Origin of the sequence: Micromonospora echinaurantiaca, assembly GCF_900090235.1 — a bacterium.
Classification (GTDB): Bacteria; Actinomycetota; Actinomycetes; order Mycobacteriales; family Micromonosporaceae; genus Micromonospora; species Micromonospora echinaurantiaca.
Map to the genome: position 1 here is coordinate 2277414 of NZ_LT607750.1, position 56275 is coordinate 2333688.

Consider the following 56275-nt stretch of genomic DNA (forward strand, 5'->3'; position numbering starts at 1 on the left):
CATCGCCTCGTGCTGGGCGCAGGCCGGATATTCCACCTCGCTGCGCCCGGCCCAGATCGGCTCGCCGATGATCCGCACCCGCCGGCCGGGATGCCGGTCGGCGAACGCCTGCAGCACCCACGGGATGATCCGCCCCGGGTTGCGGCCCGCCTCGGTCATGTCCGCCCAGCGCACCCGCTCGGTGCCGCCCACCGCCGCGCGGACCCGGCGCAGGTTGGCCCCCGGCATGGCGACCAGCACCGGTTCGCCGGCGGCCAGCCCGCCCTCGACGAACGGGACCGTGCCGGCCAGCAGGTCGTCGGCGTCCCGGTAGAAGAGCCCCTCGTGGACGAACCCGGCGGCCGGCGCTGTCCCGTCCGGCACCGTCATGCGGTCCGTCCCGACCCGGCCGGGGTGCCATCGGCGGGGTCGGTCGCCGTCGCGCGCGTCGCGGGCCGGCCGGCGGCACCGATCCGCGCGAACCGGCCGTAACGCCCCAGGCGGTCGTGAACCACCTGGTCGGCCACGTCGGCAGCAGTCACCTCATCGCCTTCCGGTCGGAGCCCCTCACTGTAGCCCGGCCTGGCCGGCGACCTGACCACCGACCTGTCGTCGTACTGGGTAGGCTCCCCGGTCATGGCCGATGATCACACCCGTCCGCCCGCCGTACGTCAACTCCGCCTGGTGGTGGAGGCCGAGGACTACGCCGCGGCGGTGGCGTTCTTCCGCGACGCGCTGGGCCTGCCGGAGCAGGCGGCGTTCACCGGCGAGGGGGACGCGCGGGTGGTGATCCTGGACGCCGGCCGGGCCACGCTGGAGATTGCCAACCCGGCGCAGAAGCGGATGATCGACGAGGTGGAGGTGGGGCGGCAGGTGGCCCCGAAGCTCCGGGTGGCGTTCGAGGTGGACGACAGCCGGGCGGCGACCGACCGGCTGGTCGCCGCCGGTGCCACCGAGATCGCGCCGCCCACCGTGACACCGTGGCAGTCCCTGAACTCCCGCCTCGACGCCCCGGCCGGCCTGCAGATCACCCTCTTCCAGGAACTCCTCGACGCCGACGAGCGGACGACCCTCGACGGGTTCGGCACCGACCGCGCCCGCGAGGAGTGACCGGACGGTGAGCGGTCGCCGCGCGGGCCGGCCCCGGCCGGTCGTCCCGACCACCCCCGCCACGACCGCGGCACCGGACGCCACCGGCCCCGTCGGCCCGGAACCGGTCGGGAAATCGGGATGCGCCGCACCGGCGGGCGTGGGGATGATCGTCGGCGTGCAGCCCGTCGGAGCCCCGGCAATCGCCCCCGTGACCCTCACCCCGGCGCAGCGCGCCGCACTCGACCACGTCCGGCGGACCGCGCTGCGGGACCGCCCCGCCGCCCTGGCCACCATCGCCCGGGCGCTGGCCGGATCGGGCGTCACCCACCAGCCGGAGGAGCTGATCACCGCGATCGGCCGGCACGGGCGGCTCACCCTCAACTTCCACCCCGACCGGCTGCTCGCCGACGGCCGTACGGTCGCCGGGGCGCTGGCCGACGAGGGGATCTACCGCAGCCAGTTCGAGACCCGGATCTCCAACGGCGGGCTGACCGCGTACCCGGGCGGCGACCGGGACCGGTGGGAGGAGTCGCTGTTCGGCGGCGCCTACCAGGCGCCCGGCGTGCCCCTGACCGACCGGCCCAAGTACGGCGGGCTGAACCTGCTCGACCACCCGGACGGCGCCTGCCCCCGCTTCGGCTCGTGTCACCTGCGGTTGCGCCCGGAGGTGCTGGCCCGGGCCACCTTCTGCTTCGGCGACAGCCACCTCGGTCCCCGGGACCTCGGCACCGTCGACGTGTTCGAGCCGGTGCTGGCCGCCCTGATCGCGGCGACCGAGGGCACCGGGACCAGCCTCGGCCGGCCGGGGATGGACACGGTAGCCCTGGTGCGGGAGCTGTTGCGCCGCCGGGAGGACGCGGCGTGGTCGCCCGGCGCGGCCGGCCGGGCCCTGGACGACTACATCGAGGCGCAGGTCCACGGGGACCTCGACCTCGGCCGGGACGTGGAGGCGGTGGTCGTCGACCCGTCGTTCCGGGGCACCGAGGCCGGCGCGACGCTGGCCGGGATCGCCCGGCGGCACGGCTTCGCCCTCTGTTGGCACCGGGGCTTCGCCCTGCCGGTGGACAAGATCGACCCGGAGTTCCGTGGGCCGGCCATCCCACCGCTGGCCGCCCGGGTGCACGCCGAGTTCGCCCGGCCGGGCGAACCGGTCGACGCCGCGCTGATCGGCCGGGCGGCGGTCTCCGTGGTGACCGACCCGGCGCGCTGGGCGGACCGCGGTCCCACCGCGGTGACCCTGCAGCACCTCAAGCAGCTCTGGCACGTCCTGGTCCGGTTCGGGGCCCCGTACGCCGACTGAGTCGATCGGGGCGTCCGTGGCCGGTCCGGCCCCCAAGGGCTTGCGCCGCACGCACCAGGGCGTCCGTGCCGGTTCTGCCCTGTCTGGCCGATGATGGCCGCCACGGACCATGTCCGTTCGATCCCGGTGTGGTCGCTGCTGGGCGCGTCTCCGCCCCGGTGTCCGGTGACCTGGGCCGCAGCCGACGCCGCTCGGCGCATATCCGGAATGACCGACACGTGAAGCTGGTTGTGTCCCCCGTACCGCCGGAGCGCAAACCTCTTCTCCGGCACCGGAGATCCCCCGAGAGGTGCTCAACCGGAGCGCTTCACGATCGAAAGGGCAACCATCGTGAAGGTCGACTTCACTCGATGGCTCCCCGCCATCGCGAAGGACTCGTACCGCAAGATCGCGAACGACTCGTACCGCAAGACCGCACTCAGCGTGGCCGGCGTGGCCGCCCTGGGTGGCCTGGCCCTCGCGCCGACGGCCGCGGCGGCACCGATCACCACCGGCCCGCACGAGGGTGCCGTGGCGGCGATCGAGAAGGCCACCGGCCGGGCCAAGACCGACCGGACCGACGAGTCCGCACTGACCACCGGCGGCACCACGGTCAAGCCGGCCGCCGAGAAGCCCACCCGCGAGGAGCTGATCCCGCACGGCGTGCAGGGTGCTCAGTCGCGTATCCCGCTGGACGACGCCCAGCTCGCCAACGCCCGGGCCATCATCGACGTGGCCAAGAAGACCGGCGTGGGGGAGCGCGGCGCGGTGATCGGCATCGCGACGTCGCTGCAGGAGTCGAAGCTGTACAACCTCGGCCACCTGGGCGCGTACAACGACCACGACTCGCAGGGCCTGTTCCAGCAGCGGCCGTCGTCGGGTTGGGGTTCGCCGGAGCAGATCACCGACCCTGAGTACGCCTCGACGGCGTTCTTCACCGCGCTCAAGAACGTCGGCGGCTGGCAGGACCTGCCGCTGACCGCCGCGGCGCAGACGGTGCAGGTCTCGGCCTACCCGTTCGCGTACGCGCAGTGGGAGGAGCAGGCGGCGGACATCGTCGCGCAGCTCTGGTGACAACCGCATGACGAACCGGCCGGTCCCCGCACGGGGGCCGGCCGGTTCGCTTCTCCCGGGGGCCTTCCTGCGGCGGTTGCCGGCTGTTCTTTGGCGGGCTTGTTGTTCGTGCTCGGCCTCGGGTGATCAGGCTTGATCCCTGCGTTGGGGGTTCGCTTGCGGTGGGTGGGTGGTTGCGGTGGGGGGTGTGGCCCGCCGTGACCGGCTCCGGGCGGTCAGGCTTGATCCCTGCGCCGGTCACGGCGGGCCACACCCCCGTCGTGGTCCAGGTCCGTCCGCGCGGTCACGGCGGGCGCGCTCTTGTCGTGAGCGGGTGCGTTTCGTGGTCGCGGCGGGCGCCTGGTTGTGGTCCGGGTTCCGCTCGGATGGTCGGGGAGGGCGCTCTGCTGTGGTGCGGGTGCGTCCGTCGGTTCGCGGCCCGGCGCACCTTTGTTGTGGTTCGAGATCGTTTCGCGATCACGGTGGGCGCCACAGTTGTGGTCCGGGTCCGTGCGTGGCTGTCCACGCAGATGTCCGGTTTGCTTGCCCGTCCTGCGGGGTTCGGCCGCTGGTCGGGTCGGGTGTGTCGTCGGGGCTGGGCATGTTGTCCGGGAGGTTGATACCTCTGAGTCATCAATATGCCCCTGAGGTATCACGCTCGTTCCTCAATGACCCACCCCCGGCTCGGATCCGCCGGGCTGCTTCTTCCCGGTGCTTGACCCACCTCGCCAGGATCTGCCTGGCTGCGTCTTCCCGGTGGTGAGGCAACCCCACGTCCACGTGGCATCCGGACATTCCGCGCATCCGGGGCATCGAGTGTGCGGACCCGCCGTGGGCGTGTGGGCCCTGTCGTCGTTTCGCCGATGTGGCGGTATCGACCCGTCCGGGATGGCCTCATATCGGCGACATGGTGTCGATCACGCCGTCCAGCCTTGCGGCAGGGCGGTTGGCCAGACCTGTTGGTGGGGTGTTTGTCGGGTTTGTGGGTGTGACCGGTGGCATCCGGGTGGTGGAATCGGGGCCGGGTCGGGGGCGTTACATCATGCGGACGATCGAGCAAGGGCACGCCGCCGGCACGGCCGGCCCGGGGCCTGGCGGAATGATGGCGGGCGGCCGGTCGTTACATCCCCCGGCGATCGCAGCAACACCCCGTCCGGCTCCGGCCGACCGGGTCGCGGCCCCCGGAATGACGGCGGGCTGGCGGTCGTTACATCCCCCGGCGATCGCAGCAACGCCCCGCCCGGCAGAGCCGGGTGAGGGTTCTGGCCCCGGAATGATGGGGTGCTGGCGGTCGTTACACACAGTCCGGCCGCGCAGGGCACCCCCGCCCCGCAGGTTTGCCGGGCATCTGGCACCGGCCAGGGCATCCCCCGCCCCGCGAGAGTGCCGAGTAGTTCTTCCCCTGAGTCTTTCTGAGCGCCTGATGGTGCTTGCGCCCCTTATGGCCCGTCCCCCTTGGGCTGGTGGCGTCATCCCCCGAAGGAGCTTTGTGATGAACACGATCATGCGTAAGAGCGTTCTGGGTATTGCTGGTCTGGCCTTCGCCGGTGGCATCGCCGCTGGCCCCGCCACGAACGCTGACACCACCTCGGTCGAGGCCGTGAAGCCGGTTGCCGTGGTGCAGGCTGACAAGCCGGGTGTCGACAAGGCGAAGCTGATTCCGCATGGTGTGCAGGGTGAGCAGTCGCGCATCGACCTCGACGGTGAGCAGGTTGCGAACGTGAAGGCGATCATCGCGGCGACGAAGAAGTCCGACATGGACGAGCGCGCCGCCGTGGTGGCGATCGCTACCGCGCTGCAGGAGTCGAAGCTGGAGAACCTGGGTCACCTGGGTGACCGGAATGACCACGACTCGCAGGGCCTGTTCCAGCAGCGCCCGTCCAGCGGTTGGGGCACGGTGGAGCAGATCACCGACCCCGAGTACTCGACCAAGGCGTTCCTGAAGGGCCTCAAGCAGGTCGACGGCTGGCAGGACATGCCGCTGACCAAGGCCGCGCAGACGGTGCAGGTGTCGGCTTACCCGTTCCACTACGCCCAGTGGGAGCAGCAGGCCGCCGACCTCGTCGCCGAGCACTGGAACAACTGACAACCCAACAGAACATGAAGGACTGCCGAAGGCTCCCTCCCCACTCCGGGGAGGGAGCCTTCGGCGTTTGCCCACCCGAGCCCGGGCCCGGGCAGCAGTATGTCCGCCATGAAGGCAAAGGTCAGGATCGTGCTGCTGGTCGTTCTGCTCGTCGCCGGCTGCGACGCGCCGGAACGGCAGGTCGATACCCGGGTGCCGAACAGCGCGCCGGCAACCGCGAGCGCGGCGCCGGCACCGCGTACCGAGCTGACCGTGGTGGCCGCGGGTGACCTGCTGGTCCACCCGCCGCTCACCGAGCAGGCCGCACTCGACGCCCGGCGTAACGGCCGCGACGGTCACGACTTCACCGAGGTGCTCGCGGCGGTCCGCCCCCGGGTCAGCGCCGCCGACCTCGCCATCTGCCACATGGAGACGCCGCTGGCCGAACCCGAGGGGCCGTTCACCGGTTGGCCGACCTTCAGCGTGCCGCCGCAGTTGGCCGACGCGGCGGCCTGGGCGGGCTTCGACACCTGCTCCACCGCCTCCAACCACTCGCTCGACACGGGAGTGGCGGGCATCGCCCGTACGCTGGACAACCTGGACCGGGTCGGGCTCCGCTACACCGGCACGGCCCGCAGCGCCGCGGAGGCCGCCCGGCCGAACGTCCTGGACGTGGCCGGGGTCAAGGTCGGGCAGCTGTCGTACACCCTGAGCTTCAACGGCATCGAGCTGCCGGCGGGCCGGCCGTGGGCGGCGAACCGGATCGACCAGGACGCCATCCTCGCCGAGGCCCGGCGTGCCCGGGCGGCCGGCGCCGAGATCGTCATCCTCTCCCTGCACTGGGGTACGGAGTACCAGAACGAGCCGAACGGCGACCAGCTCGACCTCGCCCGGCTCCTGCTGGGCTCGGACGAGATCGACCTGATCGTCGGCCACCACGCCCACGTGGTGCAGCCCTTCGAGAAGATCGGCTCGAAGTGGGTCGCCTACGGGATGGGCAACCTGACCACCCGGTTCGGCGACGGCTCGCCGGAGAACACGCAGGACGCCGTGGTGCCGGAGTTCACCTTCCGCCGCACCGCGACCGGACGGTGGGAGGTGACCGACGTGACCGTGCTGCCGACCTGGATGGAGTACCGGCCGGTGGCCCGGGTGGTCGACCTGGCCGCGGCCATGACGGATCCGCGGCTGTCGGCCGGGCAGCGGACCCACTACGCCCGGATCCACCAGCGGATCGTCGGCTACCTGGGCATGCGGGGCGCCATCGAGGCGGGGCTGCGCACGCCGCACTGACGCCCCCGCCCCAGGGTGCCTCAGCAGGCCGGGTAGAGGCGGCGGGTGCCGACGCCGGCGGCGTAGGCGGCCCGGTCGCTGAACCGGCAGCCGTAGTCCGGCGCGGCGACCACCGCCGCGTCGGTCACGTCGTCGCCCAGGGGCCGCTTGCCGTGGCGTACCCAGGACACCAGGTCGTCCCAGGCGGCGCCGGCCTCGGCCGGGGTGAACTCGCAGTGCTGCGCCGCCCGGATGGCCCGCTGCACCACCAGCCGGCTCCGGCCGTGCTTCGCCACGTCCCGCGCGTACGCCTGCTCCATCGAGAAGGGCACGAACAGGTCGCCGAGGTCGTGCAGGCTGACCACCGGCGCGGTGGGGCGGCCGGCGATCCGTGGCACCTCGGTCAGGGTCGGGGAGAGCCGCTGGCGCAGGTTCTCCGGCGCGACGCGCTGCACGGTGGCGTTCACGTCGACCGGGGAGTTCGGGGCGTACCGGGTGAACAGGTTGGTGGCGAGCTGCCCGGGGCGCTGGGCGGGCGAGTCGCCGCCGCTGGTGGTGCTGATCGCGAAGAGGAAGTCCTTCCAGATCGCGAAGGACGCGTCGGCGCCGGGTCGCGGGCCGCCGGATCGGTTGACGGTGATGGCGCGCAGTTGCTTGCCCAGGTCGTTGGTGGTGTCCGGGCCGGTCGGGGTGAGCCCGGCCAGGCCGAGTGTCTGCTGGATCCGGGGCACCGCGTTGGTCAGGTAGTCGGCCGGGGTCGGGTACGCCCGCACCCCGGCGAGGGCCTGGGCGACCAGGTTGTAGTCGAGGAAGAAGTCGAGCAGCGTCTGGTCGCCGAGCACCCCGCACATCGGCAGCGCCCCGTCGTAGAAGCCCGGGTACTGCTCCAGCGAGCGGGCGATGATGTAGCCGCCCATCGACACCCCGGCCAGGTAGGTCCGGTGCGGCCGCTCGACCAGCCGCCCGAAGTGGGTGGCCAGGTCCTTGGTGCTGAGCACCCCGGAGCGGATGTCGAAGCCGTTGCTGTAGTAGGAGGAGGACGCCCAGGCGTACCCCTGCTCGATCAGCCGTTGCCGCAGGCCGAAGCCGGGCGGCTCGGGGGAGAGCACCTTCTCCTGGCCGCGGTAGCCGTGCGCCCAGAGCACCAGGTCGCCGTTCCACCGCGCGGGCACCTCGACGATGTAGCCGGCGTGCCGGTGCACGCCCTGCCGGACGCTGGTCGGCCGGCCGTCCACCACCAGCGGGTCCAGCGGCGGGTTGCTGATCGTGTAGCCGGGCAGCGGCTGGGAGCCGTCGGAGTGGCGGTCCGGGGCGGCGGTGGCCGGGGCGGCCCCGGCCAGTCCGGCCGCGAGGATCAGGGCGACGCCGGCGGCCAGCAGGCGGCGGGCGGTACGGGCGGGCGAGGACGGCATCGTTGCTCCACCTCGGACGGTGCCGCCCGTGGTCGGCGGCGGGACGGGTGCCTACCGGCCGGTAGTGCCCCTGAACCTAGGCCCGCCGTTCAACCGACGTCAATGGCTGACTGAGTGCTTGGTCAGATCACGCCCTGCGCCAGCATCGCCTCCGCCACCCGCCGGAACCCGTCGATGTTCGCGCCGGCCACGTAGTCGCCGGGCAGCCCGTACTCCTCGGCCGTGGCCCAGCAGCGGTCGTGGATGTCCCGCATGATCTCCCGCAGCCGCTGCTCGGTGTGGGCGAACGTCCACGAGTCCCGGCTGGCGTTCTGCTGCATCTCCAGCGCGCTCACCGCCACCCCGCCGGCGTTGGCCGCCTTGCCCGGCGCGAACCGCACCCCGGCCCGGCCCAGGATCCGTACCGCCTCCGGGGTGGTCGGCATGTTCGCACCCTCCACCACCGCGACGCAGCCGCCGGCCACCAGCGCCGCGGCCTCCGCGCCGCCGATCTCGTTCTGCGTCGCGCACGGCAGCGCCAGCTCGCAGGGCACCTCCCAGACCGTACGACCGGAGACGGCCACCGCGTGCGGCACGTGCCGCACGTAGTCGTCCAGCCGGGCGCGGCGTTGCTCCTTCAGCTCGCGCAGCAGCTCCAGGTCGATGCCCTTCTCGTCCAGCACGTAGCCGGTCGAGTCCGAGCAGGCCACCACCCGGCCGCCGAGCTGGTGCACCTTCTCGATCGCGTAGATCGCCACGTTGCCCGAGCCGGACACCACCACCCGCTTGCCCTCCAGGCCGTCCCCGGTCTGCCGGAGCATCTCCTCGGCGAAGAAGACCGCCCCGTAGCCGGTCGCCTCCCGGCGCGCCTGAGCGCCCCCGTAGGCCAGGCCCTTGCCGGTCAGCACGCCGGCGTCGTACCGGTTGGTGATCCGCCGGTACTGGCCGAACAGGTAGCCGATCTCCCGGTAACCCACCCCGATGTCCCCGGCCGGTACGTCGGTCTGCGGGCCGATGTGCCGGTACAGCTCGGTCATGAAGCTCTGGCAGAACCGCATCACCTCGCGGTCCGAGCGGCCCTTCGGGTCGAAGTCCGCGCCGCCCTTGCCGCCGCCGATCGGCAACCCGGTCAGCGCGTTCTTGAAGATCTGCTCGAAGCCGAGGAACTTCACGATGCCGAGGTAGACCGACGGGTGGAAGCGCAGGCCGCCCTTGAACGGGCCGAGCGCGCTGTTGAACTCCACCCGGAAGCCCCGGTTCACCTGCACCCGGCCGTGGTCGTCCTCCCACGGCACCCGGAAGATGACCTGCCGTTCCGGCTCGCAGATCCGCTCGACGACCCGCGCCTCGGCGTACTCCGGGTGACGGGCCAGCGCCGGGCCGATGCTCTCCAGCACCTCCCGCACCGCCTGGTGGAACTCCGGCTCACCCGGGTTGCGGGCCACCACGCTGGCGAACACCGTCTCGACGGTCTCCGGCATACCGACACGTCCCTTCGCTTTCTGGCAGCCCCGTTGCTACCACCCGCGTCGGCGTACCCGCCAACCGTCCCGAGATACGGACGGTCACCGTGGTCCGGTTCACCGCCCCGGCCGCGCGCCAAGGTCCAGGCCCGCGTCGGGGGGTCGTGAGCGTAGAGTCGGGCGGTGGAACGTACCGAATCGATGCCGGCGCAGACCCGACCGCCGGGCGTGGCCACGGTCGATCCCGGCAGCGTGCTGCTGCCCGGTCACGACGTCCCGCTGGGCCGCTACACCACCGTGCGTCGCCTGCTGCCGCAGCGGCAGCGGCGGATGGTCGGGGCGTGGTGCTTCGTCGACCACTTCGGCCCGGACGACGTCGCCGAGCGGCCGGGCATGGAGGTCCCGCCGCACCCGCACACCGGGTTGCAGACGGTCACCTGGCTGCTGGACGGCGAGATCCTGCACCGGGACAGCCTGGGCAACGTCCAGCCGATCCGGCCCGGCCAGCTGAACGTGATGACCTCCGGGCGTGGCATCGCGCACTCCGAGCGCTCACCCGCGGAACACCCGCCGCTGATGCACGGCGTGCAGCTCTGGGTGGCGCTGCCCGACCCGGCGCGCGCCGGTGACCCCGACTTCGCCCACCACGGCGACCTGCCCCGCTGGGCCGACGGCGAGCTGGACGTCACCCTGCTCGTCGGCGAGCTGGGCGGGGAACGCTCCCCGGCGCTGGTGCACACCCCGCTGCTCGGCGCGCAGCTGGAGCTGCGCGGTCCGGCGCCGGCCGCGCTGCCGCTGCGCCCGGACTTCGAGTACGGCCTGTTGGCCATGTCGGGCTCCGCCGAGGTGGACGGGGTGTCGTTCGCCCCCGGCGCGCTGCTCTACCTCGGCACCGGCCGGGACCGGCTGACCCTGCGCGGCGAGCCCGGCAGCCAGCTGCTGCTGCTCGGCGGGACGCCGTTCGACGAGCCGCTGGTGATGTGGTGGAACTTCGTCGGCCGCTCGCACGAGGAGGTCGCCGCCGCCCGGGAGGACTGGATGGCCGGGCGCCGGTTCGGCGTCGTCGCCGACGACCCCGCCCCGCCGCTGCCCGCGCCCGCGCTGCCCACTACCCGGCTCAAGGCCCGCGACCGCAGTGGCGGCGTGCACGGCTGACCGTTCGGCAGGCGTGGTCGGCGGCGACGCGGGTAGTCGCGGGCATGCCGACCAGTGCCATCTCCAGCATCGAGGACAAGAAGCGCCTGGTACGCCGGCTCGCCGGCAGTGGGCGCGGGTTCGCCGAGCAGTACGGCTTCCGGGTCATCAACAACCCGTCGAACCTGTTCCAACTGCTCTGTCTCTCTGTCCTGCTGGCCCGCCGGGGTGACTTCCGGCGGGCCGTGGACAGCGCCCGCGCGCTGCCCGAGAACGGGTGGGACAGCGCCGCCCGGCTGGCCCGTTCGCTGCACGCCGACCGGGCCCGGGTGCTGCGCGAGGCCGGGCAGCGCGGCGACGTGGACGCGCTGGCCACCGTTCTCGGCGACCTCGCCCAGACGGTGGTGGACCGCTACCGGGGCGACCTGCGCCGGCTGCGCGCGCTGGCCCACCACGACCCGGCCCGCGAGCGGAAGCTGCTCACCGACCTGCCCGGGGTGGACGACCAGGTGGTCGAGCTGTTCCTGCGGGAGGCGCAGGCGCTGTGGCGGGAGGTGGCGCCGGTGGCCGACCGGCGGGCCCTCGTCGCCGCCCGCAAGCTCGGGCTCGGACGCTCCGCCGACGACCTGGCCGGGCTGGCCGGCAGCGGCGAGTCGGAGCGGCTCGCCTGGCTGGTCGGGGCGCTGGCCCGGGTCGACCTGGAACACCGGTACGCGGAGGTGACCGGCTGATCCGGTGGAGTGGATTGGCCCACAGTTCCGCATTTTCTGACCGTTAGGACGATCCCTATCGTATGATGATCGCGGCAGTGATGCCCGCCCGGTTCGGTACGTCACCGCCAGGCGGCCGCGATCCGGTTCGGACGCGTTCGCCCAGGTCAGGTGTTTTGTGGGGCGCCCCCGGTCGCGGTTCGCGACCCGGGGCGCCCGCCTGTGCGCGGTCCTCCGAAGCCTCGCGCCGCTCGTGGCCCGGGCGCCGCTCAGGGCGCGAGCCCGGCCACCAGGTTCACCGTCACCGCGAAGATGAACGCCCCGAACAGGTAGGACAGCATGGAGTGCCGCAGCACCGCGCGTCGCATGTCCATGTCTGTCAGGTTGGTGTCGGAGACCTGGAAGGTCGCTCCGATGGTGAACGCCAGGTAGGCGAAGTCCGAGTAGCAGGGCGGACCAGGCTGGTTGAAGTTCACCCCGCCGACCGGGCCGGTGTAGTAGATCCGGGCGTACCGGGCGGCGAAGACGGTGTGCACCACCAGCCAGGACAGCAGCACGCTGAGCACGCCCAGCGCGCTGTAGACGTTTCGGGCGGCCCGAGTCGGCGCGCCGTGCGCGGTGGTCACCACGAAACCGATCGCGAACAGGCTGATTATGCAGGCGACGATGAGCAGCGCGTCGCGGACCGCCCGGTTCGGGTCCTCGCGCAAGGCCAGCCGGGCCGTCTCTTCGGCGTCCAGCAGCCAGACCTTGTGCCAGACCAGGACCAGCCAGCTGAGCGCGGCGGCGTCCCAGCCGACCAGCGCAGCCACTTTCAGCGGAGCCAGCGCCGCGGTGAGCCCGCCGACCACCAGCCCGACCACGCCCATCACGGCGAGCTGGAGCGCCACCGGGGGGTGTCCCTCCGGCGGGCGGGACGACAGCCGGGACACCGCTACCGGTCACCCGGTCGCCGCACCGGGTGCGCGGCCGCCACCAGCCCGGGGGCGCGCACCGGGGTCAGATGCCGCGCAGGTGCTGCGAGACCCGGGTGTGCGGCTCCCGCGCCTGCGCCGCCCGCTGGGACGCGCTCACCTCGGGGGCGGCGTCGATGGCCGCGGAGCGGGCCACCTCGTTGCCGTTGGCATAGTCCACCGGCGGCAGGGCGCGCAGCGCCTTGAGCACCTCCGGCGGGGCGCCCTCCCGTTCCGCCTCCCGGACCACGTCGTCCTTGCCGGCCGGATAGTCCAGGCTCGACAGGTACTGCAGCACGTCGGCGTAACTCGCCATGGTGTCGGCTCCTCGGGCATCGATCCGGTCACGACCGGCGGCGGTTACCCGCCCAGCCGGCCGGCACGCGCCGTCCAGCCGGAAATCCGGCGCCGTTTCCCGACCCGATCGGCGGGTACGCGTACCCACCGAGCCGAGGAGCACGCGATGAACTACGACACCTTCATCGACCAGGTCGCCCAACGCACCCGGACCTCGTCCGAGCGGGCCGTCGCGCTGACCCGGGCCACCCTGGAGACGCTCGCCGAGCGGCTGACCGGCGGGGAGGTGCTGGACCTGGCCGTCCAGCTGCCCAAGCCGCTCCAGCTGGTGCTCAAGCCCAGCCCGCGTACCGAGTCGGCGGACCGGTTCGGCGGCGCCGAGTTCGTCGCCAGGGTCGCGCTGCGCGCCGGCGTCGACGAGCCGGCCGCCCGGGACGGTGCGCGGGCGGTCTTCGTCACCCTCCGCGAGGCGATCAGCGGTGGCGAGTTCGACGACGTGGCGGCCCAACTGCCGCGCGACTACCGGGAGCTGGTCGAGCCGGCGATGGCCCCCGGCGCGACGCTGCGCCGTTCCTGACCGGCCGGTCCGCCGGCCCGGTGGCATCGCCGCCGGTCGCCTGCGGCCGGACTGGGTGTGTCTGTCGTCGTTACAGCGACAACAGATGCACCCGAACGACGGTCGGCGTGCAGCTGCCCGGAGCGGGCCGCCGGTGTCGCCGTGCGGTGTGTCGAGGCGGGCCGCGGTCAGGCGATCGCGCCGGCCGCCCGCAGGTCGGCGATCCGGAGCGCGTCGAAGCCCGCCTCGACCAGCACCTCGTCGGTGTGTTCGCCGGGCTGCGGCGGCGGCCGGCGCAGCGCCGTCGGGGTGCCGGAGAACCGGGGGGCCGGGGCCGGCTGGGTCACTCCGTCCCGCTCCACGAAGGTGTCCCGCGCGGCCAGGTGCGGGTGCCCGGGTGCCTCCCGCCAGTCCAGCACCGGCGCCACGCAGGCGTCCGAGGCGCCGAGCAGCGCGGTCCACTCGTCCCGGCTGCGGGTGCGGAACAGCCGTGCCCAGGCCGTCCGCAGCGCCGGCCAGTTCGCCGGGTCGGTGCGGTCCAGCGCCTCGTCCGGGTGCAGCGGGAAACCCGACCGGCGCACCAACTCGTCGTAGAACTTCGGCTCCAGCGCGCCGACCGCCAGGTACCGGCCGTCGGCGCACTCGTACGTGTCGTAGAAGGGCGCCCCGCCGTCGAGCAGGTTCACCCCGCGCGGGTCCTGCCACATGCCGAGCCGCCGCAGCGCGTGGATCTGCGTGCTGAGCACCGCCACGCCGTCCACGATGGCCGCGTCGACCACCTGGCCGGTGGCGCCACCGCGCACCGCGTACAGGGCGGCGACCAGGCCGAGGGCCAGCATCATCCCGCCGCCGCCGAAGTCGCCGAGCAGGTTCATCGGCGGCACCGGGCGCTCGCCGGCCCGGCCGATGCCGTGCAGCGCCCCGGTCAGCGCCAGGTAGTCGATGTCGTGCCCGGCGTACGGGGCGACCGGCCCGTCCTGCCCCCAGCCGGTCATCCGTCCGTAGACCAGCCGGGGGTTCGCCGCCAGGCAGTGCGCCGGACCGACACCCAGCCGCTCGGTCACCCCCGGCCGGAAGCCCTCGATCAGCGCGTCCGCGCCGGCCACCAGGGCGAGCACCACCTCCCGGCCACCGGCGGACTTCAGGTCGACGGCGACCGAGCGGCGGCCCCGGTTGAGCAGGTCCGGATGCGGGGTGCCGAAGGCGGCCGGGTCCACGTCGGAGACCCGGTCCACCCGGACCACGTCGGCACCCAGGTCGGCGAGCATCATCGCGGCGAACGGGCCCGGGCCGATGCCGGCCAGCTCCACCACCCGTACGCCGGCGAGCGGGCCGGCCGGAACGTCCTCGGTCATCGGGCCACGATAGGCGCTGGCGGGTTTGCGCCGTAAGGGGCCGGGAATCCGGCGCCGCCCGGGCCGGCTCCGGCTTTCCGCCCGGGTGGGCTCCGGCGCGGGCGGGGGAGGCGGCGTGGTCGACGACCGGATCAGGGTGGCCGTGCTGCACGGCCCGGCGCCGCCGGAGCACGACGGGGTGAGCGACTACGTGCGGCACCTGCTGGCCGCGCTGCCCGACGTCGGAGTCGAGGCCACCGGCGTGCCGGTGCGGCCGGACGGCGACGGCTGGGCGGGCGCCACCGCCCGGGCCGCCCGCGCGGTCCGCCGGCTGGCGCCGGACCTCGTGCACGTCCAGTTCGCGCCCGCCGCGTACCGCTTCTCCGGGCAGCCCGGCCTGCTGCCGCTGCGGCTGCCCCGAGCCGTGCCGCTGGTCACCACCCTGCACGAGTACGGCTCGTGGGCCTGGCCCGGCTGGCTGCCCGGGCCGCTCTGGTCGGCGGTGGAGCGGACCCGCCGCTGGGACCGGGAGTCGGGCCGGCTGGTGCCGGCCAGCGCCGCGGTGATCGTCACCAATCCCGGTCACGCGGCGGTGCTGCGGGCCCGTACCGGGCGGGAGGCCACCCGGATCCCGCTCGCCCCGAACGTCGCGGACCAGGTGGGCGCCCCCACCGCCGGGCACCGGCTGCGCGCGGAACTGGGCCTGCCCGACGGCGCGCCGGTGCTGGCGTTCTTCGGCTTCGTGCACCCGGTCAAGGGGGTGCGCTACCTGATCGAGGCGCTGCCAACGCTGCGCCGCCACCATCCCGAGCTGCGGCTGCTGGTGGTGGGTGGGTTCACCGCCCAGGCCCTGCCCGCGGCCGAGGCCCGCGCGTTCCGGGCGGAACTGACCACCCTGGCCGCGGGGCACGGCGTCGCCGACGCGGTCACCTTCACCGGGCACCTGCCCGCCGACCGGGTCTCCGCCGCCCTGCACGCCGCCGACGTCGCGGTGCTGCCGTTCACCGCCGGGGTGAGCACGAAGAGCGGGGCGCTGCTGGCCACGCTCGCCCACGGGCTGCCGACCGCGGTGACGCTGGCCGACTCCGGCGACGACGAACTGGCCCGCAGCGGGGCGGTGGCCGTGATCCGGGAACGCCGGGACGCCGCCGCCGTCGCCCGTACGGTCGGCAAGCTGCTCGCCGACCCGGTGCTGCGCCGGCGGCTCGCCGAGCGCGGCCGGGCCTTCGCCGCCGCGTACTCCTGGCCGCGGGTGGCCGCCGCGCACCGCGACCTCTACCGGCGGACCCTGGCGGGCGCCGGTGCCTGACCGGGGTCCGGACATCCTGGTGGTCGACCTGCTCGGCGGGATCGGCGACCTGCTGATCCTGCTGCCGGCGGTGCACGGCCTGGGCCGCCGCCACCCGGGCGCCCGGATCCGGGTGCTCACCCACGAGCCGGGCGCGGAACTGGTGCGCGCCGACCCGGCCGTCACCGAGGTGCGCACCCCGCGGCACGGCCGGCCCGGGGCGGAGCGGGACGCGGTGGTCGAGGCGCTCGCCGCGCGCCGCCCGGATCTGGCGGTCAGCACCACCCGCTACGACGGCATCCCGGAGCTGCTGTCGGCGGTGGCCACCCGGGCGGTGACCGACCTGTGGCGCCGGCCCCCGCCGGACCAGCCGGTCGGCGCCCGCTACCTGGAGATCCTGCACGCCGAAGGGCTGCTGGACGCCGCGGACCGGGCCGCCCGCCCCCGGGTGCACGTCCCGCCGTACGCCCGGGCCGCCGGGGAGCGGGTGGTCAACTGGCTGGTCGGTGACCCGCCCGCGCCGCCGGTGGTGCTGGTCACCGACGCGGGCATGGCGGTGAAGCGCTGGCCGGACCCGCACTGGCGGCGGCTGGCCGGCGAACTGGCCCGACGTGGGCACCCGGTGCTGACCGTCGGCCCGGTGCCCGCCGAGGACCCGCTCGGGGTTCCGTTGCCCCGCGCCGACCTGCCCACCCTGGCCGGGCAGTTCGCCGCGGTCGCGCGTCGGGGCGGGGTGGTGGTCGGTCCGGACACCGGCCCGGTACGGCTCGCCGCGGCCGCCGGGGCGGCCACGGTCGCCCTCTTCGGTCCCACCGACGCCCGGCGGTACGGCATCGGCGGGGCCGACCTGCAGGGGCTGCCCGGGTGCGGGTACCGCCGGCCCACCGCGATCACCGAACAGCCCTGCTGGTGGGCGGCGCGCTGCCCGCTGGACCCGGCCGGCCCGGCCTGCATGGCCGCGCTGGATGTCGACCGCGTCCTCGCCGCGGTCGTCGCCCGCTGACCGGCCCCACGGGGTGCCGCTTGGCGCTCGGAATCAGCCTGGCCTAACCTTGTCGCCACGAGGGGAGTACTTCCCACGAACCATTCCGGTCAGTACGGCGGGCCCCGGAGCGCGCCTCGGGTGGTTGCCCACGAAAGGTGGGTGAAGGAGACCTCGAACATGTCACCGTGTTCGAGGAGGCTCCATGTCCGGTTCGTCATACCTTGCCGCGGCCGAGATCCAGTCGGTCGGCACCCCCGGCCTGTGGGGGATCACGATCGTCGGCGTGCTCGCGCTGCTGGTGCTCGACTTCCTGGTCACCCGCCGCCCGCACGAGGTGTCGCTGCGCGAGGCGCTGGGCTGGTCCGCCTTCTACATCGCCCTGCCGCTCGCCTTCGGCGTCTGGGTCTGGTCCCGGTACGGCTCCAAGCAGGGCATCGACTACCTCACCGGTTACCTGGTGGAGAAGTCGCTCTCGGTCGACAACCTCTTCGTCTTCATGCTGCTGCTGGCCGCGTTCGCGGTGCCCGCCGTCCTCGCCCAGCGGGTCCTGCTCTACGGCATCGCCGGCGCGCTGGTGCTCCGGGCGGTCTTCATCGCGCTCGGCGCCGCCGCCCTGCAGACCCTCGACTTCGCCTTCCTGCTCTTCGCCGCCATCCTGATCGTCACCGCGATCAAGCTGCTGCGCGACGCCCTCTCCGGGCACCAGCAGGAGGTGGACATCAACAAGATGCGATCGGTGCGGGTGCTGCGGCGGTTCATGCCGGTGACCGACGACTACCACGGCACCCGGATGATCATCCGGGAGCACGGCCGGCGGACGCTGACCCCGCTCGCCCTCGTGGTGGTCGCGGTGCTCGCCACCGACGTGGTCTTCGCGGTCGACTCGGTGCCGGCGGTCTACGGCATCACCGAGGACCCGTACCTGGTCTTCGCGACCAACGCGTTCGCCCTGCTCGGCCTGCGGGCGCTCTACTTCGTGCTGCACGCCGCGCTGAGCCGGCTGATCCACCTCACCTACGGCCTCGCCGTCATCCTGGCCTTCATCGGCGTGAAGCTCGCGCTGCACTGGGCGCACGGCATCTGGAAGGGCGTGCCGGAGATCCCCACCCTGGCCTCGCTCGGCGTGATCATCGCGGTGCTGGTGGTCGTCACCATCACCAGCCTGCGCGCCACCCGCACCACCGTCGGCGGCGAGCGGGAGGTCGTCGCGGAGCGGCGCTGAAACGGGTCACCCGGCCCGGTCGGCTCCGTCCGACCGCCCCCTGCGACGTCAGCCGGGGTGGTACGACTGACGGGTGGGAATCGTTTCACCAGGCTTCCAGGGCCGGCCCCGCTCCGCGGAGCCGGCCCTTCCGCCGGGGCAGTACCTGACCCAGGACTTCCCGGTGCTCTCCGCGGGCCCGACCCCGAAGGTGCCGCTGGACACCTGGGAGTTCGTCATCACCGCCGAAACCGGCGCCGAGTACCGGTGGAGCTGGGACGAGCTGATGGCGTTGCCCCAGGAGACGCCGACGGTGGACATCCATTGCGTGACCCGCTGGTCCAAGCGGGACACCACCTGGCAGGGCGTCTCGCTGGACACGCTGCTCGACGGCGTCGACACCGGTGCGCACTACGTGCAGGCCCACTCGTACGGCGGCTACACCACCAACCTCCCGCTGGACGACCTGCGCGGCGGGCGGGCCTGGGTGGCGCACACCTTCGAGGGCGCCCCGCTGCCCGCCGAGCACGGCGGCCCGGCCCGGCTGCTGGTGCCGCACCTGTACTTCTGGAAGTCGGCCAAGTGGGTGCGCGGCATCCGGCTGACCCCCACCGACGAGCCCGGATTCTGGGAGACCGCCGGCTACCACGACTACGGGGACCCGTGGCGTGAGCAGCGGTACCAGGGCGATTGACCGCGCCGCTGCGCTGGCGGGTGGCCCGGCTCGTGGAGCGCCGGGTCGAGACGCCGAGCGCGCAGACCCTGGTGCTGGAGGTGCCCGACTGGCCGGGGCACCTGCCCGGGCAGCACGTCGACCTGCGGCTCACCGCCGAGGACGGCTACCAGGCGGCGCGGTCGTACTCGGTGGCCGGGCCGGTGGCCGACGGGCCCGGCGGGCCGCGGATCGAGGTGACCGTCCAGCGGGTGCCGGACGGCGAGGTGTCGCCGTACCTGATCGACACGTACGCCGAGGGTGACCCGGTCGAGGTACGCGGCCCGGTCGGCGGCTGGTTCGTCTGGCGGTCGGCGGAGACCGCGCCGGTGCTGCTGATCGGCGGCGGCTCGGGCGTGGTGCCGCTGATGGCGATGATCCGGGCCCGCCGGGCGGCCGGCAGCCGGGCGCCGTTCCGGCTGCTCTACTCGGTGCGCACCCCCGAGGATGTGATCTACGCCGACGAGTTGCGTCGCCGGGCCCGGGACGACTTCGGCCTCGACGTGGCGTACGTCTACACCCGGCAGGCGCCGCCGGGGTGGCGGGGCGAGCCGCACCGGATCGGGCTGGCCGACGTCAACAGCCACGGCTGGCCGCCGGACCTGGAGCCGCTCTGCTACGTCTGCGGCCCGACCGGGTTCGTGGAGACGGTGGCGGACCTGCTGGTCGGGCTGGGGCACCAGAGCCGGCGGGTGAAGACCGAACGGTTCGGCCCCACCGGCTGAGCGTCGAGGAGGCACCATGACGGACATGTCCTACCTGGACGGCAACATGCTCGACGGCCCGCTCCGTGAGCTGTTCGCCGTCGACCTGAGCACCGCCAGCGGCCGGTGCGAGAACTGCGGCATGCTCGGCCCGATGGCCGGCCTGCGGGTCTACTCGCACGCCCCCGGCCTGGTCGGGCGCTGCCCGAACTGTTCCGGGGTGATGCTGCGCCTGGTCCGCTCGCCCGACCGGGCCTGGCTGGACCTGCGCGGCAGCACCTACCTCCAGGTGCCGATGCCGCTGGACCAGCCGCACCCCGGTCCGCTCTGACCGACCGGTCCGCCGCCGGCCACCAGGCCGGCGGGCGCACCCCGCCCGCCCAGCACGGCGCGCAGGGCCGGTCCGCCCACCCGCCGGACAGGGCCGGCAGGGCCGGTCCGCCCAGCCCGCCCGGCGCGCTCAGCCGGGGCCGGCAGGGCCGGTCCGCCACGAATCTTGGGGCCCGCCCGAAATCGGCGCGGCCGCTAGGTTCGACGGATGCCGACGCCGCCCACCTCCGTGCTCGCCGATCTGCTCGCCCGCGTCGCCGGGGGACCGGTGCGGGTCGGTGCGGCCACCCCGGCGGCGGCCGGTTGGTCGGCCGACCGGGCGGCGTACCCCTGGCTCTCGCGGGTGCCGGTGCACGGCCCGCCGGGATGGCCGGTGCGGTCCGTGGTGGTGAAGACCCGGCGGCCGGACCGGGGCCGGCCGGGCGACCCGGTGCGGGAGCGGGTGGCGCTGGAGTTCCTGGCCGAGGTGGGCTGCGCGGTGGGCCCGCGGGTGCTCGCACACGACGACCGGCTCGGCCTGCTGGTGCTGGAGGATCTCGGCGTCGGCCCCGGGTTGGAGGACCTGCTGGTCGGGACCGACCCGGACCGGGCGACCCGGGGTTTCGTCGCGCTGGCCGAGGCCGCCGGCCGGCTGCACGCGGCAACCCGGGGGCGCCAGGACGCCTTCCGCCAGCGGCTCGCCGCCGCCGGCCGCCGCGCCCCGGCCGACCACGACCGCAGCGTCCTGGCCGGTACGCCGTTCGCCGGCTGGTGGGCGGCGGTGGCCGCGCTGGCCGGCGCGGACGGGCCGTTGCCGGCGGTGGGCGCGGCGCACCGCGACGCGGCGCGGCTGGTGACCTGGCTGACCGACCCGGAGCCAGCGCCGGTGCTCGGCACCGGCGACCTCGCCCCACAGAACTGCCGGCTGGATGCGGGCCGCGCCCGGCTGCTGGACTTCGAGGGCGCCCGGTTCCAGCCGCCGTACGTCGAGGCGGCGCACCTGCGGCTGCCGTTCTACGGCGCGCCGTGCTGGTCCCGGGTGCCGGTCGAGGTGGGCCGCCGGGTGGAGCGCGCCTACCGGGCGGCCGCCGGCCAGCGCGATGACGGAGCCTGGGCGGCGGGGATGGCCGCCGCCACCGCCGCCTGGGCCGTCGTCCGGCTGGCCCGGCTGCCGAAGCTGCTCGCCGCCGACCCGCCGCACCCGATGGGCTTCTCCCGCCGGGGGCAGTTGCTGGACACCCTCCGGGTGGCCGTCGACGCCGGCGCCGCCGGCGGATCGCTGCCAGCCCTCACCGCCTGGCTGGCCGCGACCGACGAGCACCTCCGTCGCCGCTGGCCCCACCTCCCACCCACCCAACCCTGCTATCCCGCCTACCACCCCGCCGCCACGCGCACTTTCAGTGAATGAGTGGCTGTCCGGCGGGAAACAGCCACTCATTCACCGAAAGAGCGCCTCCGGGGAGCGCGGGACGGCGGGTGGTGCGGCGCCGGTGACCCGGGGGCAGGCGGCGCCGGCGCGGGTGACGCCCGGCACAACCTGGGCGCCGCGGCGGGTAACCGCTGGACGTCGACCGCACCGGGGGCCAGAGTTTTCCGCCGTGAGATATCTGCGCACCGCCGGTCCGGCCGGCATCCGCCGCCCCCGACCGGCCGACGAGGCCGAGTTCATCGCGGCCGCCCGGCGCAGCCGCGAGCTGCACCACCCCTGGCTCGTCGCCCCCGCCGACCCGGCGGCGTACGCCGCGTACCTGGCCAAGATCCGCCGGCGGGACCACTCCGGCTACCTGATCTGCGACCGGGCCAGCGGGGAGATCGCCGGGTACGTGAACATCAGCGGGATCCTGCTCGGCGCGCTGCGCGGCGGCTACCTCGGCTACGCCGCCTTCCTGCCGTACAGCGGCACCGGACACGCCTCGACCGGCATCGGCCTGGTGATCGAGCACGCCTTTACCGTGCTGGGCCTGCACCGGCTGGAGGCGAACATCCAGCCGGGCAACGAGCCGTCCCGCAGGGTGGCCCGCAAGCTGGGCTTCCGGCTGGAGGGGTACTCGCCGGAGTACCTCTTCATCGACGGGGCCTGGCGGGACCACGAGCGCTGGGCGATCACCGCTCCGGCGGCCGGGCAGGCCGGTGCCGGCCGCCCGCGGGCGACCGGCACCGGATGACGGCTCAGCGCCCGGGCCGCCGCGCGTCGCCGCGCTGCATGCCCAGCCGCTCGATGCGGCCCTGCTTGTGCTCGACCCGCCGCCGCTGCCGCGGGGTGAGCCGGGTGCGGCCGCTCTGCCGCAGGTAGATCGGCTGCCGCTGGTCGTTGGACATCGGCGTGCTCATCGGGTTGCCTCCCGCTCAGATGGGACCGACCACCAGGCTCCGCCGCCGCCGGGTGAGCGCACCCCGCCCGAACCGGGTGAACCGCCCTCAGCTGCCCGGCCGGGGGAACGCCACCGGGCTGCGGTGCGCGTCCCGGCCCACCGCCCGCACGCCGAAGAAGACGTTGTCCTTGGACAGGTCGATGGTCACCTCGGTGACGTCGCCGACCGGGATCACCCGCTGCCACTCCGCCGCGGTGGTCTCCCGCCACAGCACCTCGTAGCCGGCCAGGTCCGGCTCGTCGCCGCGCTGCCAGCGCAGGGTGGTGTCGTTGGTGAGGTTGCTGGTGACGATCACCGCGCCCTTCGGGGTGCCGGGGGCGCGGGCCAGCGACCAGAGCGCGGCGCCGTTGACCCGGGCCACCCGGGTGACGTACGCGAAGTCGCAGAACTCCGGCAGGTCGCCGAACTGCCTGCCGTCCACCGACCGGACGTCCTGGTGCTGGTGGGCGAAGTCCTCGTTCGGCTCGGTGAACCGGCCCGCCGGCCAGCCCTCGCGCAGGAACGAGATGTGGTCGCTGCCGCGCAGGTAGCGGTCCCGCCGGTAGATCACCCGGACCCGCATGCCGGTGGCGGAGTTCTCGGCGGTGTCGACCACGAACCGGGCCAGCTGCCGCGACGGCGAGTCGTTCTCGCCGCCGACGGACTGCCGGGTGGCCGCCTCGGCCGGCGTCTCGGCGGTCGGTACCCCCTCGGCGAAGAGCCGCACGGTGTGCGGGTCGCGGGTGCCGTCGTCGGCGGTGCTGCTGCCCACGATGTCGTTGCTGAACATGCCCTGCACGTCCGCCCCGGCGGCCTTCAACTGCCCGGCCAGGTACGCCGAGCCGTACAGGCCCTGCTCCTCGCCGGCCACCGCCGCGAAGACGATGGTGGCGGCGGTGCGCCGGGTGGCCATCAGCCGGGCCAGCTCCATCACCACGGCCACCCCGGACGCGTCGTCGTCGGCGCCCGGGGCGTCGCTGACCGCGTCCATCACGTCGCTGGCCCGGGAGTCGTAGTGCCCGGTGATCACGTACGTCCGGTTCGGCGACGTCTCCCCGCGCAGCGTCGCCACCACGTTGGTGATCGTCGTGGGCACCGGGATCCGGGAGGCCGGCTGCTGCACGTACGACTGGAGTTCGACGGTCATCCGGCCGCCGGAGGCGGCGGCGTACTCGCTCATCCGGTCGTAGATCCAGTCGCGGGCGGCGCCGATGCCGCGGTCCGGGTCGTCCTGGCTGGAGAGGGTGTGCCGGGTGCCGAAGGCCGCCAACCGGCGGACGATGGCCTCGATCCGCCGCTGGTCGACCTGCCGGAGCAGGTCCCGCAGGTCCCGGTCGGGGGACTGCGGGCGCACCGGACGACCCGGCCCGGCTGGCGGGCCGTCGTGCGCGGCGGCGGGCTCGGCCAGCAGGGGCACGGCGACGGTGGCGGCGGTGGCGGCGGCGGACGCGGACAGGAAGGTACGCCGGGTGGACCTCGTGGGTCGGTCGCCGGCGGTGTCGTGGGATCCCATCACCGCATCTTCGCCATCGACGGCGGTGTTTGTCCATATCGTCGGTCGTGGATGTAAGCCGGGTTTCACCCGGAGCGGGTGATGACGGACGGTGATCGTCGTTCCTACGGTGAGACGTATGACTGCCGTCCGTGCGACGCCCGTGGATCCCACCCCCGGCCTGGTCGCCACCGCCTGGGAGGGCGGTGACCAACGGGCGCTGCCGCCTGAGCTCGGCCCGGACTCGCTCGCCGTGCTCAGTGGCCCGACCTTCATGTACGCCGACCGGTGCGGAGACGTGCCGCCGGGCAGCATCGGCGGCCTGGTGCACCTGGACACCCGGCTGGTCAGTGAGTGGGTGCTGACGGTCAACGGTGGCCGGCTGCTCGCGTTGCGCTCCGAGACGGTCCAGCACTACTCGGCCCAGTACGTGCTCACCAACCCGGACCTGCCCGACCTGCCGACGAACAGCCTGGGCGTGCGCCGGCTGCGCTACGTGGGCGACGGCTTCCACGAACGGATCACCATCGCAGCGTTCCGCCCCGAGCCGGTCCGGTTCGAGCTGCGCCTGGCCGTGGCCGCCGACTTCGCCGACCTGTTCGAGGTGAAGTCGGGGGTGCGGGACCGCTCGGCACAGATCACCCGCGACCACCAACCGGACCGGTCGGAACTCTGCTTCTCGTACGCGGCGGACGGGTTCGCCGCGGAGACCCGGGTGCGCAGCTCGCTGCCGGTCGCCCGGATCGACGGCGACGAGCTGGTCTGGGACATCGAGCTGTCGCCGCGCCAGGAGTGGGAGCTGGACCTGCACGTGCCGCTGCCGCCCGGGATGGGGGTGGTGGAGCCGGTCCGCGGCGACATCGCCGACGTCATCCACCAGCGGGTCGACGACCCGGTGCGCCGCTGGACCACCGACCGGGCATTGCTGACCAGCGACAACGAGACCCTGACGCGGACGGTGCGCAAGTCGCGCGACGACCTCGCCGCGCTGCGGCTCGAACTCGAGGTCAAGGGACAGCGGATCGTGCTGCCCGGCGCCGGTCTGCCCTGGTTCCTCACGGTCTTCGGCCGGGACACCCTGATCACCGCGTACCAGACGCTGGGAGCCGGGCCGATGCTGGCCCAGGGGGCGCTGCTCGCGCTGGCCCGGTTGCAGGGGCGGCGCTGCGACGACTTCACCGACGAGGAGCCCGGCAAGATCTTGCACGAGGTGCGCAGCGGCGAGCTGACCCGCACCGGGGTGAAGCCGTACGCCCCCAACTACGGCACTGCGGACGCCACCCAGCTATGGCTGATCCTGCTGTCGGAGTACTGGCGGTGGAGCCGCGACGACGAGACCGTGCGGTTGCTGCGGGACAACGCGATCGCCGCGCTGCACTGGATCGACGACTACGGCGACCGGGACGGCGACGGCTACGTCGAGTACGCCACCCGCTCGCCGGAAGGGCTCGGCAACCAGTGCTGGCGGGACTCGCCGGACGGGGTCTGCTTCGCCGACGGCCGGATCCCGGTGCTGCCGCTGGCCACCTCCGACCTGCAGGGCTACACCTACGACGCGAAGCTGCGGCTGGCCGAGCTGGCTGACGGGCCGCTCGCCGACCCGGCCCTCGCCGAACGGTTGCGCGCCGACGCGGCCCGGCTGTTCGAGCGGTTCAACCGGGACTACTGGATCGACGAGCGGGGCGGCTACTACGCGGTCGCCCTGGACGGCGACAAGAACCGGGTCGACGCGAAGACGTCCAACATGGGGCACCTGCTGTGGAGCGGCATCGTGCCGCCGGAGCGGGCGGAGGCGGTGGCGCGGCAGTTGATGTCGGACGAGATGTTCTCCGGCTGGGGCATCCGGACCATGTCCAGGGAGGAGCGGCTCTACAACGCGCTCGGCTACCACCTGGGCACCGTCTGGCCGCACGACAACTCGCTGGCCGCGCTCGGCCTGGCCCGCTACGGCTACCGGGACGAGGCGAACCGGATCAGCCTGGCGCTGCTGGAGGCCGCCGGGCACTTCGACTACCGGCTGCCCGAGGCGATCAGCGGGTTTCCCCGGCAGCGGCTGCTCTTTCCGGTGCCGTACCCGACGGCCTGCAGCCCGCAGGCGTGGGCGACCGGCACCCCGCTCGCGCTGACCCGGGCCATGATCGGCCTGGAGCCGGTGGACGGCCGGCTGACCCTCGACCCGCGCATCCCGCCCGAGGTCGGCCGGATCAGGGTGGACCGGATCCGGGCCTTCGACCGTTCCTGGGACGTGGAGGCGGTGGGTGACGCCGGGTACGTCCGGCTTTCCGGCTGAGTCCACGTTTGTCCCCCCGGTCGGTGGGAACGGGGCCGCAATGACGAAACCTCGTGTGGTGATCGTGGGGGCCGGGTTCGCCGGTTACCACGCGGCGAAGACCTTGAGCCGGCTGGCCCGGAACAAGGCCGAGATCGTGCTGCTGAACTCCACCGACTACTTCCTCTACCTGCCGCTGCTGCCCGAGGTGGCCGCCGGGGTGGTCGAGCCGACCCGGATCGCCGTGCCGCTGACCGGCACGCTGAACGGGGTGCGGGTGGTCATCGGCGAGGCCGACCACGTCGACCTGCAGAACCGGTGGGTCGGGTTCACCCAGCCGGAGGGGGACCGCAACCGGCTGGCGTACGACCGGCTGGTGCTCGCCGTGGGCAGTGTCAACAAGCTGCTGCCCATCCCCGGGGTGACCGAGTACGCGCACGGCTTCCGCGGCCTGCCCGAGGCGCTCTACCTGCACGACCACGTGGTCCGCCAGATCGAACTGGCCGAGCAGGCCGAGGACCCGGCCGAGGAGCGCGCCCGGGCCACCTTCGTGGTGGTCGGCGCCGGCTACACCGGCACCGAGGTGGCCGCGCACGGCCAGCTCTTCACCGACGCGCTGATGGCCCAGCGGCCCCGGCTGAAGACCCGACCGCGGTGGATGCTGCTCGACATCGCCCCCCGCGTGCTGCCCGAGCTGGACAAGCGGATGTCGGACACCGCCCACCGGGTGCTCGACCGGCGGGGCGTGGACGTGCGGATGGGCACCTCGGTGGCCGAGGCGACCCCCGACGGGGTCACGCTCACCGACGGCGAGTACGTGCCCACCTGCACCCTGGTCTGGTGCGTCGGGGTGCGCCCCGACCCGTTCGTGGCCGAGCTGGGCCTGCGCACCGAACGGGGCCGGCTGGTCGTCGACGAGTACCTCACCGTCCCCGGCTTCCCCGAGGTGTACGCCTGCGGCGACGCCGCCGCGGTGCCCGACCCGACCCATCCCGGCCAGATGTGCACGATGACCGCGCAGCACGCCCAGCGCCAGGGCAAGCTGGCCGCGCACAACATCGCCGCCTCGTACGGGCAGGGGCGCCGTCGGCCCTACCGGCACCACGAGCTGGGCTGGGTGGTCGACCTGGGCGGCAAGGACGCGGCGGCGAACCCGCTGAAGGTGAACCTGGCCGGACTGCCCGCCAAGGCGGTCACCCGGGGCTACCACCTGCTGGCCATGCCCGGCAACCGGGCCCGGGTCGGCGCCGACTGGATGCTCGACGCGACGCTGCCCCGGCCGGCGGTGCAGCTCGGCCTGGTCCCGGCGAACGCGGTGCCGCTGGAGAGCTCCTCACCCGAGATCGCCGTCCGGGCCCGCTGAGCGCCCCGAGGCGAGGTCGCCCTCCGGGGCGGTGTGCAGGCGAGGGCGCGGCCGACCGCTGAGCATCCCGCGACGACGGCGCGGTGAGCACCCAGGCGCGGGCGCGGGCGGGCCCGGATCGCTGAGCACTCTGTGACGACGGCGCGGTCCGGCGCGGTCAACGCTCAGGCGAGGGCGGCGTCGGTGGCCGGGCGGGCGCCGGCCACGAACGTGTCCAGGGCCGGGCCGTGCAGCACGCCGCCGGGCACCGGGTCCCGGAGGGCGACCACCGCCAGCCGCCCCACCGGCAGCCGGCCGGGTCGCCGGGCGGCGGCCAGCACCAGGTTGCCGTAGCGCCGGCCGCGCAGCATCCGCCGGTCGGCGACCAGACAGACGTCGGCGAAGGCGGCCCGCAGGGTGGCCACCTGGACCCGGGCGAAGACCAGCGGCGGCAGGTCGGTCACGTTGACCAGGTAGATGCCCTCGGGTCGCAGGACGCGGGCCGCCTCGGCGGCGAACTCGACGGTGGTCACGTGCCCGGGCATCCGGGCCGCCCGGTAGATGTCGGCCAGCACCAGGTCGTACCGCCCGGTCGGGGCGTCGGCCAGCGCCGCGCGGGCGTCGGCGACCTCGATCCGCACCTGCGGCGGGAGCGCCGGCAGCTCCCGGGTCACCAGCTCGACCACCGCGGGATCCCGCTCGACGACCAGCTGCGCCGAGCCGGGCCGGGTGGCGGCCAGGTAGCGCGGGAGGGTCAGCGCCCCGCCCCCGAGGTGCAGCACCTCCAGCGGGCGGGCGGCCGGCGCCGCCAGGTCCGCCACCGCCGCCATCCGCCGCACGTACTCGAAGTGCAGGTGGCGCGGGTCGGTGACGTCCACGTACGACTGCTCGACGCCGGCGGCCAGCAGCGTACGCCCGCCGGGGCGGGCCGGGTCGGCGACCAGCTCCAACCGGTCGGCGGCGCGGTCCATGGCGGGCACGCTAGTCGACGCGCCCGGCCGGCGTGGCGGGCGGGCCCGCCGGGCCGCCGGCGCGGGACGCCGCGCACCACGCGCGGGGACCGGGCGGCGGCCACGGCCCGCGGCCCCGCGGGCGGTCAGCCGCTGTTCATCCCGGCGCCCACCTCGTCGATCGCGGCGTCGACGGCGTGCGCCAGGTCGACGTCCCGCGCGGTCACCGCACGGGCCTGCCGGGACCGGACGGTCACCACCGCGGTGGTCGGGTCCACCCGGCCGATCTGCGGCCCGCGTCCGGTCTCGTCCCGGAGCTGGTCCAGCCGGGCCAGCACCCGGTCCAGGTTGTCCGGGGGCAGGGCGACGGTACGCGACAGCGAGCTGGTGTCACCCGACCAGTACGGCAGGTCGCCCAGCGCCGCGCGGACCTCGGCGTCGCCGAGCGTGGGGGTGCTGGTGGTGGCGCCCACCAGGCCACCGCCGGGCTCGGGCGGGGCCAGCAGGTCCCGCAGGCTCTCCGGCACGTGCAGCGACGCGACCAGCTCGCCGTCCTGGTCGCCCAGCGCGGCCAGGGTCGCCTCCGCCTGGTAGCGCGCCTGCTCCGGGGTGTTGCCGCTGATCCGGCCCACCTCGGCCAGGAAGCCGGACAGGTCCTGGGGCCGCCGGATGCCGTCGACCGGAACGACGTCGTGCAGCTTCGGCGGCACCGCCGTGAGCAGCCGCTGCCGTTCCGCCTCGTCCAACACCTGGGCCAGGACCAGCACGGTCGCCTCCGCACCGACCTTCGCGGTACGGAAGTCCGCGCCGGTGCGGCGGGCGACGTCCTCGACCAGCCGGCTGTAGCCGATGGTGGCCTCCGCCGGCGTACCCGGGCCCGGTTCCGGGCGGGGTCGGGGGTTCTCCGGGATGCCCGCCGGCGGCGGCGCCGGGCCGCCCCGGGTGGTGTCCGGCTTGTGCCGGCTGCCGGCCGCCGGCGGGCCGGCACGCTTGCCCCGGTCCAGCTTGGTGAGCTGCTTCGTGGCGCTCAGGCTGGCGCCGGTGTCGCTGGCCCGCATCCCGCGCTCGCGGGCCTGCCGGGCCAGGGCCCGGCGGCGTTGGTTGTCGCCCTCCATCTGCTTGCGCATGGTGACACCTCGCTTCCGCTGGTGTTCCCTCGCTTCCGTCGGGCCGCCTTCCCGCCGTCGCCGGGACCGAAACGGACGCCCCCGGTCGGGCCGCGCCCGACCGGATCGCCGCTGACAGCTTCATCCCGCCGGGGTGAGGGACGCTCACCCGGGCGCCGCCGACGATCGGGGCGGACCGGGAAACTTCCGAGGTACGCGGAAGGGAAGGTCGTCATGAAGAGGATCGTCGAGATCGTGCCCGCCCGTCCCGGCTGGTACGCCCGCTGGCGGCTCTCGCCCGAGGACACCCGCTGCTACCCGGTGAGCCTCTGGGCGTTGCTGGAGGAGGCCGACGGCACCGGACGCGAGGTGGTCGGGGTGGACTGCATCGGGCAGTGGCCCGGAGCGGACGACAACGAGGCGGGTGGGGAGTTCGTCCGCTATCTCTTCCAGACGCCCGACTCCGGTCCACCGGACGACGCGGAACCACCCGCGGCGCCCCGCCGTGGCACGACCGGGCCACGATTGCAGCCGGTCGCCACGCCCTGAGCCATCCTCCGGCCCCCGACCCCTGGTCCCAGGGTCGGGGGCCATCCCCCCGCTCGTGCGTCGGGTCGGCCCGACGAGTGGCTCGAGCCGACCGCGGTCCGCGCGGACGATCGCGGCGAGTGGGCGCGGGTGAGCCTCAACCGGCGGCGCGCATCCCGCCCGCGGCCGGGCGCTCCACCCCGAGCAACTCGGTGAGGCCGGTGCGGTCCAGCAGCGAAGCCAGCTGCGGGCCGACCCCGGTGAGCCGGACGATGTCGCTGCGGTGCACCACCACGAGGGCACTGAGCCCGGAGGAGTCGCAGAGCGCCACGCCGGTCAGGTCGATCACGAGGTCCTGGCAGCCGTCGCGGCGCACGTTCTCCGCTGCGGCGATCAGCTCCGGGGCGGTGTCGAAGTCGAGTTCGCCGGCCAGCCGCAGCCGGACCCGGCCGGCGTCGAGCCGGTCCACCTCGATGGTCAACAGCTGGGCGGCCATCCTCCCATGTTCCCAGCTACCGGCCAGGAGGCAACCCGGGGGGCCCGCGGGCCCCCCGGCGTCGCGTCGGGTGGCGTTACCGGCGGGTCGGCGTAGGGTGGGGTGCGCGGATCCGACCAGCCCTGCCGGGGCGGCGTAGCGCGGTGTCGATGGGGAGAGTGGGGCTCAGCTGGTGACTGCTACCGACGTCAGGGACTGGGACCCGGGCGACGGTCGGATCTCCACGCCGGGCTCCGCCCGGGCGCCGGGGCGCCCGGCCGGGCCCGCGCTGCCCGCCCTTTCGCGCGACCGCGCGCCGAGCCCGGTCGACTGGTCCGAGGTCGTCGAGCACTTCCGTGAGGGACTGGTCGTCTGTGACGCCCGGGGCGTCGTCCGGCACCTCAGCCCGGTGGCCGAGCGCCTGCTGCCCGAGGTGGTCGCGGACGAACCGCTGGCCACGGCGGGCCTGCCGGAGCTCACCGCCGGTGCCGAGTTCAGCCACCACGGCCGCCGGTTGCGGACCCGGCTGGTGCCGCTCTCCGGCGGCCGCTGCTGCTGGTACGTCGAGGACGTCACCGAGAGCGTGACCCGCGCCGACGCGCTGCTCGCCGAGCGGGCCCGCTCGGCCTTCCTCGCCGTGGCGGGCGAGAAGCTCGGCAACCCGCTGCACCCCGACCGGGCCGCCGCGGCGGTGGTCCGGCTCGCCGTGCCCACCCTCGCCGAGGTGGCGGTGCTGGTGCTCGCGCCCCGCTCCGGCCGGGCCCGCTGGTGGCGGGCGACCCGGGCCGACGACGAGGGGCACGCCGTCGACAGCGGCGTGCTCGCCGCCGTGGACCTGCCGGCGGCGATCGCCGAGGGGCTGGACGGCGGTGAGCCGCACGCCGTCGACTGGCTGGTCGAGCAGGCCGCCGAGGCCGGCTGGCTGCCGGGCCTGGCCGCCGCCGACGTCACCGCCCGGGTGGTGCCGCTGCCCGGCCGGGACGCGCCGGCCGGCGTGCTGCTGGTCGCCCGCCCGGCCACCCGGTGGTACGAGCCGGCCGACGTCGACCTGGTGCGTGCGTTCGCGGCCCGGGCCGGGGCGGCGCTGACCACCGCGCTGCTCTACCGCGACCAGGCCGAGGTCGCCGACACCCTGCAGGCCAGCCTGCTGCCGGTGGAGCCGGCCGAGGCGGCCGGCGTGCAGTGGGGCACCGCCTACCGGCCGGCCCAGGCCGGGCTGCGCATCGGCGGCGACTTCTACGGCTCGCACCGGCTGGCCGACGGCGGCTCGGTCTTCTTCCTCGGCGACGTCTCAGGCAAGGGGGTCGAGGCGGCGGTCTTCACCGGCCAGCTGCGCCAGTGCCTGCAGGCGTTGCACCGGGTGGAGTCGCAGCCGGCCCGGCTGCTGAAGCTGCTCAACGACGCGCTGCTGGAGACCACCCAGGCGCACGGCCAGGGCCGGTTCGCCACCATCGTGCTCGGCGTGGTGCGCCCGCACCGCGACGGCGGCCTGACCCTGACCATGGCCGGCGGCGGGCACCTGCCGCCGCTGGTGCTGCGGGGCTGCGGCACGGTCGAGCCGGTGCCGCTGTCCGGGATGCTGATCGGGGTGGTGCCCGACCCGCGCATCGGCGAGGTGACCGTCCATCTGGCGCCCGGGGAGACCTGCCTGCTCTACAGCGACGGTGTGACCGAGGCCCGCGGCGGGCGGCGCGGCGACGAGCAGTTCGGCACCGACCGGCTGGTCACCGCGCTCACCGGGTGCCACCGGATGCCCGCGCCGGCGCTCGCCGAGCGGGTCGAGCAGATCACCTGTGACTGGCTCGCCCACGGCGACCACGACGACATCGCCGTGCTCGTCCTGCGCGCCGCCGGTCCGGGCGCGCGGCCGGCCCGGCACCTGCACGCCGTACCCGAGACGAGGGAGATCCGCCCGTGACCGCGGCGACCACCGAGGCCGATCCGGCGGCCGCCTTCCCGACCTACCTGCACTGCCTGCAGGAGGCCGACGAGTACGCGGCGGTCGAGGTGGCACGGGGCCTGCTCGACGCGGGGGTGCCGGCCGAGCGGGTGCTGCTCGACCTGGTCGCCCCGGCCCAGGCCGAGGTGGGGGAGCGCTGGGCGCGCAACGAGTGGAGCGTGGCGCAGGAGCACGCCGCCACGCACATCAGCGAGCGGGTGGTGGCCGCGATCGCCGCGTACGCCGATCCCCGCCCGACCCGGGGCCGGGTGGTGGTGGCGTGCATGGACGGCGAGTGGCACGCCCTGCCGCCCCGGCTGGTCGCCGAGGTGCTGCGGCTGCGCGGCTGGCAGGTCACCTTCCTGGGCGCCAGCGTGCCGGCCGCGCACCTGGTGTCGTACCTGCACCGGCACGACGCGCACGCGGTCGCCCTGGCCTGCGCGCTGCCGATGCGGCTGCCGCACGCGCACCGCATGATCGAGGCGTGCCGCCGCTCGGACGTGCCGATCGTGGTGGGCGGGCGCGGGTTCGGTGTCGACGGGCGGTGGGCCCGCCGGCTCGGCGTGGCCTGGGCGCCGGACGCGCCCTCGGCGGCCGACCTGGTCGCCGACGAGCGGTCGTTGCGCCGGACGCCCCCGGCGCAGCTGTCCCACCTGGCCGACGACGAGTATGCCGGCCTGGTCCGCCGGCGCGGCGAGCTGATCGACGGGGCGCTGGCCGACCTGCGGGAGCGGATGCCGGCCAGCCGCGACTACACCCCTGCCCAACTGGACTCGACGGTCAGCGACCTCGGGTACATCCTGGACTTCCTGGCCGCCGCGCTCTACGTGGACGACGCCACCCTGTTCACCGACTTCGTCGTCTGGATGGCCGACATCCTCACCAGCCGGGGCGTGCCGGCCACGGCGCTGCCGACGACCCTCGGGCACTACGCCGGGGTGTTGCGCGACCACCCCCGCGCGGCGCGCTTCCTCATCGCGGCCCGGGCGTCGGTGATCCCGGCGCGCGGGGCGGACGCGGCCTGACCGCGACCGGTTGGCGCCGACCGACGCGGGTCACGACGGGCGTCGCCACCCGCCCTATACTTGCTCTACTGCAAGCGCCTGCCTGCGGTGGAGCGAGGGAGATCCCGGTGACGTTCACCGTCAGGCACACCGAGCGGGACGGCGGGGCCCGGCTGTGGCTCGCCGGAGAACTCGACCTGAGCACCGTGGGGGAGCTGGTCGCCGTGCTCGACCGGCTCGCCGAGGCGGGGACCCACCGGCTGCTGGTCGACCTGAGCGGGTTGACCTTCTGCGACTCGACCGGCATCGCCGCCTTCGTCCGGGGCGACAACCGGGCCGCCGCGGCCGGTGGTCGGCTGCGGCTCACCGGCGCCACCGGTCGGGTCGCGCGGCTGCTCCAGCTGACCGGCCTCGGCGACATCCTCGGTGACGATTCCGACATGACCGACCCGGCGTCACAGACCGCGTCGTGATGGGCTAGATTTCCCCGCCAGCCGCGGTGACCGTCAGGTCCCGTCCCGTCCCCGCCGACCAGAGGCAGGTAGTGATGCCTTCAGACACCCCGAGTCCGGTTCGCATCCTGGTGGTGGACGACGACCCGGGCGACGTCCTCATGATCGAGGAAGCGCTCGCGGACTCCGACGTCGACAAGGTCATCGACGTGGTGGGCGACGGCCAGGAGGCGATGGAGTTCCTGCGCCGCGAGGGGCGGCACACCGACGCCCGGCGGCCCGACGTCATCCTGCTCGACCTCAACATGCCCCGGATGGACGGGCGGCAGGTGCTGGGCGAGGTCAAGCGGGACGCGGACCTGCGGACCATCCCGATCGTCGTGCTGACCACCTCGAACGCGGACACCGACATCGTCAGCAGCTACACCCTGCAGGCCAACGCGTACGTCACCAAGCCGATCGACCTGGACGACTTCAACGACGTCGTGCGCCGGATCGACGAGTTCTTCGGCCGGGTCGTGGTGCTGCCCAAGCGCCCCTGAGGCGTCGCGCGTCCAGTTCGCCGCCCGGGCGGACGTATGGTCCGCGTCGCCGGCCCGGGCGGCAACACCGGCAGCGGCCGCCGCTCGGATGCTGAACATTTTTCCCGAACCCGCTCGGGCGTCGCCGCCAGCGCCGAGGATCCAGGTGGGGAAGAAATACCAGCTGCCTGGGGGGCGACAGGATGAGGTTCTCCGTCGTGGACATCGGCTACGACCAGCGGCAGGTGGATTCCTGCCTGGACGAGCTAGGGATCCGGCTGACCCGGTTGGCGGCGCGGGCGGAGAGCGCCGGAGGCGCCGGCCGGGAGTGGGACCTGATCCGGCAGGAGGCGACCGGACTCTGCGGGCTGCTGCGGCGGCTGGAGGCCGGCGGCCCGGGCACCGGCCGGGGCGGAGCCGCCGAGCTGGAGCGGGAGGCGGCCGAGCTGCTCGCCCGGGCGCGCTTCGAGCTGGACGCCGCCCGCGAGGAGGCCCGGCAACTGCGCGAGCAGGCGTACGACGACGCGCTGCGCGCCCGGCGGGAGTTCGAGGCGGCGTTGCTGGACCGCCGACGCCGGGAGGCCCGGGCCGACGAGATCCTCGGCGGCCTGCCGACCGAGCCGGTCCCGGCGGACACCCCGACCGCGGCCGCGGCGGTCACCGGCTCCGGCGTGCCGGCCCACGGCCGGCGGTGACCCGGGCACGGCCGGGCCAACCACCGGACGCGGCGGGCCGATGCGCTGGTGCGCCGGTGCGACTCAGACGAGCGCCGCCACCACGGTCGTGGCCCGCCCCTCGTGCTGGGCGTACGCGTCGGGGAACGCGGAGATCTGCACGGCCTGGGCGGCCGCGGTGACGCTCATCTCCTGCCAGCCGGGGATCTCGCGCAGCGCCTCGTAGAACGCCCGGGCCGCGTAGGCCGGCCGCATCAGGTCCTTCACGGTGCCCCAGCCGCTGCTGGGACGCTGCTGGAACAGGCCGACGGAGTCGTGGTCCCAGCCGATGGCCTGGTGCGGGTAGTTCTGCGACTCGGGCAGCACGCCGCTGGCGTAGTTGTAGAGGTTGCTCTCCTGCATCGCGGTGGCGATCGCGACCACCAGCCCGCGGCGGGGGATCTTCATGTCCACGCCGACATCCACGATGATCTTGGCGTTGTCCATCTGCGCCTGGGTCAGTCCGGCGACCGGACGGGGGCGGCGGGGCTTGGCGGGCTTCTTCGGGGCCTTCTTCTTGGTGGCCGAGGGGGTGGGCTTCGGGGTCGGGCTGGGGCTGACCGGCGCGGGGGAGGTGGCCCGGTCCAGCGACCGGGAGGCGGCCTGGTCGGCTGCCGCGGCCCGCTCGGCCACCGCCTCGGCCAGTGGCTCGCGTGGCGCGTCGTCGGTCCGGACGACGGCGATCGCGGCCACGCCGAGGCAGCAGGAGACGCCGGTGGCCAGCGCGACCCGGGCGGGGGCCGAGGTCAGCAGGGCGCGGACGCCGCGCCGGGGAGGCTCCGGGGCGCGGTGACGGCCGATCGTCCGTTCGGATGATGCGACATCGGACGGAGGGGTATCCGGCCGTTCCTGGGTCAGCTTCTGGTCGAAGGGGTCGTCGGGGTGCACCCGCCGAGGCTAGAAATTGCTTCGCCCGTTGCCACCGTTCTGGTTGGTGGCATGCGTCACAATTTCGCCCGATCTGACGGACGATCGAGGGCGCGAATCCGCTTAGCTCACATCACGCAATTGTCCGTCTTTCCGTTCATGTCGTATATACCCGTCGGTAACCGGCACTTGGTGGATCTTGGGACGGATCCGCACGATGATCGACCGCCTCCATCGAACAGAGGGGGCCGCCGTCGGCCGTTCAGGTGAGGCGAGCCTGGCCGGGCGACCCATCGCGACCGGCCCGGCACGTCGGTCGTCAGTGCCGGCCGTTCTCCGCCGGGGTGACCGTGAGCCGGTGGCGGCTGCCGTCGCCGCTGGAGAACGGCCACAGCCGGTCGGCGTGCTCGACCAGCTGGGCCAGCTGCTGCCGGCTCAGCCCCGCCGAGGCGATGGAGGCGTGCACATCGGCCCGGTACCGGCCGTCGTCGTCGCGACCCAGCTTCGCCTCCGCGCGGACCTGCACGGTGTGCGCCTCGTCGGTGATCCCCCCGGCCGCCTCCACCGCCGCGTGGTGCAGGCAGGACGCGAAGGCGGCGGCGAGCAGCTGCGACGGGGTCAACCCGGTGCAGTGCGGCGCCAGCGGGGACGCCAGCGTGGTGGAGAGCACCTCGTCGTCGGTGCGTACGTGGCCGCCCTCGGCGGTCGCGGTGGCTGTCTCGTTGAACCAGGAACTCGGATCCGGCATCGCGTTCCTCCCGTCACTCCCCGCCCGGCTACCCGGCCGGTGTCCGGTGAAACCGCAGGACAGGCCGCGTCCGGGCGGTCAGCCGGCGCGGCCGGACAGGTCGGCGGCCGCGGCCACCTCGGTCGCCTCGGCGGCGGCCCGCTCGGTCCACGGGGAGATCGCCGCCCGCCGGGGGCGCGGCGGGGTCGGCAGCCGCATCGGCACGTACACCCGGGCGTCCACCGCCTCGGCCAGCACCAGCGCGGCCATCAGGCTGCTCGGCCGGGCCGCCGGGTCGTCGGCGAGGCACCGCTCGCACAGCTCGGCCACCTCCGCCGGCAGCCCGTCGACCGCCGGCAACGGCCGGGGCGGTTGCCGGCGCCGCGCGCCGATCAGCTGGGTCATCGTGCCGGCCTGGTACGGCAGCTCGCCGACCAGGCAGTAGTAGAGGAGCACGCCGAGGGCGTACATGTCGGCGGCCGGGGTGGCCGGCGCCCGGTCCAGCTGCTCCGGCGCCAGATACGCGGGCGTGCCGACCAGCATCCCGTCGGGCATCGGGTCCGGGGTGCCGGCCGGGGTGGCGATGCCGAAGTCCAGCACCTTGACCCCGGCCGGGGTGAGGATCACGTTGGCCGGCTTGACGTCGCGGTGCACGATGCCGTGCGCGTGCGCGGCGGCGAGGGCGGCGCTCACCTCGGCGCAGACCCGCACGGCGATCCGCCAGTCCAGCGGCCCGGCCCGCAGGTGCTCGGCCAGCGTCTCGCCCTCGGCCAGCTCCATCACGAGGTAGGGCACCTCGCGGCCGGGCAGCGCGGCGCAGGTGCCGAAGTCGTGCACGCTGGCCACGTTCGGATGCACCAGCCGGGCCGCCGAGCGGGCCTCGGCCCGGATCCGCTCCACCGAGGCGTCCTGCCCCTCCTGCCCGGGCGAGATCAACTTCACCGCGACCGCTCGGTCCAGCACCGCGTCGTGGGCCCGCCAGACCTCCGACATGCCACCGATGCCGATGCGCTGTTCGAGCCGGTACCGCCCGTCCAGCGTCCTCATCGACCGCTCCTCGTGTCCGTGGCGCCGCCCGCGCGGTGCCTTGGGCAGCGGTACCCGGGCCCCGATCAGGGCAAACCGCCGTCCGATCCGGCGCGACCGGGCGCGTCCGGCGCGGCGGACGGGTAGCTTGCGAGCCAGAGCGGTGTCCGGGCCCGGGCGGGGCCGGCCGCGCGGCGCGCAGGAGGTCGGGCGATGGGCGAGGTGACCGTACGGTTCGTCGGCGGACCCGCCCACGACCTGGTCCGCCGGCTGCCCGCCGACGACGATGGCGCGCCACCGCCGCGGTGGGTCCTCAGCCACCCCGACGGGGCCGGCTCGGTCGCCGCGGGCGGGCCGGACCATCTCTACCAGCGCGGCCGTCCCGACGGCGGGGGCACCTGGACGATGACCTACGTGCGCACCGACCCGGTCGGGGTGACCGAGTGACCCGGCCACACAGCTGGCACACAGCGGACGCACACCTGGGCCGTAGGCTGGCCGGCCACCCTTGGGCCCATGGGAAGCGAGGGGCAGACCCGGGTGGAGTTGCGTCGCCCGGACGGTGAGCCGGTCCGGGTGCTGGTGGTCGACGACGAGCCGACCCTGGCCGAGCTGTTGGCGATGGCGCTGCGCTACGAGGGCTGGCAGGTCCGCACGGTCGGCGACGGGTCGGCGGCGTTGAGCACCGCCCGGCAGTTCCAGCCGGACGCCGTGGTGCTCGACGTGATGCTGCCCGACCTGGACGGGTTCCAGGTGCTGCGGCGGTTGCGCGAGCAGACTCCGACCGTCCCGGTGCTCTTCCTGACCGCCCGGGACGCCGTGCAGGACCGGGTCGCCGGGCTGACCGTCGGCGGCGACGACTACGTCACCAAGCCGTTCAGCCTGGAGGAGGTGATCGCCCGGTTGCGGGCGCTGCTGCGCCGGTCCGGCTTCGCGGTGGCCGCGCGGGAGGAGGCGGTGCTCACCGTCGGTGACCTCAGCCTCGACGAGGACAGCCACGAGGTGCGCCGGGCCGGCGAGTTGATCACGCTGACCGCCACCGAGTTCGAGCTGCTGCGCTACCTGATGCGCAACCCGCGCCGGGTGCTGAGCAAGGCGCAGATCCTGGACCGGGTCTGGAACTACGACTTCGGCGGCCAGGCCAACGTGGTCGAGCTCTACATCTCGTACCTGCGAAAGAAGATCGACGTCGGCCGCGAGCCGATGATCCACACGTTGCGCGGCGCGGGGTATGTCCTCAAGCCGGCCGGGTGAGCGCGCCGGCCCGCCGGCGCGGCTGCGACGCTGGCCGGCCGGCTGGTCGCTGCGTACCCGGCTGGTGGTCACCCTGGTCGCGCTGCTGGCCCTGGTCAGCGTCGGGATCGGCGGGCTCACCACGGTGGCGCTGCGGCAGTTCCTGGTCGACCGGGTCGACGCCCAGCTGGTGCCCGGCGCGATGTCCCGGGGCGACCGCCCGTTCCCGCCGTTCGGTGCCGGCCTCCCGCCGGGGCTGCCACCCGGCTCCGTCGTCGCCACCGTGGTCGACGGCACGGTCACCGAGGCGCGGACGCAGAGCGGCAACCGGGCCGGGGGCGAGCCGCTGCCGGTCGCGGAGGTGACCGCGCTGGCCGGGCTGCCGGTGGGCGCCGCGCCGCGCACCGTCGACCTGGGCGAGCGCGGCGACTACCGGGCCGTGGCCCGGCAGCTGCCCACCGGGCGCACCCAGGTCGTCGCGCTGCCGCTGGCCGGGGTGCAGGAGACCGTCTGGTGGATGATCGCGGCGCAGGCCGGGGTGGCCACCGCCGGGCTGCTGGTGGCCGGCTCCGCCGGCGCGCTGATCGTCCGGGCCACGCTGCGCCCGCTGCGCCGGGTCGCCGCCACCGCCGGCCGGGTCAGCGAGCTGCCGCTGGACCGGGGCGAGGTGGCGCTCTCCGAGCGGGTGCCCGCCGCGGACACCGACCCGCGTACCGAGGTGGGCCAGGTCGGCGCGGCGCTGAACCGGCTGCTCGGGCACGTCGGCGCCGCCCTCGCCGCCCGGCAGGCCAGCGAGACCCGGGTTCGCCAGTTCGTCGCCGACGCCAGCCACGAGCTGCGCACCCCGCTGGCCGCGATCCGGGGCTACGCCGAGGTCGCCCGGCGCGGCCGGGACCAGGTGCCGCCCGACGTCGCGCACGCGCTACGCCGGGTGGAGTCGGAGAGCGCCCGGATGACCAGCCTCGTCGACGACCTGCTGCTGCTCGCCCGGCTGGACGCCGGCCGGCCGCTCGCGGCCGAACCGGTCGACCTCACCGCGCTGGTGGTGGACGCGGTCAGCGACGCCCACGTCGCCGGCCCGGAGCACCACTGGCGGCTCGACCTGCCGGACACGGTGATCCGGGTGCCCGGCGACGCCGCCCGGCTGCACCAGGTGCTGGCGAACCTGCTGGCCAACGCGCGGGTGCACACCCCGCCCGGCACCACCGTCACCACCACCCTGCGGGCCGGACCGGACGCCGCCGTGCTCACCGTGGCCGACGACGGTCCGGGGGTGCCGGCCGGGTTGCAGCCGGAGGTGTTCGAGCGCTTCGCCCGGGGCGACAGCTCCCGCTCCCGGACGCACGGCAGCACCGGCCTGGGCCTGGCCATCGTGGCGGCGGTGGTTGCCGCGCACCACGGCACCGTGGCGCTGGACAGCCGACCGGGCCGGACCGTGTTCACCGTCCGGCTGCCGGACCCGCTCGCCGGCGGGTGACGGTCAGGGCACGAGCAGCTCGGCGAGCACCTCGACCACCCGTCGCGCGTGCCGCCCGTCCGGGTCGAGGTCGACGTTCAGGTCGGTGACGCTCATCCCGAGCAGCCGGTCGGCCCGCGCCAGCGGGGTCACCAGCGCGGTCAGCTCGGGCCAGCGCAGCCCGTCCGGCTCCGGGTAGCTGACCGCCGGCAGGTCGGCCGGGTCGACCACGTCCAGGTCGAGGTGCAGCCAGGCCGGCCCGTCGCCGGCCGCGGCCAGCTCCGCGCCGACCTCGCCGGGGCCCCGCCGCCGCAGCTGCGCCGCCGGCAGTTGGTGGATCCGCGGGTCGATCCGGTCCGCCTCGGCCCGGCCGGGGCCGTCGGCCGGCGGGCGGTGCCCCATCAGGTGCACCCGGCCCGGGTCGACGAGCGGCCCGTCCCGGCCCACGGCGGCGGCCGGACCGTGCCCGGTCACCACCGACAGGTCCATGTCCGCGCCCTCGCCGGTCTCCGAGCTGCGCCCGTCGTAGAAGTCCGGGTGGCCGTCGACGAACCAGAGCGTCACCGCCGGCGGCAGCGCCAGGCAGATCCCCGGCAGGATGGTGCAGTCGCCGCCGACCACCAGCGGCCGGCGGCCGATGGTGAGCAGCTCGTCGACCCGCTCGGCGATGGCCGCGCCGGCCCGGCGGACCTGGGCCGCGCCGATCAGCCCGCTCTCCAGGTCACGGACCGGGTCGTCGACCACCGCCTCGACCCGGCCGCCGTCCGCCGCGCCGAGCGCGGTGAGCAGCCCGGCGGCGCGCAGCGCGTCGGGGGCCCGCTGCTCGCCCCGGCCCCGCCCGGACGAGTCCAGCGGCGCGTCGACCACGACCCATCGCACACCGGCAGGGTAACGACGGCGCGGGCGCCCGTACCGGCGATCGCCGGGTCGTGCCCTCGGCCGGAGTCGTGGCAGGCTGGTCGGCGTGTATCGGGAACGCCCCGCGGGGTTCGCCGGCGCGGTGCTCTGGACGGCCACCACGGCCGGCACCGCGCCCAGCCGGGTGCTGCCCGACGGCTGCGTCGACCTGCTCTGGTCCAGCCACGCCGGGCTGCTGGTTGCCGGACCCGACCGCACCGCCCACCTGAGCACGGCCGTACCCGGTCAGCGGTGGGTCGGGTTGCGGCTGCCGCCCGGCACCGGCCCGGCGGTGCTCGGCGTACCCGCCGTCGAGCTGCGGGACCGGCGGGTGGCGCTCGCCGACGTCTGGGGTGACCGGGCGGTCGCCGGCCTGGCCGAGCGGGCCGCGGCCGATCCGACCAGCGCGCTGGTCGAGGTGGCCCGGGAGCGGCTGCGCGCCGCCGGCGGCCCCGACCCGGTGGGCGTCCGGGTCGCCGCGGCGCTGGCCGCCGGCGCCCCGGTGGCCGCCACCGCCGCCGAGGTCGGGCTCGATCCGCGCGCCCTGCACCGCCGGTCCCGGCACCTGTTCGGGTACGGCCCGAAGACGCTCGCCCGGATCCTGCGGATGCGCCGGGCGCTGGCGCTGGCCCGGACCGGCACCCCGCTGGCCGAGGTGGCCGCCCGCTGCGGCTACGCCGACCAGGCGCACCTCACCCGGGACGTACGCCAGTTGGCCGGCGTGCCGCCGACGGCGCTGCTCGCTCGCGGCTGACCACCCGCCCCGGGCGGCGGACCCGCGGCGGACCCGGTGCTCGGCCGTCGAGCGACCGGGTCCGCGTTCCGGCGTGCGGTCAGTCCGGGGTCTTCGGCTGCCGGGCGAAGAGGTCCACCCCGTTGCCGTCCGGGTCGAGCACCACCGCGTAGCGCTGCCCCCACTCGGCGTCCCACGGCGGCAGGTGCCCCTGGTAGCCCTCGGCGACCAGTTCCGCGTAGAGCCGGTCCACCTCGGCCGGGTCGGCGCAGCGGAAGGCGAGGCTGGCGCCCCCGCCCTGGCCGGGCTTCCAGTCCGGGTCGAAGGAGCGGATGACCTCCGCCGTGTCCCAGGCGAGCCGGAGCCCGCCGGGCAGGGTGATCTCCACGTGCGGTGCGGTGTCGGCGTCGGCCGGGATGTCGAGGCCGAGCCGGCGGTAGAAGGCGAGCGAGCGCGGCAGGTCGCCGCTGACCAAGCCGATGAGATCGAGTGTCGGTGCCATGCCGCCACGGTAGGGCCGGGCCCGGGTGGGTGTCTTGAACGAATCGGACGGCGGACGGATGGGCGATGTCGGCACACGAGGCGGACGCCCGACGTACCGTGTCAGAAGTCCGGCGTTCCGGTCATACCGGGGCGTCGGGTGTCGAGACGGCGAGGGGAAGGAGCGGTCGGTGAACCATCTGGCCTACCTGGACGCGGGGTCCGGCAGCCTGATCGTGCAGGCGGTGGTCGGCGGGGTGGCCGGCGCGGCGGTGGCCGCCAAGCTCTACTGGCGGCGGCTGGTCGACCGGTTCCGCCGCCAGCCCACCGACCAGCGCTGACCGGCCGGCGATGGCGATCTCCCACACCGGCCTGCGCCCCGAGCCCGGGTCGTTCCGCGACCCAGCGAACCGGGTCTTCCACTTCGGCGACGACGTGCTGCGCGGGCTCGACGCCCAGGCGGCCCAGGAGTGGCGGGCCCTGGCCGGCACCGACTTCTTCCCCGCCCTGCTCGCCGCCGGCAAGGTCTGCGGCACCGAACCCGCCGACCCGGCGCTGCTGCCCGCGAGCGACGGCTGGGCGGCCGCGCTCCGGCACGAGCGCATCCCGTTCGTCTCCCACCCGTACGAGTGGTCCTTCAGCATGCTGCGCGACGCCGCACTGCTGCACCTGGAGATCCTCCGTACGGCGCTGCCCGGCGGATTCACCACCAAGGACGGCTCGGCCTACAACCTCCAGTGGCGCGGCGCCGAACCGGTCTTCATCGACGTCGGCTCGTTCACCCCGCTGCGCGACGGCGAGCCCTGGGCCGGCTACCGCCAGTTCTGCCAGACCCTGCTCTATCCGCTGCTGCTCGGCGCCCACCTCGACCTGGACTTCCAGCCCTGGCTGCGGGCCCGGGTGGACGGCATCGACGCCGACCAGATGCGCCGCCTCTTCGGCGGCGCGCGTCGACTGCGGCCGGGCGTGCTCACCCACGTGCACCTGCACGGGGCGATGCAGAACCGGCACGCCGGCACCAGCACCGCCGACACCCGGGACCGGCTGCGGGACGCCGGCTACTCGCGGGAGCTGGCGCTGGCCACCGTACGCGGCATCGAGAAACTCGTCCGCCGGCTCGACCGGCCGGCCACCGCCAGCCACTGGTCGGCGTACCAGCGCACCTGCGGCTACTCCGCCGGCGACCGGGCCGCCAAGGAGGCGTTCGTGGCCGGGGCGCTGGCCGCCACCCCGCACGCCCGGCTGGTGCTCGACCTCGGCGCCAACGACGGCCGGTACGCCCGGCTCGCCGCCCGGCACGCCGACTACGTGGTCGCCGTGGAACAGGACCCGGCGGTGGTGGACGAGCTGTACCGGGCGCTGCGCGCCGACGGGGAGCGACGCGTCCTGCCGTTGGTGATGGACCTCGCCGACCCGTCGCCCGGCGGCGGCTGGCGGGGCGTCGAGCGGGCCGGGTTCGCCGACCGGGCCGCCGCCGACGTGGTGCTCGCCCTCGCCGTGGTGCACCACCTCGCGATCGGCCGCAACGTGCCGCTGCCCGAGGTGGTGGACTTCCTCGCCGGGCTCTGCGCGCCGGGCGCGCGGGTCGTGGTGGAGTTCGTCCACCCGGACGACCCGATGGCCCGCCGGCTGCTGGCCAACAAACCCGACGGGCTCTTCCCCGACTACCGGCGCGACGAGTTCGAGCGGCTGCTCGGCGCGCGGGGCCGGATCGAGCGCCGGCTGGAACTGCCGTCGGGCACCCGCACCCTGTACGCGGTGGTCGTGGGTGGCTGAGCCGCCACCCGCCCCGCCGCCCGGCCCACTCGACCCGCACCCGACCCCGTCCGATCCGGCCGCCCCAGCCTCCGGCACGCCGGCGCTCCCGAACGGACCGGTGCCCGCGCCCGTGGCCGGGCCCGCGAACCCCACGCCCGCCTCCCCGGTCCGGTCGGCGGCGGCAGGTCGCGAACCGGCGGCCGGGTGGCGGGCCGAACTGGGCCGGCTGCTGGAGGTGGCGGCGCTGGTCGGGCTGGTGGTCACCCAGCCGCTGCTCGACGTGCTCGGCCGCAGCCCGGACTTCTTCCTGTTCCACCGCGCCGACCGGGGCGAGATCCTGTTGCTGGTGGCGCTGATCGCGGTCGCGCCCACGCTGGCCGTGGGGCTGCTCGGCGCGGTCACCCGGCTGGCCGGCCCGGCCGCCCGCGCCGCCACCCACACGCTGCTGGTCGGGCTGCTGCTCGCTGCGCTGGCCGTGCAGGCCGGCCGGCACGGCACCGGGCTGCGGGGCGTACCGCTGCTGCTGGTGGCGGCGGTGGCCGGCGCGGCCGGGGCGGCGGCGCACCGGCGGTGGCGGGTGCCCGGGCGGGTGCTGCGGGTGGCCGCCGCGGGTCCGCTGGTCTTCGTCGGGCTGTTCCTGTTCGTCTCGTCCAGCTCGGCGGTCGTGCTGCCGCGCGGTGAGGGCGGCGCGGCCGGCGCGGCCCAGGGCGCGCGGCACCCGCCGGTGGTCATGCTGATCCTCGACGAGCTGCCGCTGGTCAGCCTGCTCGGCCCGGACGGGCGGGTCGACGCCACCCGCTACCCGCACTTCGCCGAGCTGGCCGCCGGCTCCACCTGGTACCGCAACGCCACCGGGGTCAGCGGCTGGACGCCGTACGCGCTGCCGGCGATGCTCACCGGCCGCTACCCGCAGCGCGGCGTCGCGCCGCACTACTCGCAGTACCCGGACAACCTCTTCACCGCCTTCGGCGGGCTGTACGACATCCGGGCCGAGGAGAGCATCACCCGGCTCTGCCCGCCCAGCCGCTGCGACCAGCCGGTCAGCCCGGAACAGGGGCTCGGCGTGCTGGTCCGGGAGACCGGCAAGCTGCTGGGACAGTTGGCCGCGCCGGTGGAGAGCCGGATCGACCCGGAGGACTCCTACCGGGAGCGCACCCGCGCCGAGGCGGGCCTGGACGCCGCCGAACCGGTCCCGGACGACCCGAAGTTCCGCTGGGACAGCCTGGACGACAACCAGCCGGCCCGGTTCACCGCGTTCCTGGCCGGCCTCAAGCCCACCGCCCGGCCGACGCTGCACTTCCTGCACCTGCTGATGCCGCACTCGCCGTGGTCGTACCTGCCGTCGGGGGCGCGCTACGACGCCCCCGAGGACCTGCCGAACGAGGGTGCCGGCTGGGTGGAGCTGGCCCGGCAGCGGCACCTCGCGCAGCTCGGCTACACCGACCGGCTGATCGGCGAGACGCTGCGTACGCTGCGCGCCACCGGCCTCTACGACCAGGCCCTGCTGGTGGTCACCGCCGATCACGGGGTGAGCTTCACCCAGGGCTCCCAGGGGCGCGGGATGGATGCGATCCGGGCCGCTCCGGACGAGGTGGGGTGGGTGCCGCTCTTCGTCAAGTCGCCCGGGCAGCGAGCCGGCCGGGTCGACGACCGCAACTGGGAACACGTCGACCTGCTGCCCACCGTCGCCGACGAGGCAGCCATCCGGCTGCCCCGGCCGGTCGACGGCCGGTCCGCCCGGCAGGCGCCCCGCGACCCGGCGAAGCACTTCTACGACCGGCCCGGCCAGCCGGTCCCGCTTCCCGGTGGGGTGCCCGGCCCACTCGCGCCGCCGCCCGTGCACCCGCTGGTCGGCACGACGGTGGGGGAGCGGCCGACCGGCGGCTCGGCCCGGGTGGCCGACCTGGCCGCGTTCGCCGACGTCGATCCGGACACCGGCCGGCTGCCGGCGCTGGTCTGGGGCGACCTGCCGGACCAGGTGCCGGACGGCACGCTGCTCGCGGTCGCGGTCAACGGCCGGGTCGGCGCGGTGGTCCCGGTGGTCGCCCGCGACGCCGGCGGTCGGCGCTTCGCCGCGCTGCTCGCCGACGACCGGCTCTTCCAGGTCGGCGCGAACCGGCTGGACGTCTACCAGGTCGCCACCGACGGCACGTTACGCCGGCTCGCCCTTTCCTGACCCCGCGTCGGACGGCACCCGACCGCACTTCTAGGGTGGGCCCGGCCGCGCTCCCACCCGCTCGGCGGTCGCGCTCCCACCTGCCCAGCGGCCGCGCTCCCACCGTGCGGCCGGCCGCGCTCCCACGGCGGTCCGGCCTGGTCAGGGCACGCGGTGGGCGGGGTTTCCCCGCTGGCTGGTCGGGAATCGGGTGACGCATGCCTCACCGCCGACCCACGGTGGGCGGTGTCCCGGGAACCGCGAATACGGTAGAAGCGAAGGCAATTCAACGTAGATCTGCCGGCAAAGCGAGGAACCACATGACGGAAGTCAAGCTCGATCACCCCGGTGGGCAGCTGTCGATGCCGGTGCAGTCCGCGGTCGAGGGCCCCGCCGGTATCGGGGTGGGCAAGCTGCTGAAGGAAACCGGGTTGACGACGTACGACCCCGGTTTCGTCAACACCGCGGCCTGCTCGTCCGCGATCACCTACATCGACGGCGACGCGGGCATCCTGCGCTACCGGGGGTACCCGATCGAGCAGCTGGCCGAGAAGTCCTCCTTCCTGGAGGTCTCCTACCTGCTGATCTACGGTGAACTGCCGACCGAGCAGCAGCTGACCGAGTTCAGCGAGCGGATCCGCCGGCACTCGCTGCTGCACGAGGAGATGCGCCGCTTCTTCGACGGCTTCCCGCGCGACGCGCACCCGATGGCCGTGCTCTCCTCGGCGGTCAGCGCCATCTCCACCTTCTACCAGGACAGCCTGGACCCGTTCGACGCCTCGCACGTGGAGATGTCCACGGTGCGGCTGATGGCGAAGGTGCCCACCATCGCCTCGTACGCGTACAAGAAGTCGATCGGCCAGCCGCTGCTGTACCCGGACAACTCGCTGGGCTACGTGGAGAACTTCCTGCGGATGACCTTCGGCGTGCCGGCGGAGCCGTACGAGGTCGACCCGGTGATGGCCAAGGTGCTGGACATGCTGTTCGTCCTGCACGCCGACCACGAGCAGAACTGCTCCACCTCCACCGTGCGGCTGGTCGGCTCCAGCAACGCCAACCTCTTCGCCTCGGTCTCCGCCGGCGTGAACGCCCTGTTCGGCCCGCTGCACGGCGGCGCCAACCAGGCCGTGCTGGAGATGCTGGAGAAGATCCAGGCCCAGGGCGACGACGTACGCTCCTTCGTCCGCAAGGTCAAGGACAAGCAGGACGGCGTCAAGCTGATGGGCTTCGGCCACCGGGTCTACAAGAACTACGACCCGCGGGCCGCAATCGTGAAGAAGGCGGCGCAGGACGTGCTCGGCCGGATGGCCAAGCCGGACCCGCTGCTGGACATCGCGATGGAGCTGGAGGAGATCGCCCTGGCGGACGACTTCTTCGTCTCCCGCAAGCTCTACCCGAACGTGGACTTCTACACCGGCCTGATCTACAAGGCCATGGGCTTCCCGACCAAGATGTTCACGGTGCTCTTCGCGCTGGGCCGGCTGCCCGGCTGGATCGCCCAGTGGCGCGAGATGATCAACGACCCGGAGACCAAGATCGGCCGCCCGCGGCAGATCTACACCGGCTCCCCGCAGCGCGACTACCTGCCGCTCACCGAGCGCTGACCGCCGCCGCATCGAACAGGCCGCCGACCCCGTCAGGGTCGGCGGCCTGTCCCGTTGTGCGGGGTCAGCGCAGGCCGGCGGCGGCCAGGAGATTGCCGTCGGCGATGGGCGGGACGCGGTGGCCCTGGGCCATCCGCTGCGCCGCGCGTTCGGTGGTGACGGCGGGGGCGGTGCTGATCGCCGTCGCGTAGCTGGTCGCGGTGCGCTGCGCGATGGCGGCCCAGCCGTACTGCTCGTGCACCATGGCCCGGGCCCGGCGGGCCAGCGCGCGGGCCCGCTCCCGGTCCGACAGCAGCGCGTGCACCGCGTCGGTGAGCCCGTCCGGATCGTGCGGGCGGAACGTCATCCCGGTGACGCCGGGCTCGACGATCTCGGCCAGCCCGCCGGTCGCGGACACCGCCAGCGGCGCGCCGGCCGCGGCGCCCTCCAGCGCCACCATGCCGAACGGCTCGTAGATGCTCGGCACCGCGAAGCAGTCCGACGCCGCCATCACCGCCGGCAGGTCGGTGCCGCCGAGGAAGCCGGGCATGCTCACCGCCGCCCCCAGGCCGAGCCGGTGCACGTCGGCCTCCAGCTCGCCGCGGTACGGCCCGTCGCCGGCGATCACCACCCGCAGCCCCGGGTGCCGCTCCCGTAGCCGGGGCAGCCCGGCGATCAGGTGCTGCACGCCCTTCTCGTACACCAGCCGGCCGGCGAAGGTGACCAGCGGTCCGGTCCCGGCGAACCGGTCCCGGGCGGCGGCGACCGCGGCCGCCGGCGCCCGCCAGCGCTGCGGCTCGACGCCGTTGGGCACCACGTCGACCCGGCCGGCCGGGACGCCGAAGAGCGCGCCCACCTCGTCGCGCATGTAACCGGAGCAGACGATCACCCGGGTCGACTCGGCGCTGAGCCAGTGTTCGACGCCGTGGATGGTGCGGTTCATCTCCTCGGGCAGCCAGCCCTGGTGCCGGCCCGCCTCGGTGGCGTGGATGGTGCTGACCAGCGGGACGTCCAGGTGCTCGCGCAGGGTCATCGCGGTGTGCGCGACGAGCCAGTCGTGGGCGTGGATGACGTCGTATTCGGCGGTGTCGGTGGCGCGCAGGGCGGCGCGGGTGAGGGTGTGGTTGAAGGCCATGGTCCAGGCCAGCAGGCTGTTGGTGGCCAGGGGGAAGGTGACGGGGTCTTCGGCGGCGCGGATGACGCGGACGCCGTCGGTGTATTCCTCCAGGGGTGCGCCGTCGGCGTGGCGGGTGACGACGGTGACCTGGTGGCCGGCGGCGGCGAGGGCGACGGAGAGGGCGTGGACGTGGCGGCCGAGGCCGCCGACGAGCACCGGCGGGTACTCCCAGGACAGCATCAGGATGCGCCGGGACGGCGGGGCCACGCCGCCGGCGGCGGGCTGCGGGATCGCGGGGCGGGACGTCGGGGTGGGCCGGCAGGTGCGGTCCGGGGCGGTGGCGAGCGGCTCGCCGACCCGCAGGGTGGTCACATCAATCTCCGTCCAGGGCAGGGTGGGACGCGCCGGCGTCGATGGCGGCGGAACAGGGAAGTGGGGGTGGCCGAGGGCCGAGCGGCGACGCGCGCGGGCGCGCGCCCTGATCCAGGAAAGGGCATCGACCGGGATTCCGCATCTCGAAAAGGGCTCAAGGTGACGGAAGACACCTGACGGGTCGACCGACGTACGACTCGGGCCGATTCGCGCCCCGGAGCTGCGAGGATGGATTGGCCGAACCGGGTGCGGGGCATTACCGCCGTGCGCACCGCCCGGCCCGCCGTGCGGTGCGGTCATGACGCGATGCGCTCATGATTCTGTGCCGAAGGAGCGACATGCAGGTCTGGCCGGGTGAGCGCTATCCCCTCGGGGCCACCTACGACGGGATGGGCACCAACTTCGCGATCTTCTCGGAGGTGGCCGAGCGGATCGAGCTCTGCCTCTTCGACGAGTGGGACGTCGGCGCCGAACGGCGGGTCGAGCTGCGCGAGGTGGACGCCTACGTGTGGCACGCGTACATCCCGGGCGTCGAGCCCGGCCAACGGTACGGCTACCGGGTGCACGGCCCGTACGACCCGGCGAACGGGCTGCGCTGCAACCCGCACAAGCTACTGCTCGACCCGTACGCCAAGGCGATCGACGGTGACGTCACCTGGGACCCGGCGGTCTACGACTACGAGCACGGCGACCCGGAGCGGATGAACACAGGCGACTCGGCGCCGTTCATGCCGAAGTCGGTGGTGGTCAACCCGTACTTCGACTGGGGCAACGACAAACCGCCGCGCACCCCGTACCACCACTCGGTGATCTACGAGGCGCACGTGCGCGGCCTGACCATGCGCCACCCCGACATCCCCGAGGAGTTGCGCGGCACGTACGCCGGCATCGCCTCACCGCCGATGATCGAGCACCTGACGAGGCTCGGGGTGACCGCCGTCGAGCTGATGCCGGTGCACCAGTTCGTGCACGACCACCGGCTGGCCGACCTGGGCCTGCGCAACTACTGGGGCTACAACACCATCGGCTTCTTCGCCCCGCACCACGGCTACTCCGCGCTCGGCCGGCTCGGCCAGCAGGTGCAGGAGTTCCGGGGCATGGTGAAGGCGCTGCACGCCGCCGGCATCGAGGTGATCCTCGACGTGGTCTACAACCACACCGCCGAGGGCAACCACCTCGGCCCGACGCTCAGCTTCAAGGGCGTCGACAACGCCAGCTACTACCGGCTCAGCGACGACGACCGGCGTTACTACGTCGACTACACCGGCACCGGCAACAGCCTCAACGTGCGCAGCCCGCACTCGCTCCAGTTGATCATGGACTCGCTGCGCTACTGGGTGACCGAGATGCACGTCGACGGCTTCCGGTTCGACCTGGCCGCCACCCTGGCCCGCGAGTTCTACGAGGTGGACCGCCTCTCCACCTTCTTCGAGGTGGTGCAGCAGGACCCGGTGGTCAGTCAGGTCAAGCTGATCGCCGAGCCGTGGGACGTCGGCCCGGGCGGCTACCAGGTCGGCAACTTCCCGCCGATGTGGACCGAGTGGAACGGCAAGTACCGGGACACCGTGCGCGACTTCTGGCGCGGCGAGCCAGCCACCCTGGCCGAGTTCGCCTCCCGCATCTCCGGCTCGGCCGACCTCTACCAGGACGACGGGCGCCGCCCGTTCCACAGCATCAACTTCGTCACCTGCCACGACGGGTTCACCCTGGCCGACCTGGTGTCGTACAACGACAAGCACAACGAGGCCAACGGCGAGGAGAACCGGGACGGCGAGAGCCACAACCGGTCCTGGAACTGCGGCGTGGAGGGCGACACCGACGACCCGGCGGTGCTCGCCCTGCGGGCCCGGCAGCGGCGCAACTTCCTGACCACCCTGATGCTGTCGCAGGGCGTGCCGATGATCGGCCACGGCGACGAGCTGGGCCGCACCCAGCGGGGCAACAACAACGCCTACTGCCAGGACAGCGAGCTGGCCTGGATCGACTGGGACGGCGCCGACGCTGAGCTGCTGGAGTTCACCCGCAAGCTGGTCCACTTCCGCCGCCGGCACCAGGTGTTCCGCCGCCGCCGCTTCTTCACCGGGCTGCCGGTGCGCTCCCGGCTGCTCGATGAACCCCTGCCCGACCTGGCCTGGTACACCCCGGACGGTCGGGAGATGACCGGCGAGGACTGGGGCAACGACTTCGGCCGTTCGGTGGCGCTCTTCGTCAACGGCGAGGGCATCCGCGAACGCGGCCAGTACGGCCAGCGCCACCTCGACAGCTCCTTCCTGCTCTGCTTCAACGCCCACGACGCGCCGCTGGACTTCACCCTGCCCGGCCCCGAGTTCGGGCAGCGCTGGGAACTGGTGATCAGCACCGCCGAACCGGAACCGGAGAAGACGACGGTGGTCGAGGCCGGCGGCGCGCTGACCGTCCCGGACCGCTGCGTGGTGGTGCTGGAGAGGACGGCGTGACATGGCCGCCACCCCGCCCCCCGATCCGGTCCGGGCACTGACCAAGGTGACGACGCCGTCGCCGACCCACCGGGTCGGGGCGACCTACCGCATCCAGGTCCGGCCCGGCTTCGACCTGGCCGCCACCGCCGGCCTCGCCGACTACCTGGCCGACCTCGGCGTCAGCCACCTCTACAGCGCGCCGCTGCTGACCGCCGCCCCCGGCTCCGCGCACGGCTACGACGTGGTCGACCACCGGGCGGTCAACCCGGAACTGGGCGGCGAGGCCGGCCGGCGACGGCTGCTGCGCGCGCTGCGGGCAGCCGGCCTCGGCCTGGTCGTGGACATCGTGCCGAACCACGCCGGGGTGGCCGTGCCGGCGGCCAACCCGGCCTGGTGGGACGTGCTGCGCCGGGGGCGCGAGTCGGCGTACGCGGGCTGGTTCGACATCGACTGGGAGCGCGGCCGGCTGCTGCTGCCGGTGCTGGCCGACACCCCGGACGCCCTCGACGACCTCAAGCTGGCCGACGGGGAGCTGCGCTACCACGAGCACCGCTTCCCGATCGCCGACGGCACCGGCGACGGCACGCCCCGGCAGGTGCACGACCGGCAGCACTACGAGCTGGTCTCCTGGCGCCGCGGGGACGCCGAGCTGACGTACCGCCGGTTCTTCGCCGTCTCCGACCTGGCCGGACTGCGGGTGGAGGACCCGGAGGTCTTCGCCGCCACGCACGCCGAGATCCTGCGCTGGGCGGCGGCCGGCGAGGTCGACGGCATCCGGGTCGACCACCCCGACGGGCTGCGCGACCCGGCCGGCTACCTGGCCCGACTCCGGGCCGCCGCGCCGGGCGCCTGGCTGGTGGTGGAGAAGATCCTGGAGTACGGCGAGGAACTGCCGGACTGGCCGGTGGACGGCACCACCGGCTACGACACGCTCGCCGCCGTCGGCGGCCTCTTCGTCGATTCCGACGCCGAGGCCGACTTCACCGCCCTGGACACCCGGCTCGTCGGCCACCCCACCTCGTGGCAGAACCTGACCCACGACACCAAGCTCGCCGCGGCCACCCGGCTGCTGGCCGCCGAGCTGACCCGGCTGGCCGCGCTCGCCCCCGAGGTGGAACCGGCCGCGGCCCGGTCGGCGCTGGCCGAACTCGCCGCCGCCTTCGCGGTGTACCGGGGCTACCCGCCGGAGGGCGCCCGGCACCTGGCCGCCGCCCGCGCCGAGGCCGGCCGCCGCCGTCCCGACCTCACCGGCACCCTGGACGCGCTCACCCGCCGGCTGCGCGACCCCGACGACGAGCTGGCCCAGCGGTTCCCGCAGTTCACCGGCGCGGTGATGGCCAAGGGCGTGGAGGACACCGCGTTCTACCGGTGGAGCCGGTTCGTGGCGCTCAACGAGGTCGGTGGCAGCCCGGCCCACTTCGGCGTGCCGCCGGCCGAGTTCCACCGGTTCGCCACCGCCCGGCAGGTGCGCTGGCCGGCGAGCATGACCACGCTCTCCACCCACGACACCAAGCGGTCGGAGGACGTCCGGGCCCGGCTGGCCGTGCTGTCGGAGCTGCCGGAGCGCTGGGCGTCGCTGGTGGGCGACTGGATGGCACGGGCACCGCTGCGCGACCCGGCGTTCGCGCACCTGCTGTGGCAGACCGCCGTCGGCGCCTGGCCGATCGAGCGCGAGCGCCTTCATGCGTACGCCGAGAAGGCGGCCCGGGAGGCCGCCGCGTCGACCAGCTGGACCGACCCCGACCCGGCGTTCGAGCGGGCCATGCACGCGCTGGTCGACGCGATGTACGACGACGCCGCCCTGAACGCCGCGATCGGTGACGTCGCCGCCGAGATCACCCCGGCCGGCTGGTCCAACGCGCTCGGGCAGAAGCTGGTGCAGCTGGCCATGCCCGGGGTGCCGGACACCTACCAGGGCACCGAGCTGTGGGACAACTCGCTGGTCGACCCGGACAACCGCCGGCCGGTCGACTTCGCCGTACGCCGGCAGCTGCTGGCCCGGCTCGACGCCGGTTGGCGGCCGGCGGTGGACGCGACCGGGGCGGCCAAGCTGCTGGTGGTGTCGCGGACCCTGCGGCTGCGCCGGGACCGCCCGGAGCTGTTCACCGGCTACCGGCCGGTGCCGGTGCGCGGGCCGGCCGCCCGGCACGCGGTGGCCTTCGACCGGGGCGGCGCGATCGCGGTGGCGACCCGGCTGCCGCTGCGGCTGGCCGCCGCCGGCGGGTGGCGCGACACCACCCTGTCGATTTCCGTTCACAGCGTTACGGACATGTTCACCGGACGGGTCTACAGTGGGTCTGACCTGCTCCTTCATGATCTGCTGAGCACCTATCCCGTCGCCCTCCTCGCTCCCGTCGATCTCGTGGAGGCTGCCGCATGACCGAGTTCAGCGTGTGGGCGCCCGAAGCCGCCCGGGTCCGGCTGCGCCACTTCGGCGGCGCCGACCACGAGATGCGCGCCGCCGCCGGCGGGTGGTGGCGGGTCGAGGTGCCCGGCGCCGGCCCCGGCACCGACTACGCCTTCCTCCTCGACGACGACGATCACGCCCTGCCCGACCCGCGCTCGGCGTGGCAGCCGGCGGGCGTGCACGGGCCGAGTCGGCTCTACTCCCACTCCTCGTTCCCCTGGACCGACGCGTCGTGGACCGGCCGGCAACTGCCCGGCAGCGTCCTGTACGAGCTGCACATCGGCACGTTCACCCCCGAGGGCACCTTCGACGCGGCCATCGGCAAGCTCGACCACCTGGTCGACCTGGGCGTCGACCTGATCGAGCTGCTGCCGGTCAACGCCTTCAACGGCGAGCACAACTGGGGGTACGACGGGGTCTGCTGGTTCGCCCCGCACGAGCCCTACGGCGGGCCGGACGGGCTGAAACGCCTGGTCGACGCCGCCCACGCCAAGGGGCTGGGGGTGATCCTCGACGTCGTCTACAACCATTTCGGCCCCTCCGGGGCCTACGCGCCGATGTTCGCGCCGTACCTCAGCGAGCAGAGCAACCCGTGGGGCCGCACGGTCAACCTGGACGGGCCGCACTCCGACGGCGTGCGCCGCTACATCATCGACTCGGTGCTGATGTGGTTGCGCGACTACCACGTCGACGGGCTGAGGCTGGACGCCGTGCACGCGATGCCCGACTCCCGCGCGGTGCACCTGCTCGAAGAGATGACGGTCGAGGTCGAGGCGCTGTCGACGCACCTGGGCCGGCCGCTGTCGCTGATCGCCGAATCCGACCTCAACGACCCGCGACTCATCACGCCCCGCGAGGCGGGTGGGTACGGCCTGCACGCCCAGTGGAACGACGACGCCCACCACGCCCTGCACACGCTGCTCACGGGGGAGCGGCAGGGGTACTACGGGGACTTTGGGTCCCTCGAAGCGCTGACCGACGTGCTGACCGGCGGGTTCTTCCACGCCGGCACCTGGTCGTCGTTCCGGCAGCGTCACCACGGGCGGCCGGTGGACCGGCAGCGGCTGCCGGGGCACCGGTTGGTTGCCTATCTCCAGAACCACGACCAGATCGGGAACCGGGCTACTGGGGATCGGATCTCGGCGTCGCTGTCGCCTGCGCTGCTGCGGGTGGGGGCTACGTTGCTGCTGACGGCGCCCTTTACGCCGATGCTGTTCATGGGGGAGGAGTGGGCGGCTTCCACGCCGTGGCAGTTCTTCACGTCGCATCCCGAGCCGGAGTTGGCTGCTGCCGTCGCCGCTGGGCGTAAGCGGGAGTTCGCCTCGCACGGGTGGGCTTCGGCTGACGTGCCGGATCCGCAGGATCCGGAGACGTTCCTGCGGTCGCGGTTGGACTGGGCGGAGCTGGACAAGCCGGACCACCGGGAGATGTACGAGTTCTACCGGCGGCTGATCGCGCTGCGGAAGTCACGGGCTGACCTGTCGGATCCGCGGCTGCACGCGGTGGACGTGCGGCACGGCGACCAGTTCCTGCTGATGCGGCGGGGGGAGTGCCTGGTGGCGGCGAACTTGGCGGGCAAGCCGCAGCGGATCACGTTGCCAGGGGTGGCGCGGCGGGTGCTGCTGGCGACCGGGGACGGGGTGACGGTGATGCGTGACCGCATTGAGCTTCCGGCAGAGACGGCGGCGATCGTTGCGTTCTAATATCCACGGCACAGGTGGAGGCATAGCCGTGCCGTCAATGTAGGCAGGCTCTGCCTTGGTGTTGTCGGGCTGCCAACGCCCCCGGCGGGCCTTCCCGACAGACGTCGTTCAGCGCCCGAGCAGTTTGGCTAGGGCGCCCTTCTTAGGTGCCGCGAGCAGCCCCAGGTCAGCCAAATCCGAAGCCAGCGACTTGGACAAGGCCTTGTTGTGTTGGCTGACACCTTCCGTGAACTTCCCCCGCAAAGTAAGGACGTGGCCGTAGCCTGCACCACGCGCCCAGACAACAACCCTCGCCGCTGACCGGAGGTCGCCCGCAACATTCCTCGCCAACAAGTCTTGCGCCAACTCGCTAGCGGCCTTCTTCACCTGGTTCTCTACGCCCGGATCAGCCGACGGCCGAGTTT

General features: G+C 74.3%; 54 protein-coding genes (2 of these 54 only partly in view). 35 read left to right on the forward strand and 19 right to left on the reverse strand.

Annotated features, from left to right (window positions below; genetic code table 11):
• Together GA0070609_RS10395 and GA0070609_RS33110 are read right to left on the reverse strand one after the other, a co-directional pair.
• Positions 1-369 carry the 5' portion of a sensor histidine kinase gene (locus GA0070609_RS10395; RefSeq protein WP_088993615.1) on the reverse strand. The gene continues 576 nt to the left of window position 1, outside the view, so the window shows 369 of its 945 coding nt (coding positions 1-369); its start codon is at positions 367-369; its stop codon lies beyond the left edge, outside the window.
• Positions 366-521: a hypothetical protein gene (locus GA0070609_RS33110; RefSeq protein ID WP_157748108.1), complete on the reverse strand. Its 156-nt coding sequence runs from the start codon at positions 519-521 to the stop codon at positions 366-368. The genes GA0070609_RS10395 and GA0070609_RS33110 overlap by 4 nt, the downstream gene beginning before the upstream one ends.
• A 94-nt stretch (positions 522-615) precedes the next feature.
• Here GA0070609_RS33110 and GA0070609_RS10405 point away from each other — a divergent pair, with 94 nt between their 5' ends.
• The 5 genes from GA0070609_RS10405 (at position 616) to GA0070609_RS10425 (ending at position 6761) form a co-directional block, all read left to right on the forward strand.
• Complete coding sequence (locus tag GA0070609_RS10405) at positions 616-1089, forward strand: VOC family protein (RefSeq protein ID WP_088993617.1); 474 nt, start codon at positions 616-618, stop codon at positions 1087-1089.
• Positions 1090-1234: 145 nt separating this feature from the next.
• Complete coding sequence (locus tag GA0070609_RS10410) at positions 1235-2371, forward strand: DUF3626 domain-containing protein (protein ID WP_088997638.1); 1137 nt, start codon at positions 1235-1237, stop codon at positions 2369-2371.
• Between the two features lie 330 nt (positions 2372-2701).
• On the forward strand, positions 2702-3424 hold the full coding sequence (locus GA0070609_RS10415) for a hypothetical protein (protein WP_088993618.1): 723 nt from the start codon (positions 2702-2704) through the stop codon (positions 3422-3424).
• Positions 3425-4895: 1471 nt separating this feature from the next.
• A complete protein-coding gene (locus GA0070609_RS10420; RefSeq protein ID WP_088993619.1) occupies positions 4896-5489 on the forward strand; it encodes a hypothetical protein in 594 nt (197 codons plus the stop codon).
• 108 nt (positions 5490-5597) lie between these two features.
• A complete protein-coding gene (locus GA0070609_RS10425) occupies positions 5598-6761 on the forward strand; it encodes a CapA family protein (protein WP_088993620.1) in 1164 nt (387 codons plus the stop codon).
• A gap of 20 nt (positions 6762-6781) precedes the next feature.
• Here the strand turns inward: GA0070609_RS10425 and GA0070609_RS10430 are convergent, their stop codons facing one another.
• On the reverse strand, positions 6782-8152 hold the full coding sequence (locus GA0070609_RS10430) for a hypothetical protein (protein ID WP_088993621.1): 1371 nt from the start codon (positions 8150-8152) through the stop codon (positions 6782-6784).
• A 122-nt stretch (positions 8153-8274) separates the two neighbouring features.
• A complete protein-coding gene (gene gdhA / locus GA0070609_RS10435) occupies positions 8275-9612 on the reverse strand; it encodes an NADP-specific glutamate dehydrogenase (protein WP_088993622.1) in 1338 nt (445 codons plus the stop codon).
• A 165-nt stretch (positions 9613-9777) separates the two neighbouring features.
• Here gdhA and GA0070609_RS10440 point away from each other — a divergent pair, with 165 nt between their 5' ends.
• Both GA0070609_RS10440 and GA0070609_RS10445 read left to right on the forward strand, forming a co-directional pair.
• Positions 9778-10749: a pirin family protein gene (locus tag GA0070609_RS10440; protein WP_088993623.1), complete on the forward strand. Its 972-nt coding sequence runs from the start codon at positions 9778-9780 to the stop codon at positions 10747-10749.
• Between the two features lie 44 nt (positions 10750-10793).
• Positions 10794-11459: a hypothetical protein gene (locus tag GA0070609_RS10445; protein WP_088993624.1), complete on the forward strand. Its 666-nt coding sequence runs from the start codon at positions 10794-10796 to the stop codon at positions 11457-11459.
• Positions 11460-11707: 248 nt separating this feature from the next.
• Here the strand turns inward: GA0070609_RS10445 and GA0070609_RS10450 are convergent, their stop codons facing one another.
• Together GA0070609_RS10450 and GA0070609_RS10455 are read right to left on the reverse strand one after the other, a co-directional pair.
• A complete protein-coding gene (locus tag GA0070609_RS10450; protein ID WP_088993625.1) occupies positions 11708-12328 on the reverse strand; it encodes a DUF1345 domain-containing protein in 621 nt (206 codons plus the stop codon).
• A 109-nt stretch (positions 12329-12437) separates the two neighbouring features.
• Positions 12438-12707 carry a DUF2795 domain-containing protein gene (locus tag GA0070609_RS10455; RefSeq protein ID WP_088993626.1) on the reverse strand — a complete coding sequence of 90 codons (270 nt, stop codon included), beginning with the start codon at positions 12705-12707 and terminating at the stop codon, positions 12438-12440.
• A 147-nt stretch (positions 12708-12854) separates the two neighbouring features.
• Between GA0070609_RS10455 and GA0070609_RS10460 the strand changes: the two genes are divergently transcribed.
• Positions 12855-13265, forward strand: coding sequence for a DUF2267 domain-containing protein (locus GA0070609_RS10460; protein WP_088993627.1), 411 nt, complete (start codon positions 12855-12857; stop codon positions 13263-13265).
• 167 nt (positions 13266-13432) lie between these two features.
• Here the strand turns inward: GA0070609_RS10460 and GA0070609_RS10465 are convergent, their stop codons facing one another.
• Positions 13433-14599 carry a CaiB/BaiF CoA transferase family protein gene (locus tag GA0070609_RS10465; RefSeq protein ID WP_088993628.1) on the reverse strand — a complete coding sequence of 389 codons (1167 nt, stop codon included), beginning with the start codon at positions 14597-14599 and terminating at the stop codon, positions 13433-13435.
• 115 nt (positions 14600-14714) lie between these two features.
• Here GA0070609_RS10465 and GA0070609_RS10470 point away from each other — a divergent pair, with 115 nt between their 5' ends.
• The 8 genes from GA0070609_RS10470 to GA0070609_RS10505 all read left to right on the forward strand — a co-directional run bounded on the left by GA0070609_RS10470 (position 14715) and on the right by GA0070609_RS10505 (position 21942).
• Positions 14715-15887 (forward strand): glycosyltransferase family 4 protein, encoded by a 1173-nt coding sequence (locus GA0070609_RS10470; RefSeq protein WP_157748109.1) that lies wholly within the window; start codon positions 14715-14717, stop codon positions 15885-15887.
• Complete coding sequence (locus GA0070609_RS10475) at positions 15880-16869, forward strand: glycosyltransferase family 9 protein (protein WP_088993630.1); 990 nt, start codon at positions 15880-15882, stop codon at positions 16867-16869. Before GA0070609_RS10470 ends, GA0070609_RS10475 begins: the two co-directional genes overlap by 8 nt.
• 184 nt (positions 16870-17053) lie before the next feature.
• Positions 17054-18073, forward strand: a complete 1020-nt coding sequence (locus GA0070609_RS10480; RefSeq protein ID WP_088993631.1) for a TerC family protein — start codon at positions 17054-17056, stop codon at positions 18071-18073.
• Positions 18074-18146: 73 nt separating this feature from the next.
• Positions 18147-18746, forward strand: coding sequence for a sulfite oxidase-like oxidoreductase (locus GA0070609_RS10485; RefSeq protein WP_088993632.1), 600 nt, complete (start codon positions 18147-18149; stop codon positions 18744-18746).
• Positions 18743-19489, forward strand: a complete 747-nt coding sequence (locus GA0070609_RS10490) for a ferredoxin reductase (RefSeq protein WP_088993633.1) — start codon at positions 18743-18745, stop codon at positions 19487-19489. The genes GA0070609_RS10485 and GA0070609_RS10490 overlap by 4 nt, the downstream gene beginning before the upstream one ends.
• A gap of 16 nt (positions 19490-19505) precedes the next feature.
• Positions 19506-19799, forward strand: coding sequence for a DUF6510 family protein (locus GA0070609_RS10495; RefSeq protein WP_088993634.1), 294 nt, complete (start codon positions 19506-19508; stop codon positions 19797-19799).
• 207 nt (positions 19800-20006) lie between these two features.
• Entirely contained in the window at positions 20007-21185 is a 1179-nt protein-coding gene (locus GA0070609_RS10500; RefSeq protein ID WP_088993635.1) for a hypothetical protein, read from the forward strand.
• 190 nt (positions 21186-21375) lie between these two features.
• Positions 21376-21942 carry a GNAT family N-acetyltransferase gene (locus GA0070609_RS10505; RefSeq protein ID WP_088993636.1) on the forward strand — a complete coding sequence of 189 codons (567 nt, stop codon included), beginning with the start codon at positions 21376-21378 and terminating at the stop codon, positions 21940-21942.
• Positions 21943-21946: 4 nt separating this feature from the next.
• Here GA0070609_RS10505 and GA0070609_RS33115 read toward each other — a convergent pair whose 3' ends face one another.
• Positions 21947-22108 (reverse strand): hypothetical protein, encoded by a 162-nt coding sequence (locus GA0070609_RS33115; protein ID WP_157748110.1) that lies wholly within the window; start codon positions 22106-22108, stop codon positions 21947-21949.
• Positions 22109-22195: 87 nt separating this feature from the next.
• On the reverse strand, positions 22196-23641 hold the full coding sequence (locus tag GA0070609_RS10510; RefSeq protein ID WP_088993637.1) for a M28 family metallopeptidase: 1446 nt from the start codon (positions 23639-23641) through the stop codon (positions 22196-22198).
• 118 nt (positions 23642-23759) lie between these two features.
• Between GA0070609_RS10510 and GA0070609_RS10515 the strand changes: the two genes are divergently transcribed.
• Both GA0070609_RS10515 and GA0070609_RS10520 read left to right on the forward strand, forming a co-directional pair.
• Positions 23760-25910, forward strand: a complete 2151-nt coding sequence (locus tag GA0070609_RS10515; RefSeq protein ID WP_088993638.1) for an amylo-alpha-1,6-glucosidase — start codon at positions 23760-23762, stop codon at positions 25908-25910.
• 40 nt (positions 25911-25950) lie between these two features.
• Positions 25951-27252, forward strand: coding sequence for an NAD(P)/FAD-dependent oxidoreductase (locus GA0070609_RS10520; RefSeq protein ID WP_088993639.1), 1302 nt, complete (start codon positions 25951-25953; stop codon positions 27250-27252).
• Positions 27253-27416: 164 nt separating this feature from the next.
• On the opposite strand, the gene GA0070609_RS10525 is transcribed toward GA0070609_RS10520, so the two are convergent.
• Together GA0070609_RS10525 and GA0070609_RS10530 are read right to left on the reverse strand one after the other, a co-directional pair.
• Positions 27417-28202, reverse strand: a complete 786-nt coding sequence (locus tag GA0070609_RS10525; RefSeq protein ID WP_088993640.1) for a spermidine synthase — start codon at positions 28200-28202, stop codon at positions 27417-27419.
• A gap of 125 nt (positions 28203-28327) precedes the next feature.
• Positions 28328-29308, reverse strand: coding sequence for a DUF2267 domain-containing protein (locus GA0070609_RS10530; RefSeq protein ID WP_088993641.1), 981 nt, complete (start codon positions 29306-29308; stop codon positions 28328-28330).
• Positions 29309-29521: 213 nt separating this feature from the next.
• On the opposite strand from GA0070609_RS10530, the gene GA0070609_RS10535 reads away from it, so the two are divergent.
• On the forward strand, positions 29522-29836 hold the full coding sequence (locus GA0070609_RS10535) for a hypothetical protein (RefSeq protein ID WP_088993642.1): 315 nt from the start codon (positions 29522-29524) through the stop codon (positions 29834-29836).
• 136 nt (positions 29837-29972) lie between these two features.
• Here GA0070609_RS10535 and GA0070609_RS10540 read toward each other — a convergent pair whose 3' ends face one another.
• Complete coding sequence (locus tag GA0070609_RS10540) at positions 29973-30311, reverse strand: STAS domain-containing protein (RefSeq protein WP_088993643.1); 339 nt, start codon at positions 30309-30311, stop codon at positions 29973-29975.
• Positions 30312-30483: 172 nt separating this feature from the next.
• Here GA0070609_RS10540 and GA0070609_RS10545 point away from each other — a divergent pair, with 172 nt between their 5' ends.
• From GA0070609_RS10545 to GA0070609_RS10565, 5 genes are all read left to right on the forward strand, one after another.
• A complete protein-coding gene (locus tag GA0070609_RS10545) occupies positions 30484-32208 on the forward strand; it encodes a PP2C family protein-serine/threonine phosphatase (protein WP_088993644.1) in 1725 nt (574 codons plus the stop codon).
• Entirely contained in the window at positions 32205-33254 is a 1050-nt protein-coding gene (locus GA0070609_RS10550; RefSeq protein ID WP_088993645.1) for a cobalamin B12-binding domain-containing protein, read from the forward strand. Before GA0070609_RS10545 ends, GA0070609_RS10550 begins: the two co-directional genes overlap by 4 nt.
• A gap of 107 nt (positions 33255-33361) precedes the next feature.
• The gene (locus GA0070609_RS10555; protein ID WP_088993646.1) at positions 33362-33706 is read left to right on the forward strand and encodes an STAS domain-containing protein; all 345 of its coding nucleotides are present in this window, start codon (positions 33362-33364) and stop codon (positions 33704-33706) included.
• Positions 33707-33780: 74 nt separating this feature from the next.
• Complete coding sequence (locus GA0070609_RS10560; RefSeq protein ID WP_088993647.1) at positions 33781-34227, forward strand: response regulator; 447 nt, start codon at positions 33781-33783, stop codon at positions 34225-34227.
• Between the two features lie 182 nt (positions 34228-34409).
• Entirely contained in the window at positions 34410-34901 is a 492-nt protein-coding gene (locus tag GA0070609_RS10565; protein ID WP_088993648.1) for an ATPase, read from the forward strand.
• A 63-nt stretch (positions 34902-34964) separates the two neighbouring features.
• On the opposite strand, the gene GA0070609_RS10570 is transcribed toward GA0070609_RS10565, so the two are convergent.
• The 3 genes from GA0070609_RS10570 to GA0070609_RS10580 all read right to left on the reverse strand — a co-directional run bounded on the left by GA0070609_RS10570 (position 34965) and on the right by GA0070609_RS10580 (position 37560).
• Complete coding sequence (locus GA0070609_RS10570) at positions 34965-35807, reverse strand: hypothetical protein (RefSeq protein ID WP_088993649.1); 843 nt, start codon at positions 35805-35807, stop codon at positions 34965-34967.
• Between the two features lie 298 nt (positions 35808-36105).
• Complete coding sequence (locus GA0070609_RS10575; protein ID WP_088993650.1) at positions 36106-36534, reverse strand: OsmC family protein; 429 nt, start codon at positions 36532-36534, stop codon at positions 36106-36108.
• Between the two features lie 78 nt (positions 36535-36612).
• Positions 36613-37560, reverse strand: coding sequence for a serine/threonine-protein kinase (locus GA0070609_RS10580; RefSeq protein WP_088993651.1), 948 nt, complete (start codon positions 37558-37560; stop codon positions 36613-36615).
• A gap of 192 nt (positions 37561-37752) precedes the next feature.
• On the opposite strand from GA0070609_RS10580, the gene GA0070609_RS10585 reads away from it, so the two are divergent.
• From GA0070609_RS10585 to GA0070609_RS10595, 3 genes are all read left to right on the forward strand, one after another.
• Complete coding sequence (locus GA0070609_RS10585; RefSeq protein WP_088993652.1) at positions 37753-37986, forward strand: hypothetical protein; 234 nt, start codon at positions 37753-37755, stop codon at positions 37984-37986.
• Between the two features lie 69 nt (positions 37987-38055).
• Positions 38056-38793, forward strand: coding sequence for a response regulator transcription factor (locus GA0070609_RS10590; RefSeq protein ID WP_088993653.1), 738 nt, complete (start codon positions 38056-38058; stop codon positions 38791-38793).
• A complete protein-coding gene (locus GA0070609_RS10595) occupies positions 38771-40249 on the forward strand; it encodes a sensor histidine kinase (RefSeq protein WP_088993654.1) in 1479 nt (492 codons plus the stop codon). The genes GA0070609_RS10590 and GA0070609_RS10595 overlap by 23 nt, the downstream gene beginning before the upstream one ends.
• A 3-nt stretch (positions 40250-40252) precedes the next feature.
• On the opposite strand, the gene GA0070609_RS10600 is transcribed toward GA0070609_RS10595, so the two are convergent.
• On the reverse strand, positions 40253-41107 hold the full coding sequence (locus tag GA0070609_RS10600; RefSeq protein ID WP_157748111.1) for an arginase family protein: 855 nt from the start codon (positions 41105-41107) through the stop codon (positions 40253-40255).
• Between the two features lie 85 nt (positions 41108-41192).
• Here GA0070609_RS10600 and GA0070609_RS10605 point away from each other — a divergent pair, with 85 nt between their 5' ends.
• Entirely contained in the window at positions 41193-41879 is a 687-nt protein-coding gene (locus tag GA0070609_RS10605; RefSeq protein WP_088997639.1) for a helix-turn-helix transcriptional regulator, read from the forward strand.
• Between the two features lie 79 nt (positions 41880-41958).
• On the opposite strand, the gene GA0070609_RS10610 is transcribed toward GA0070609_RS10605, so the two are convergent.
• A complete protein-coding gene (locus tag GA0070609_RS10610; protein WP_088993656.1) occupies positions 41959-42360 on the reverse strand; it encodes a VOC family protein in 402 nt (133 codons plus the stop codon).
• Between the two features lie 169 nt (positions 42361-42529).
• On the opposite strand from GA0070609_RS10610, the gene GA0070609_RS33585 reads away from it, so the two are divergent.
• The 4 genes from GA0070609_RS33585 to GA0070609_RS10625 all read left to right on the forward strand — a co-directional run bounded on the left by GA0070609_RS33585 (position 42530) and on the right by GA0070609_RS10625 (position 47855).
• The gene (locus GA0070609_RS33585) at positions 42530-42679 is read left to right on the forward strand and encodes a hypothetical protein (protein ID WP_167183181.1); all 150 of its coding nucleotides are present in this window, start codon (positions 42530-42532) and stop codon (positions 42677-42679) included.
• Between the two features lie 10 nt (positions 42680-42689).
• Positions 42690-44114, forward strand: a complete 1425-nt coding sequence (locus GA0070609_RS10615) for a class I SAM-dependent methyltransferase (protein WP_088993657.1) — start codon at positions 42690-42692, stop codon at positions 44112-44114.
• Between the two features lie 112 nt (positions 44115-44226).
• Positions 44227-46272 carry a sulfatase-like hydrolase/transferase gene (locus GA0070609_RS10620; protein ID WP_231928617.1) on the forward strand — a complete coding sequence of 682 codons (2046 nt, stop codon included), beginning with the start codon at positions 44227-44229 and terminating at the stop codon, positions 46270-46272.
• A gap of 299 nt (positions 46273-46571) precedes the next feature.
• Positions 46572-47855 carry a citrate synthase gene (locus GA0070609_RS10625; RefSeq protein WP_088993658.1) on the forward strand — a complete coding sequence of 428 codons (1284 nt, stop codon included), beginning with the start codon at positions 46572-46574 and terminating at the stop codon, positions 47853-47855.
• A gap of 64 nt (positions 47856-47919) precedes the next feature.
• Here GA0070609_RS10625 and GA0070609_RS10630 read toward each other — a convergent pair whose 3' ends face one another.
• Positions 47920-49323: a glycosyltransferase family 4 protein gene (locus tag GA0070609_RS10630; protein WP_088993659.1), complete on the reverse strand. Its 1404-nt coding sequence runs from the start codon at positions 49321-49323 to the stop codon at positions 47920-47922.
• A gap of 338 nt (positions 49324-49661) precedes the next feature.
• Between GA0070609_RS10630 and glgX the strand changes: the two genes are divergently transcribed.
• Genes glgX through treZ form a run of 3 tightly spaced genes read left to right on the forward strand, consistent with a single transcriptional unit; the run spans position 49662 to position 55871 of the window.
• On the forward strand, positions 49662-51779 hold the full coding sequence (gene glgX, locus GA0070609_RS10635; protein WP_088993660.1) for a glycogen debranching protein GlgX: 2118 nt from the start codon (positions 49662-49664) through the stop codon (positions 51777-51779).
• Position 51780: 1 nt separating this feature from the next.
• Positions 51781-54141 carry a malto-oligosyltrehalose synthase gene (treY, locus tag GA0070609_RS10640; RefSeq protein WP_088993661.1) on the forward strand — a complete coding sequence of 787 codons (2361 nt, stop codon included), beginning with the start codon at positions 51781-51783 and terminating at the stop codon, positions 54139-54141.
• Positions 54138-55871 (forward strand): malto-oligosyltrehalose trehalohydrolase, encoded by a 1734-nt coding sequence (gene treZ / locus GA0070609_RS10645; RefSeq protein WP_088993662.1) that lies wholly within the window; start codon positions 54138-54140, stop codon positions 55869-55871. Before treY ends, treZ begins: the two co-directional genes overlap by 4 nt.
• Positions 55872-55979: 108 nt before the next feature.
• On the opposite strand, the gene GA0070609_RS10650 is transcribed toward treZ, so the two are convergent.
• Positions 55980-56275, reverse strand: partial view of a P-loop NTPase fold protein gene (locus tag GA0070609_RS10650; protein ID WP_157748112.1) — the end only. It continues 3283 nt past the right edge of the window; 296 of the gene's 3579 nt are visible here — the last part of the coding sequence; the start codon falls outside the window, past its right edge; the stop codon is at positions 55980-55982.

Bases quoted from the DNA above. Each gene is read 5' to 3' on its own strand.
- GA0070609_RS10405 (WP_088993617.1), top strand. From the start codon at position 616: ATGGCCGATGATCACACCCGTCCGCCCGCCGTACGTCAACTCCGCCTG.
- GA0070609_RS10410 (WP_088997638.1), top strand. From the start codon at position 1,235: ATGATCGTCGGCGTGCAGCCCGTCGGAGCCCCGGCAATCGCCCCCGTG.
- GA0070609_RS10420 (WP_088993619.1), top strand. From the start codon at position 4,896: ATGAACACGATCATGCGTAAGAGCGTTCTGGGTATTGCTGGTCTGGCC.
- GA0070609_RS10425 (WP_088993620.1), top strand. From the start codon at position 5,598: ATGAAGGCAAAGGTCAGGATCGTGCTGCTGGTCGTTCTGCTCGTCGCC.
- GA0070609_RS10430 (WP_088993621.1), bottom strand. From the start codon at position 8,152: ATGCCGTCCTCGCCCGCCCGTACCGCCCGCCGCCTGCTGGCCGCCGGC.
- gdhA (WP_088993622.1), bottom strand. From the start codon at position 9,612: ATGCCGGAGACCGTCGAGACGGTGTTCGCCAGCGTGGTGGCCCGCAAC.
- GA0070609_RS10445 (WP_088993624.1), top strand. From the start codon at position 10,794: ATGCCGACCAGTGCCATCTCCAGCATCGAGGACAAGAAGCGCCTGGTA.
- GA0070609_RS10455 (WP_088993626.1), bottom strand. From the start codon at position 12,707: ATGGCGAGTTACGCCGACGTGCTGCAGTACCTGTCGAGCCTGGACTAT.
- GA0070609_RS10460 (WP_088993627.1), top strand. From the start codon at position 12,855: ATGAACTACGACACCTTCATCGACCAGGTCGCCCAACGCACCCGGACC.
- GA0070609_RS10465 (WP_088993628.1), bottom strand. From the start codon at position 14,599: ATGACCGAGGACGTTCCGGCCGGCCCGCTCGCCGGCGTACGGGTGGTG.
- GA0070609_RS10480 (WP_088993631.1), top strand. From the start codon at position 17,054: ATGTCCGGTTCGTCATACCTTGCCGCGGCCGAGATCCAGTCGGTCGGC.
- GA0070609_RS10495 (WP_088993634.1), top strand. From the start codon at position 19,506: ATGACGGACATGTCCTACCTGGACGGCAACATGCTCGACGGCCCGCTC.
- GA0070609_RS10500 (WP_088993635.1), top strand. From the start codon at position 20,007: ATGCCGACGCCGCCCACCTCCGTGCTCGCCGATCTGCTCGCCCGCGTC.
- GA0070609_RS33115 (WP_157748110.1), bottom strand. From the start codon at position 22,108: ATGAGCACGCCGATGTCCAACGACCAGCGGCAGCCGATCTACCTGCGG.
- GA0070609_RS10510 (WP_088993637.1), bottom strand. From the start codon at position 23,641: ATGGGATCCCACGACACCGCCGGCGACCGACCCACGAGGTCCACCCGG.
- GA0070609_RS10515 (WP_088993638.1), top strand. From the start codon at position 23,760: ATGACTGCCGTCCGTGCGACGCCCGTGGATCCCACCCCCGGCCTGGTC.
- GA0070609_RS10520 (WP_088993639.1), top strand. From the start codon at position 25,951: ATGACGAAACCTCGTGTGGTGATCGTGGGGGCCGGGTTCGCCGGTTAC.
- GA0070609_RS10525 (WP_088993640.1), bottom strand. From the start codon at position 28,202: ATGGACCGCGCCGCCGACCGGTTGGAGCTGGTCGCCGACCCGGCCCGC.
- GA0070609_RS10530 (WP_088993641.1), bottom strand. From the start codon at position 29,308: ATGCGCAAGCAGATGGAGGGCGACAACCAACGCCGCCGGGCCCTGGCC.
- GA0070609_RS10535 (WP_088993642.1), top strand. From the start codon at position 29,522: ATGAAGAGGATCGTCGAGATCGTGCCCGCCCGTCCCGGCTGGTACGCC.
- GA0070609_RS10540 (WP_088993643.1), bottom strand. From the start codon at position 30,311: ATGGCCGCCCAGCTGTTGACCATCGAGGTGGACCGGCTCGACGCCGGC.
- GA0070609_RS10560 (WP_088993647.1), top strand. From the start codon at position 33,781: ATGCCTTCAGACACCCCGAGTCCGGTTCGCATCCTGGTGGTGGACGAC.
- GA0070609_RS10565 (WP_088993648.1), top strand. From the start codon at position 34,410: ATGAGGTTCTCCGTCGTGGACATCGGCTACGACCAGCGGCAGGTGGAT.
- GA0070609_RS10575 (WP_088993650.1), bottom strand. From the start codon at position 36,534: ATGCCGGATCCGAGTTCCTGGTTCAACGAGACAGCCACCGCGACCGCC.
- GA0070609_RS10580 (WP_088993651.1), bottom strand. From the start codon at position 37,560: ATGAGGACGCTGGACGGGCGGTACCGGCTCGAACAGCGCATCGGCATC.
- GA0070609_RS10585 (WP_088993652.1), top strand. From the start codon at position 37,753: ATGGGCGAGGTGACCGTACGGTTCGTCGGCGGACCCGCCCACGACCTG.
- GA0070609_RS10590 (WP_088993653.1), top strand. From the start codon at position 38,056: ATGGGAAGCGAGGGGCAGACCCGGGTGGAGTTGCGTCGCCCGGACGGT.
- GA0070609_RS10595 (WP_088993654.1), top strand. From the start codon at position 38,771: ATGTCCTCAAGCCGGCCGGGTGAGCGCGCCGGCCCGCCGGCGCGGCTG.
- GA0070609_RS10610 (WP_088993656.1), bottom strand. From the start codon at position 42,360: ATGGCACCGACACTCGATCTCATCGGCTTGGTCAGCGGCGACCTGCCG.
- GA0070609_RS10615 (WP_088993657.1), top strand. From the start codon at position 42,690: ATGGCGATCTCCCACACCGGCCTGCGCCCCGAGCCCGGGTCGTTCCGC.
- GA0070609_RS10625 (WP_088993658.1), top strand. From the start codon at position 46,572: ATGACGGAAGTCAAGCTCGATCACCCCGGTGGGCAGCTGTCGATGCCG.
- glgX (WP_088993660.1), top strand. From the start codon at position 49,662: ATGCAGGTCTGGCCGGGTGAGCGCTATCCCCTCGGGGCCACCTACGAC.
- treY (WP_088993661.1), top strand. From the start codon at position 51,781: ATGGCCGCCACCCCGCCCCCCGATCCGGTCCGGGCACTGACCAAGGTG.
- treZ (WP_088993662.1), top strand. From the start codon at position 54,138: ATGACCGAGTTCAGCGTGTGGGCGCCCGAAGCCGCCCGGGTCCGGCTG.